Source organism: Erythrobacter sp. QSSC1-22B (assembly GCF_001678665.1).
GTDB lineage: Bacteria > Pseudomonadota > Alphaproteobacteria > Sphingomonadales > Sphingomonadaceae > Qipengyuania.
In genome coordinates this window covers 285,009-341,643 of sequence record NZ_LZRP01000001.1, presented here as the reverse complement: position 1 = coordinate 341,643, position 56,635 = coordinate 285,009, and the positions used below count along the sequence as shown (strand labels likewise).

General features: G+C 66.2%; 54 protein-coding genes and 1 tRNA gene (2 of these 55 only partly in view). 34 read left to right on the top strand and 21 right to left on the bottom strand.

The features are described 5' to 3' along the window. Positions 1-213, top strand: partial view of a dihydropteroate synthase gene (folP, locus tag A9995_RS01580; RefSeq protein ID WP_067608196.1) — the 3' portion only. Its footprint begins 927 nt before the window's first position; only the last 213 of its 1,140 coding nucleotides appear in the window; its start codon lies off the left edge, out of view; the stop codon is at positions 211-213. Positions 214-219: 6 nt separating this feature from the next. On the opposite strand, the gene A9995_RS01575 is transcribed toward folP, so the two are convergent. Further along, positions 220-999, bottom strand: coding sequence for an SDR family NAD(P)-dependent oxidoreductase (locus A9995_RS01575; RefSeq protein ID WP_067608193.1), 780 nt, complete (start codon positions 997-999; stop codon positions 220-222). A 74-nt stretch (positions 1,000-1,073) separates the two neighbouring features. Beyond that, complete coding sequence (locus A9995_RS01570) at positions 1,074-2,492, bottom strand: sigma-54 dependent transcriptional regulator (RefSeq protein WP_067608190.1); 1,419 nt, start codon at positions 2,490-2,492, stop codon at positions 1,074-1,076. 306 nt (positions 2,493-2,798) lie between these two features. On the opposite strand from A9995_RS01570, the gene A9995_RS01565 reads away from it, so the two are divergent. The 14 genes from A9995_RS01565 to purU all read left to right on the top strand — a co-directional run bounded on the left by A9995_RS01565 (position 2,799) and on the right by purU (position 15,866). After that, positions 2,799-3,920 (top strand): NAD(P) transhydrogenase subunit alpha, encoded by a 1,122-nt coding sequence (locus A9995_RS01565; protein WP_067608187.1) that lies wholly within the window; start codon positions 2,799-2,801, stop codon positions 3,918-3,920. A gap of 46 nt (positions 3,921-3,966) precedes the next feature. Beyond that, entirely contained in the window at positions 3,967-4,251 is a 285-nt protein-coding gene (locus A9995_RS01560; RefSeq protein ID WP_047806364.1) for an NAD(P) transhydrogenase subunit alpha, read from the top strand. Continuing rightward, the gene (locus A9995_RS01555) at positions 4,251-5,756 is read left to right on the top strand and encodes an NAD(P)(+) transhydrogenase (Re/Si-specific) subunit beta (protein WP_067608184.1); all 1,506 of its coding nucleotides are present in this window, start codon (positions 4,251-4,253) and stop codon (positions 5,754-5,756) included. Before A9995_RS01560 ends, A9995_RS01555 begins: the two co-directional genes overlap by 1 nt. A gap of 5 nt (positions 5,757-5,761) precedes the next feature. Beyond that, positions 5,762-6,115, top strand: a complete 354-nt coding sequence (locus tag A9995_RS01550; protein WP_067608181.1) for a hypothetical protein — start codon at positions 5,762-5,764, stop codon at positions 6,113-6,115. Between the two features lie 62 nt (positions 6,116-6,177). Further along, positions 6,178-7,395 carry a parallel beta-helix domain-containing protein gene (locus A9995_RS01545; protein WP_369815791.1) on the top strand — a complete coding sequence of 406 codons (1,218 nt, stop codon included), beginning with the start codon at positions 6,178-6,180 and terminating at the stop codon, positions 7,393-7,395. Continuing rightward, positions 7,392-8,402: an SO2930 family diheme c-type cytochrome gene (locus A9995_RS01540; RefSeq protein WP_067608178.1), complete on the top strand. Its 1,011-nt coding sequence runs from the start codon at positions 7,392-7,394 to the stop codon at positions 8,400-8,402. The genes A9995_RS01545 and A9995_RS01540 overlap by 4 nt, the downstream gene beginning before the upstream one ends. Then, positions 8,399-9,439 (top strand): alpha/beta fold hydrolase, encoded by a 1,041-nt coding sequence (locus A9995_RS01535; RefSeq protein WP_067608175.1) that lies wholly within the window; start codon positions 8,399-8,401, stop codon positions 9,437-9,439. Before A9995_RS01540 ends, A9995_RS01535 begins: the two co-directional genes overlap by 4 nt. A gap of 87 nt (positions 9,440-9,526) precedes the next feature. Next, positions 9,527-10,219 (top strand): aspartate/glutamate racemase family protein, encoded by a 693-nt coding sequence (locus A9995_RS01530; RefSeq protein WP_067608172.1) that lies wholly within the window; start codon positions 9,527-9,529, stop codon positions 10,217-10,219. A 105-nt stretch (positions 10,220-10,324) separates the two neighbouring features. Then, positions 10,325-11,482 carry a deoxyguanosinetriphosphate triphosphohydrolase gene (locus A9995_RS01525; protein WP_067608169.1) on the top strand — a complete coding sequence of 386 codons (1,158 nt, stop codon included), beginning with the start codon at positions 10,325-10,327 and terminating at the stop codon, positions 11,480-11,482. Continuing rightward, positions 11,475-12,176 (top strand): NAD(P)H-binding protein, encoded by a 702-nt coding sequence (locus tag A9995_RS01520; protein WP_067608166.1) that lies wholly within the window; start codon positions 11,475-11,477, stop codon positions 12,174-12,176. Before A9995_RS01525 ends, A9995_RS01520 begins: the two co-directional genes overlap by 8 nt. Position 12,177: 1 nt before the next feature. Then, the gene (locus A9995_RS01515) at positions 12,178-12,633 is read left to right on the top strand and encodes an ABA4-like family protein (RefSeq protein ID WP_067608164.1); all 456 of its coding nucleotides are present in this window, start codon (positions 12,178-12,180) and stop codon (positions 12,631-12,633) included. Positions 12,634-12,735: 102 nt separating this feature from the next. After that, positions 12,736-14,289: a long-chain-fatty-acid--CoA ligase gene (locus A9995_RS01510; RefSeq protein ID WP_067608161.1), complete on the top strand. Its 1,554-nt coding sequence runs from the start codon at positions 12,736-12,738 to the stop codon at positions 14,287-14,289. Beyond that, the gene (locus tag A9995_RS01505) at positions 14,286-14,903 is read left to right on the top strand and encodes a DUF938 domain-containing protein (RefSeq protein ID WP_255360132.1); all 618 of its coding nucleotides are present in this window, start codon (positions 14,286-14,288) and stop codon (positions 14,901-14,903) included. The genes A9995_RS01510 and A9995_RS01505 overlap by 4 nt, the downstream gene beginning before the upstream one ends. Positions 14,904-14,990: 87 nt before the next feature. Beyond that, the gene (purU, locus tag A9995_RS01500) at positions 14,991-15,866 is read left to right on the top strand and encodes a formyltetrahydrofolate deformylase (RefSeq protein WP_067609435.1); all 876 of its coding nucleotides are present in this window, start codon (positions 14,991-14,993) and stop codon (positions 15,864-15,866) included. An 88-nt stretch (positions 15,867-15,954) separates the two neighbouring features. Here the strand turns inward: purU and A9995_RS01495 are convergent, their stop codons facing one another. Then, a complete protein-coding gene (locus tag A9995_RS01495) occupies positions 15,955-16,083 on the bottom strand; it encodes an entericidin A/B family lipoprotein (RefSeq protein ID WP_067608155.1) in 129 nt (42 codons plus the stop codon). Positions 16,084-16,212: 129 nt separating this feature from the next. Here A9995_RS01495 and A9995_RS01490 point away from each other — a divergent pair, with 129 nt between their 5' ends. Next, a complete protein-coding gene (locus A9995_RS01490) occupies positions 16,213-16,443 on the top strand; it encodes a hypothetical protein (RefSeq protein ID WP_067608152.1) in 231 nt (76 codons plus the stop codon). A gap of 7 nt (positions 16,444-16,450) precedes the next feature. On the opposite strand, the gene A9995_RS01485 is transcribed toward A9995_RS01490, so the two are convergent. Beyond that, positions 16,451-17,983 carry a CpaF family protein gene (locus A9995_RS01485; RefSeq protein WP_067608149.1) on the bottom strand — a complete coding sequence of 511 codons (1,533 nt, stop codon included), beginning with the start codon at positions 17,981-17,983 and terminating at the stop codon, positions 16,451-16,453. A 230-nt stretch (positions 17,984-18,213) separates the two neighbouring features. Here A9995_RS01485 and A9995_RS01480 point away from each other — a divergent pair, with 230 nt between their 5' ends. The 3 genes from A9995_RS01480 to A9995_RS01470 all read left to right on the top strand — a co-directional run bounded on the left by A9995_RS01480 (position 18,214) and on the right by A9995_RS01470 (position 23,477). Beyond that, positions 18,214-19,101, top strand: a complete 888-nt coding sequence (locus A9995_RS01480) for a DMT family transporter (protein WP_067608145.1) — start codon at positions 18,214-18,216, stop codon at positions 19,099-19,101. Between the two features lie 67 nt (positions 19,102-19,168). Further along, entirely contained in the window at positions 19,169-20,992 is a 1,824-nt protein-coding gene (gene glmS, locus A9995_RS01475; protein ID WP_067608142.1) for a glutamine--fructose-6-phosphate transaminase (isomerizing), read from the top strand. Positions 20,993-21,122: 130 nt separating this feature from the next. After that, on the top strand, positions 21,123-23,477 hold the full coding sequence (locus A9995_RS01470; RefSeq protein ID WP_369815790.1) for a putative bifunctional diguanylate cyclase/phosphodiesterase: 2,355 nt from the start codon (positions 21,123-21,125) through the stop codon (positions 23,475-23,477). A 31-nt stretch (positions 23,478-23,508) separates the two neighbouring features. Here A9995_RS01470 and purQ read toward each other — a convergent pair whose 3' ends face one another. From purQ to infA, 9 genes are all read right to left on the bottom strand, one after another. Continuing rightward, positions 23,509-24,186, bottom strand: coding sequence for a phosphoribosylformylglycinamidine synthase subunit PurQ (gene purQ / locus A9995_RS01465; protein WP_067608139.1), 678 nt, complete (start codon positions 24,184-24,186; stop codon positions 23,509-23,511). Further along, entirely contained in the window at positions 24,183-24,419 is a 237-nt protein-coding gene (purS, locus tag A9995_RS01460) for a phosphoribosylformylglycinamidine synthase subunit PurS (RefSeq protein ID WP_067608136.1), read from the bottom strand. Before purS ends, purQ begins: the two co-directional genes overlap by 4 nt. Positions 24,420-24,506: 87 nt before the next feature. Then, positions 24,507-27,368, bottom strand: a complete 2,862-nt coding sequence (locus A9995_RS01455; protein WP_067608133.1) for a pitrilysin family protein — start codon at positions 27,366-27,368, stop codon at positions 24,507-24,509. Positions 27,369-27,425: 57 nt separating this feature from the next. Continuing rightward, the gene (gene purC, locus A9995_RS01450; RefSeq protein ID WP_067608130.1) at positions 27,426-28,226 is read right to left on the bottom strand and encodes a phosphoribosylaminoimidazolesuccinocarboxamide synthase; all 801 of its coding nucleotides are present in this window, start codon (positions 28,224-28,226) and stop codon (positions 27,426-27,428) included. Between the two features lie 176 nt (positions 28,227-28,402). Then, positions 28,403-28,478 (bottom strand) — tRNA-Phe (locus A9995_RS01445). A 116-nt stretch (positions 28,479-28,594) separates the two neighbouring features. Further along, a complete protein-coding gene (gene yacG, locus A9995_RS01440) occupies positions 28,595-28,783 on the bottom strand; it encodes a DNA gyrase inhibitor YacG (RefSeq protein WP_067608127.1) in 189 nt (62 codons plus the stop codon). Beyond that, positions 28,780-29,751 carry a ribonuclease gene (locus A9995_RS01435; RefSeq protein ID WP_067608124.1) on the bottom strand — a complete coding sequence of 324 codons (972 nt, stop codon included), beginning with the start codon at positions 29,749-29,751 and terminating at the stop codon, positions 28,780-28,782. Before A9995_RS01435 ends, yacG begins: the two co-directional genes overlap by 4 nt. Positions 29,752-29,774: 23 nt before the next feature. Then, positions 29,775-30,371, bottom strand: coding sequence for a nucleoside triphosphate pyrophosphatase (locus A9995_RS01430; protein ID WP_067608121.1), 597 nt, complete (start codon positions 30,369-30,371; stop codon positions 29,775-29,777). 13 nt (positions 30,372-30,384) lie between these two features. Then, a complete protein-coding gene (gene infA / locus A9995_RS01425) occupies positions 30,385-30,630 on the bottom strand; it encodes a translation initiation factor IF-1 (RefSeq protein ID WP_007163491.1) in 246 nt (81 codons plus the stop codon). A 227-nt stretch (positions 30,631-30,857) separates the two neighbouring features. Here infA and A9995_RS01420 point away from each other — a divergent pair, with 227 nt between their 5' ends. Continuing rightward, positions 30,858-33,674: a hypothetical protein gene (locus A9995_RS01420; protein WP_067608118.1), complete on the top strand. Its 2,817-nt coding sequence runs from the start codon at positions 30,858-30,860 to the stop codon at positions 33,672-33,674. A 78-nt stretch (positions 33,675-33,752) separates the two neighbouring features. Here the strand turns inward: A9995_RS01420 and A9995_RS01415 are convergent, their stop codons facing one another. Beyond that, positions 33,753-34,355, bottom strand: a complete 603-nt coding sequence (locus A9995_RS01415) for an outer membrane protein (RefSeq protein WP_067608114.1) — start codon at positions 34,353-34,355, stop codon at positions 33,753-33,755. 294 nt (positions 34,356-34,649) lie between these two features. Between A9995_RS01415 and recN the strand changes: the two genes are divergently transcribed. The 3 genes from recN to A9995_RS01400 are packed head-to-tail and all read left to right on the top strand — an operon-like array spanning position 34,650 to position 39,663. Then, a complete protein-coding gene (gene recN / locus A9995_RS01410; protein WP_067608111.1) occupies positions 34,650-36,314 on the top strand; it encodes a DNA repair protein RecN in 1,665 nt (554 codons plus the stop codon). 38 nt (positions 36,315-36,352) lie between these two features. Beyond that, on the top strand, positions 36,353-38,431 hold the full coding sequence (gene ligA, locus A9995_RS01405) for an NAD-dependent DNA ligase LigA (RefSeq protein WP_067609431.1): 2,079 nt from the start codon (positions 36,353-36,355) through the stop codon (positions 38,429-38,431). Then, complete coding sequence (locus A9995_RS01400) at positions 38,401-39,663, top strand: serine hydrolase (RefSeq protein ID WP_067608108.1); 1,263 nt, start codon at positions 38,401-38,403, stop codon at positions 39,661-39,663. The genes ligA and A9995_RS01400 overlap by 31 nt, the downstream gene beginning before the upstream one ends. A 47-nt stretch (positions 39,664-39,710) precedes the next feature. On the opposite strand, the gene A9995_RS01395 is transcribed toward A9995_RS01400, so the two are convergent. The 4 genes from A9995_RS01395 to A9995_RS01380 form a co-directional block, all read right to left on the bottom strand. Then, positions 39,711-40,382: an SDR family oxidoreductase gene (locus A9995_RS01395; protein ID WP_067608105.1), complete on the bottom strand. Its 672-nt coding sequence runs from the start codon at positions 40,380-40,382 to the stop codon at positions 39,711-39,713. A 66-nt stretch (positions 40,383-40,448) separates the two neighbouring features. Then, on the bottom strand, positions 40,449-41,177 hold the full coding sequence (locus A9995_RS01390; RefSeq protein ID WP_067608102.1) for a DUF2459 domain-containing protein: 729 nt from the start codon (positions 41,175-41,177) through the stop codon (positions 40,449-40,451). Next, positions 41,150-42,055 carry a 50S ribosomal protein L11 methyltransferase gene (locus tag A9995_RS01385; protein ID WP_145916762.1) on the bottom strand — a complete coding sequence of 302 codons (906 nt, stop codon included), beginning with the start codon at positions 42,053-42,055 and terminating at the stop codon, positions 41,150-41,152. The genes A9995_RS01390 and A9995_RS01385 overlap by 28 nt, the downstream gene beginning before the upstream one ends. Positions 42,056-42,065: 10 nt before the next feature. Further along, positions 42,066-42,791 carry an SDR family NAD(P)-dependent oxidoreductase gene (locus A9995_RS01380; protein ID WP_067608096.1) on the bottom strand — a complete coding sequence of 242 codons (726 nt, stop codon included), beginning with the start codon at positions 42,789-42,791 and terminating at the stop codon, positions 42,066-42,068. A gap of 108 nt (positions 42,792-42,899) precedes the next feature. Between A9995_RS01380 and sdhC the strand changes: the two genes are divergently transcribed. The 5 genes from sdhC (at position 42,900) to A9995_RS01355 (ending at position 47,710) form a co-directional block, all read left to right on the top strand. Beyond that, positions 42,900-43,280 (top strand): succinate dehydrogenase, cytochrome b556 subunit, encoded by a 381-nt coding sequence (gene sdhC / locus A9995_RS01375; RefSeq protein ID WP_067608093.1) that lies wholly within the window; start codon positions 42,900-42,902, stop codon positions 43,278-43,280. A gap of 14 nt (positions 43,281-43,294) precedes the next feature. Then, entirely contained in the window at positions 43,295-43,711 is a 417-nt protein-coding gene (gene sdhD / locus A9995_RS01370) for a succinate dehydrogenase, hydrophobic membrane anchor protein (protein ID WP_067609429.1), read from the top strand. Next, positions 43,711-45,540 carry a succinate dehydrogenase flavoprotein subunit gene (sdhA, locus tag A9995_RS01365; RefSeq protein ID WP_067608090.1) on the top strand — a complete coding sequence of 610 codons (1,830 nt, stop codon included), beginning with the start codon at positions 43,711-43,713 and terminating at the stop codon, positions 45,538-45,540. Before sdhD ends, sdhA begins: the two co-directional genes overlap by 1 nt. A 164-nt stretch (positions 45,541-45,704) precedes the next feature. Beyond that, complete coding sequence (locus tag A9995_RS01360; RefSeq protein WP_067608087.1) at positions 45,705-46,088, top strand: BlaI/MecI/CopY family transcriptional regulator; 384 nt, start codon at positions 45,705-45,707, stop codon at positions 46,086-46,088. Then, entirely contained in the window at positions 46,085-47,710 is a 1,626-nt protein-coding gene (locus A9995_RS01355; RefSeq protein WP_067608084.1) for a M56 family metallopeptidase, read from the top strand. Before A9995_RS01360 ends, A9995_RS01355 begins: the two co-directional genes overlap by 4 nt. A 57-nt stretch (positions 47,711-47,767) precedes the next feature. On the opposite strand, the gene A9995_RS01350 is transcribed toward A9995_RS01355, so the two are convergent. Then, on the bottom strand, positions 47,768-48,622 hold the full coding sequence (locus tag A9995_RS01350; protein WP_067608081.1) for a neutral zinc metallopeptidase: 855 nt from the start codon (positions 48,620-48,622) through the stop codon (positions 47,768-47,770). Positions 48,623-48,711: 89 nt separating this feature from the next. Here A9995_RS01350 and A9995_RS01345 point away from each other — a divergent pair, with 89 nt between their 5' ends. From A9995_RS01345 to A9995_RS01325, 5 genes are all read left to right on the top strand, one after another. After that, positions 48,712-49,467, top strand: coding sequence for a 3-hydroxybutyrate dehydrogenase (locus A9995_RS01345; RefSeq protein WP_067608078.1), 756 nt, complete (start codon positions 48,712-48,714; stop codon positions 49,465-49,467). 5 nt (positions 49,468-49,472) lie between these two features. Continuing rightward, positions 49,473-49,823: a hypothetical protein gene (locus tag A9995_RS01340; protein ID WP_067608076.1), complete on the top strand. Its 351-nt coding sequence runs from the start codon at positions 49,473-49,475 to the stop codon at positions 49,821-49,823. Positions 49,824-49,884: 61 nt separating this feature from the next. After that, positions 49,885-51,348, top strand: coding sequence for an IMP dehydrogenase (gene guaB / locus A9995_RS01335; RefSeq protein WP_067608073.1), 1,464 nt, complete (start codon positions 49,885-49,887; stop codon positions 51,346-51,348). Between the two features lie 18 nt (positions 51,349-51,366). Next, positions 51,367-52,539: an RsmB/NOP family class I SAM-dependent RNA methyltransferase gene (locus A9995_RS01330; RefSeq protein ID WP_067608069.1), complete on the top strand. Its 1,173-nt coding sequence runs from the start codon at positions 51,367-51,369 to the stop codon at positions 52,537-52,539. Between the two features lie 20 nt (positions 52,540-52,559). Next, the gene (locus tag A9995_RS01325; protein ID WP_082992446.1) at positions 52,560-53,114 is read left to right on the top strand and encodes a hypothetical protein; all 555 of its coding nucleotides are present in this window, start codon (positions 52,560-52,562) and stop codon (positions 53,112-53,114) included. Between the two features lie 28 nt (positions 53,115-53,142). On the opposite strand, the gene A9995_RS01320 is transcribed toward A9995_RS01325, so the two are convergent. Beyond that, positions 53,143-53,628 carry an RNA pyrophosphohydrolase gene (locus tag A9995_RS01320; RefSeq protein ID WP_067608067.1) on the bottom strand — a complete coding sequence of 162 codons (486 nt, stop codon included), beginning with the start codon at positions 53,626-53,628 and terminating at the stop codon, positions 53,143-53,145. Continuing rightward, complete coding sequence (locus tag A9995_RS01315) at positions 53,625-54,578, bottom strand: alpha/beta hydrolase (RefSeq protein WP_067608064.1); 954 nt, start codon at positions 54,576-54,578, stop codon at positions 53,625-53,627. The genes A9995_RS01320 and A9995_RS01315 overlap by 4 nt, the downstream gene beginning before the upstream one ends. Before the next feature lie 177 nt (positions 54,579-54,755). On the opposite strand from A9995_RS01315, the gene A9995_RS01310 reads away from it, so the two are divergent. Next, positions 54,756-56,635: the 5' portion of a 2-oxoacid:acceptor oxidoreductase subunit alpha gene (locus A9995_RS01310; RefSeq protein ID WP_067608060.1), read on the top strand. 115 nt of this gene lie beyond the right edge of the window; the window shows 1,880 of its 1,995 coding nt (coding positions 1-1,880); its start codon is at positions 54,756-54,758; the stop codon falls past the right edge of the window.

Here is a 56,635-nt window from a genome sequence, read left to right as displayed (position 1 = left end):
GGCGCAAGCCGCAAGCGGATGATCGGCGCGCTGTCGAACGAAGCGCCGGTCGAGAACCGGCTCGGCGGCAGCATCGCACTCGCGCTAGCGGGGATGAACGCCGGGGTGCAGGTGCTGCGCGTCCACGATGCGGCGGAAACTGTCCAGGCGCGCAACGTCTGGCGCGGGCTGCGCGATGCGGCGCTGACCGATTTCGCCGATCTGCCGGGCTGACCCGGTCTAGCCGGGAGACGCCGCCGAACCGGCGAGCAGCCCGCCATCGAGCGTGAGCTCGGTCCCGGTCATGTAGGCGCTCTTGCTGCTCGCAAGAAACACAGCCAACGCGGCGACTTCCTCGACCGTGCCGAACCTTTTGAGCGGCGTATCGGCGACCAGCGCCGCCATACGTGCCTCGCGATCGGGTCCGTCACCCAGCATCGGCTCCCAGATCGGGGTCAGGATCGCCGCCGGGTGGATCGAGTTGCAGCGGATCCGCCAGCCCTGCTGGGCCGCATAGAGCGCGACCGATTTGCTGTGGTTGCGGATCGCCGCCTTGGACGCCGCATAGGCGGCGGCACCGGGAATGCCGACGAGGCCGGAGCGCGACGAGATGTTGATGATCGAGCCCTCGCCGCGCGCCTTCATCGCGCGCAGGGCATAGCGGCAACCCAGGAAAGTCCCGTCGCAATTGACCGCCTGCACTGCGCGCCAGTCGGCCAGCGAGGTGTGTTCGGGATCGTGCGGCCCGGGCGAGAATTCGAAACCGGTCACTCCCGCATTGTTGACCATCGTGTCGATCTGCGGCGCATGCTCGGCCAGCGCCTCCCAATCCGCTTCCCGGCGGACATCGAGTTCGAGGAATTCGCAGCCGATTGTGTCGGCAGCGGCTTGCCCGGCGACCGCATCGATATCGGTGAGGATGACCCGCGCGCCCTCAGCGACGAAAGCGGCGCAGATCGCCCTGCCGATCCCGCTGGCGGCACCGGTGACGACGCAGAGTTTGTCGTTCAATTCTGGCATTGCCGCACCTCCGAGCCAAGATTAGCCAAGCGGCGCGGAACTGTCGATCCGGTCCCCCGGATCAGGCGGCAGGATCAGGCGGCGTTGTCGATCCCGAGATCGCCCAGCTTGCGATAGAGCGTCGAGCGGCCGATCCCAAGGCGGCGGGCGACTTCGGTCATCCGCCCGCGATAATGCCCGATCGCCAGCCGGATGACATCGGCCTCGATTTCCTCGAGCGCGCGCAGATTGCCGTCATTGGTGTAGAGCATGACCGCCAGCCCGCGCTGGCGGCTTTCGGCGCGATCATCCATCGCGCCGAGCAGTTCGGAGAGCTGGGGGAAGCTCTCCGCGGTCAGCGATTCGCCGTCGCAGAACACGGCGGCGCGGAACAGCACCGCCTGCAACTGGCGAACATTGCCCGGCCAGTCGTAGACTTCGAGCAGGTTGAGCCCGCTGTCGGCGATCGAATGGTGGCGCAGACCCGGCTGTTCGCCGATCAGGCTGAGAAAATAGCGGGTCAGCGCCGGGATGTCGCCCGCACGCTCGCGCAGTGGTGGCAGTTCGACGAGTGTCCCGTTGAGGCGCTTGTAGAGTTCAGCATCGAATTCTCCGGCCTCGACCAGCGCCGCCAGCGGCAGATCGCTTGCCGCCATGATCCGCAGGTCGATCTTGAAGCCGTGGCTGGCGCCAGTTGGGCGCACCACGCCGGTGGCCAGCACTTCTGCCAGCCGGGCCTGCAATGCAGGTTCGAGCCGGTCGATCTCGTCGAGCAAGAGCGTGCCGCCGTCGCATTGCTGCAGTGCGCCGACCTGCTGGTCGAAAGCTCCGGGAAAAGCGCCCTGTTCATGGCCGAACAGCAGCGATTCGATCGAGCCGGCAGAGGTGGCACCGATCGAGATCATCCGCATCGCCGCCTTGGCGCGCGGGCTCGAATTGTGCATCGCCCGCATGAGCATTTCCTTGCCCGTCCCGGTCTCGCCTTCGACGATGACATGGCAATGCCCGCGTGCCGCGGTGGCTGCCTTGGCGAGAGCGGTGCGGAACGGCGCTGCGCTGCCGACCATGGCGTCGAAATCCAGTGTCGCGGGCATCTTCTCGGCCAGCGGCTGCAATTCGGCCTTGGGCGCTTCGGCGCGGGTGGCGCTGCGCAGCGTGGCCAGCAACCGTTCGGGGGCGATCGGCTTGATCAGATAGTCGGTGGCCCCTGCCCGCATCGCCTCGACTGCGAGCAGCGGCGAGGCGCTGGCGGTGATCATCAGCACCGGAACCGTGGGGCGGCTCGACTTGAGTGCCCGGATCAGATCGCAGGCATCCTCTCCCGGCACCCACTGGTCGAGCAGGATCGCCCCCAAATCATTGCATGCGGGCGTTGCGAGCAGATCGAGCGCTTCTTCGGACGAACCGGCTACCAGCGTGCGCCAGCCCTCGCGCGCGGCGAGAGCGGTGACGAGACGGCATTGCGCCGGCTCATCGTCGATCAGCATCAGGAGACGCGTTTCGCTCTCCGCCATAACCGTTTCCGCCTCGTTCCATGCGCGCCGGAAATTCCCGACGGTGCAGGCGGCTTAGGGGAAATGGGTAAAAAGCGGATTAAGGGTGATGCGACGCGGGCGGGGCTTGAGCGGATGGGCCGGTCACGATAGAGCAGCGGACAACGCAAACATTCCAGCCGGGGTAATACATGGCTTCGCCGCACGACATGAAATCAGCCAACAACACTTATGATCGCTTCATAGGGAGCCTCAAATGGTCGGTTCCGTTGATTTGCTTCCTGGTGCTCGTCGTCGTCATTCTGATCGCGGGTTGATCGCGGCCTAGTGCGCATCGCGGTCCTGAAGGAACGCGCGGCTGGCGAATGCCGCGTCGCCGCAACACCCGAGACGGTGAAGAAATTCATCGCCCTGGGCGCAACCGTCGCCATCGAGGAAGGCGCCGGAGCCGGCGCTTCCATTCCAGACGAGGCTTATCGCGATGCCGGCGGCGAGGTCACAGCCGGGCCGCTGGCGGTCGCGGGTGCGCAGATCGTGCTCGGCGTCCAGGCACCCGATCCGCTCGCGCTGGCTGGCGCGCAGCCAGGCGCGTGGGTGGCGGCGACATTTGATCCGTTCGGCGCGCGCGAGCGAGTCGAAGCCTACGCCAATGGCGGGTTCGAGGCGCTGGCGATGGAATTCATGCCGCGCATCACCCGCGCGCAGAGCATGGATGTGCTCTCGAGCCAGTCCAACCTTGCCGGCTACAAGGCGGTGATCGCCAGCGCCGACGTCTATGGCCGGGCCTTCCCGATGATGATGACCGCGGCGGGCACGGTGCAGGCAGCAAGGGTCTTCGTAATGGGCGTGGGCGTGGCCGGCCTGCAGGCGATCGCCACCGCCAAGCGGCTGGGCGCGCAGGTCTCGGCGACCGATGTGCGCTCGGCCACGAAGGAACAGATCCAGTCGCTGGGCGCCAAGCCGATTTTCGTCGAGAATGTTGCCGGAATCGAGGGCGAGGGTTCGGGCGGCTATGCCACCGAGATGAGCGAAGAATACCAAGCGGCGCAGGCCGAGCTGGTGTCGAGCCATATCGCCAAGCAGGACATCGTCATCACCACCGCGCTCATCCCCGGCCGCGCCGCGCCGCGGCTGGTTTCGGACGCGCAGATCGCTAGCATGAAGCCCGGCAGCGTGATCTTCGACCTCGCGGTCGCGCAGGGCGGCAATGTCGAAGGCTCGGTGGCGGATGAGGTGGTGGTGAAGCACGGCGTCAAGCTGATCGGCTTTGCCAACACCGCCACGCATCTTGCCGCCGACGCCAGCGCGCTGTTCGCACGCAACCTCTACAATTTTCTCTCCGCTTTCTGGGATACCGAGCAGGGTCGGCCCGTGCTCGACGAGGAGATCGGCGACGCGGTCCGGCTGACGCAGGGTGGCAAACTGGTGAACGCGAGGTTGTTGGAATGATGCCAGGCGAGGGTCCTCCGCATCCCTGTTCCGCAGAGGAAAACTAATGGACTTCATTTCAATCCTGTCGATCTTCGTGCTGGCCTGCTTCGTCGGCTATTACGTCGTCTGGTCGGTTACGCCCGCGCTGCACACGCCGCTGATGGCGGTGACCAATGCGATTTCCTCGGTGATCATCGTCGGCGCGCTGATCGCCGCGGCCGAGGCGGGTAGCCCGGCGGCGAAATGGCTCGGACTGGCGGGCGTGGTGCTGGCGAGCGTCAACATCTTCGGCGGCTTTGCGGTCACCGAACGGATGCTGGCGATGTACAAGAAAAAGGAGAAGAAGTGATGGGCTCCTTCCTCCCCACTCGGACGGGTTTGGGTTTTGCCGCCCTTGCGCTTCTCGCTGCGGCCCCCGCGCACGCCGCCACTGGCGAGCCGGTGAACCCATGGGTCGGGCTCGCCTATCTCGTGGCGGGGGTCTTCTTCATCCTCGCACTGCGCGGGCTCTCCAACCCTGCCACCAGTCGCACCGGTAACCGCTTTGGCATGGCGGGCATGCTGATTGCGGTGGTAACGACCCTGGTGACGCATGAGGTCGCCAATATCGTCGAGATCGCCATTGCGATTGCCATCGGCGGGGCGATCGGTTTTTTCATCGCGCGCCGGATCGCCATGACCGCGATGCCCGAACTGGTCGCAGCGTTTCACAGCCTCGTCGGTCTGGCGGCTGTACTTGTCGCGGCGGCGGCTTTCCTGAACCCGGATGCATTCGGCATTCTCGAGGCGAGCGGTAACATCTCCGCGGTCAGCCGCGTCGAGATGATGCTGGGCGCCGCCATCGGTGCAATCACCTTCTCGGGTTCGGTGATCGCCTTCGCCAAGCTTTCGGGCCGGATGAGCGGATCGCCGATCCTGCTGCCCGGACGTCATGTCATCAATCTCGGGACGCTGGCGGCGATCGTCGCCGGGACCGCGGCCTATGCGATGGCGCCAAGCGCGGGGCCGGGCGAGGGCTGGCTGTTCTGGGCGGTGATCGCCGCCGCCTTCGTGATCGGCTTCCTGCTGATCGTCCCCATCGGCGGGGCGGACATGCCGGTCGTGGTTTCGATGCTCAACAGCTATTCGGGTTGGGCGGCGGCGGCGATGGGGTTCACGCTGGGCAACACCGCGATGATCGTCACCGGCGCGCTGGTCGGCTCGTCGGGCGCGATCCTCAGCTACATCATGTGTCGCGCGATGAACCGCAGTTTCCTCTCGGTGATCGCGGGCGGCTTTGGCGCCAGCGATGCGGCAGCGGGCGGTGGCGAACCGCGCGAGCAGCGGCCCTACAAGCAGGGCAGCGCCGCGGATGCCGCCTTCATGCTCGAGCAGGCGGAGAAGGTCATCATCATTCCCGGCTACGGCATGGCGGTGGCGCAGGCGCAGCACGCGCTGCGCGAGATGGGCGAGATGCTCAAGGAGAAGGGCGTCGAGGTCAAATACGCCATCCACCCGGTCGCGGGGCGGATGCCCGGCCACATGAACGTGCTGCTGGCCGAGGCGAACGTCCCCTATGACGAGGTGTTCGAGCTCGAGGATATCAATTCCGAATTCGCGCAGGCCGATGTCGCTTTCATCATCGGGGCCAACGATGTGGTGAACCCCGCCGCCAAGACCGACAAGGGATCGCCGATTTACGGGATGCCGGTGTTCGATGTCGAGAAGGCGAAGCAGGTGTTCTTCATCAAGCGCAGCATGGGCGGGGTGGGCTATGCCGGGGTCGACAATGAAGTCTTCTACATGGACCAGACCATGATGCTGTTGTCCGATGCCAAGAAGATGGTCGAGGAAATCGTCAAGGCGATGGACTGATTGCGATGCGCCGTACGCTTCTCATTATCGTCGTAATCGCGCTCGTAGGCTTGGCCCTTTGGGGCTATTTCGGCGGCGTCGAGGAAGTGACCGAGCGCCGCGTGGAGACTGCGCTGGTCGAGGCGGGAGTGCCTCAGGAGCAGGCGGGCTGCATGGCCGCTCGCATGACTGAGCGGCTGACGCTCAACCAGCTGCGCAAGCTCGAACGGTTGGGCGCGCAGCAAGGCGAGACCCCCGTGCCGCTCTCGCCAGGCGAAATCCTGACCCGGGTGCGCCGGGTCGACGATCCGCAAGCCGTCGAGGTCACCGCGACCGCCGCGGCGATCTGCGCGTTGGGTTTCGGCGGTCGCGCGGAATAGGCCGCGCTTGCATTCCGGCTCCCTTGCGGCACTATGCCGGAAAAAATAGGGGAGATACTGCCATGATCAGACTGATGATCCGTCCGACGATCGCCGCGATTGCACTGGCCTCAACCGCGCCGGTGCTGGCCGCCACGCACACCGTCGCGCCGGGTGAGGATGCTCAGGAACGCCTGCAGGAAGCGCTGATCCTCGCCGAACCGGGCGACGAGATCGTGCTCGAGGCGGGGCGCTTCGCGATGGCAGACGGGCTCAGCCTCGATGTCGACAATGTGACCATCCGCGGCGCCGGGATGCATGCCAGCGTGCTCGATTTCAGCCAGCAGCAGGGCTCGGGCGAGGGACTGCTGGTCACCTCGGACGGGGTGACCTTGCGCGATTTCGCGGTCGAGAACCCCAAGGGCGACGGGATCAAGTCCAAGGGCGCCGACGACATCGTCTATCACGCGGTGCGCGTGACCTGGACCGGCGGGCCCAAGGCGACCAACGGCGCCTATGGGCTCTACCCGGTCGAGAGCACAAATATATTGATCGATGGCAGCGAGGTGTCGGGCGCGTCTGATGCGGGCATCTATGTCGGCCAGTCGAGCAGGATCACGGTGCGCAATTCGGTCGCCACCGACAATGTCGCCGGGATCGAGATCGAAAACAGCCGCGACGCGATCGTCGAGCGGAATTTCGTCAGCCGCAACACCGGGGGCATTCTGGTGTTCGACCTGCCGAACCTGCCGGTGATGGGCGGAGGCAATGTGCTGGTGCGCAACAACCTCGTAGCGGGCAACACCACCGCCAATTTCGCGCCCGAGGGCAATATCGTTGCCAGCGTGCGGCGCGGGACCGGCATCATGGTGATGGCGAACGAAAACGTCTGGATCGCGCAGAACCTGCTCTACGACAACCCGACCGCGCCGATCATGGTGATCGCCTATCCGCTCGAATTCAGCGATCCGCAGTACAATCCCTATCCGCGCGCGGTTACGGTGGCTTGGAACCAGGTCGACGAGGGCGGAAAGGATCCGCAGATCGACGGTGCCGAGCAATTGCTCGTGGCCTTCGGCGGCGCGCTTCCGCCGGTGATGTGGGACGGGCTGGTCGGAGCAGCCGGTGCTCCGCCTCTGGCGGTCCATCCCGAGATCGCCGGCTGGACGCTCAATCTTACCGAACAGGGCCAGGGCATGGCGGGTGCGCGGCCCGCTCCGCTGGCAGTCGGCGCTCCGGGCGGAGCGATTTCGACCGAGGGCTGGGGTGCGGGCGCGGAGCTGGCGGCGCGGATCAAGTGAAACCGGGCGGGATCCTCCTCGCCGCCGCCGTATTGGCGCTCGGTGGTGGCATCGCGGTGCACCCCAAGCGAGGGGCAGCGGAACCGGTGAGGACGGTGAGCGACGCCGCAATCATGGACGGATTGCCGCGCACGCTCGCCGAATACGGGTTTTTCGCCGATGCGCCGGGGCAGCTGCCCGCCGCCGGGGTTACACCCTACCGCCTCAACACACCGCTCTATTCGGACGGGGCGGAAAAGCTGCGCTTCGTCTATTTGCCGCAAGGCCAGCGGCTGACCGCCGACGGCGAGGGGCTGCTGCGGTTTCCGGTTGGATCAGCGCTCATAAAGACCTTTGCTTTCGGCGAGGGCGCGGAGCGACGGCTGATCGAAACCCGCGTGCTTTTGCACCGGGCAGGGGGATGGGAGGCGCAGCCCTATCGCTGGAACGATGACCAGACCGAAGCAGAACTGGCGCTGGTGGGTGGGCGTACGCAGGTGGTGACTCCCGAGGGACAGACGATCAGCTACCGCATCCCCAACAAGAACCAGTGCAAGGAATGCCACGGGCTCGATGGCGCGGTGGTGCCAATCGGGCCCAAGACGCGCAATATGGATGCGCGCTGGCTCGATGCAGTGGTGGGCGAGGTGCCCGCGGGCGCCGATACGCTGCCACGCTGGGAAGACCGCGCGCGGGCCCCGGACGAAGCCGCAGCGCGCGCCTATCTCGACGTCAATTGCGCGCATTGCCACCGCCCCGGGGCGACCGCCTCGAACAGTGGGCTGGATTTGCGCTGGGAGCAGCGCGATCCGCAGGCCTTCGGGGTGCTCAAGCGCCCGGTGGCTGCCGGTCGCGGCTCGGGTGGGCATGAATTCGGGATCGTTCCGGGTGACCCGCAGGCCTCGATCATGGTCCATCGCATGGCAAGCACCGAACCCGGTGTCGCCATGCCCGAGCTGGGCAAGGCGACCGTGGACCGCGACGGGCTGGGCGTGGTTGCACGCTGGATCGAGGGGATGGCGAAATGAAATGGTTCTGGCGCGGGCTCGCGCTGCTGATCGTGGCGATCGCGGTAGCGTTTTTCGTGCTGCGCGTCCCTGACACCGACCCCGAGGCAATGCGCGCGAAATACGGCGGACCGCCGTCGCAATTCGCCGAGCTGGCCGATGGCTCTACCGTGCATTTGCGCGATGAAGGCCCGCGCGATGCGCCGGTCATCGTGCTGCTGCACGGTTCCAACGCCGATCTGCATACCTGGCAAGCCTGGGTGGAGAACCTTCGCGCAGATTACCGCGTCATCCGCTACGACCAGCGCGGCCACGGCCTCACCGGCCCGGCGGCGGACGGCAATTACCGGCGCGAGGCCTTTATTGCCGATGTCGATCTGGTCGCCGATGCGCTCGGTCTCGAGCGTTTCGTGCTTGGGGGCAATTCGATGGGCGGGGCGATCGCGATGGGATACGCGATGGCCCATTCCGAGCGTCTCGAAGGGCTGGTGCTGGTCGATGCCAGCGGCGTCCCGATGGACCACCGCAGCGAAGATGCCTCGGCAGGCGCCAGTGACGATGATGCCGGCGGCAATATCCTTTTCACGCTCGCCCGGCTGCCGGGGATCAATGCGCTGGTCGCCTCGATCACACCGCGCTCGCTGATCGAGCGGAGCCTGTCGCAGAGCGTCTCGAACCAGGCTGTCGTCACCCCGGAAGCGGTCGACCGCTATTGGGAGCTGCTCCGCTACCCCGGCAATCGCACCGCCACGCTGGATCGCTTCGCCATCCCGCGCGAGGAATACGCGCGCGAGAATGTGGCTCGGGTTACCGTGCCGACGCTGGTGATGTGGGGCGAAGAGGATGCGCTGATCCCCTTTTCAGCGGCGGGCTGGTACAGGGACGCGCTGCCCAATGCGCAGCTGGTCCACTACCCCGGCATCGGCCATCTGCCGATGGAAGAGGCGCCCGAGCGCAGCGTGGCGGATCTGCGCGGGTGGCTGGCGGACCGTTCGCTTGCTGTCACCGCGCAGAGCGCTGTGGACAGCGGCGCGCCAGCCCTTGCCGGAACTCGCTGAAACCATAGCCGTTCACACGTCGTAACATGGGGGTGGGATATTCGTGCCCCCGGTAAAGTCGAATACGATCAGGAAGGGCGGGCAGTTTTGCGGAAACTTGGACTGATAGGAGGCATGAGCTGGGTTTCGACCCGCGCCTATTACGATCGGATCAATCGCCATATCCACACGGCGCGCAGTCCAGTCGACAGCGCGCCGCTGTTGATCGAAAGCCTCGAATACGCGCCGCTCTATGCCCTGCGCGAAGAAGCGGACTGGGATCGCGCGGCCAAGACGCTGATCGACAGCGCCCGGCGGCTCGAACAGGCCGGCGCGGGCGCGCTGGTTATCGCTGCCAACTCGATGCACCGCGTCTATGATCGAATTGCCGAGGCGATCGACATCGAGATCATCCACATCGCCGATACGGTGGGTAAAGCGCTGGCCGATGCCAAGATCGAGGATGCGGTGCTGATCGGCACCCGCCCGGTGATGACCGAAAGCTTCTTTCGCCAGCGGATCGTCAAACACGGGGTGAACCTGATCGCCCCCGAGGAAGACGACGTCGAGATGGTCGATTCGATCATCTACAAGGAGCTGATGCTGGGCAAGGTCACCCGCGATGCCGAGCGCGCCTTGAAGACCATCATCACCCGCAAGGAACAGCGCGGCGCGGATGCCATCGTGCTTGCCTGCACCGAGCTAGGGCTGGTGGTGGATACCGATGCCAATGTCCTGCCCGTCTTCGACACCACCGACACCCATTGCCGCGCCGCGGCGGATTGGATCATGGCAGCGTGAGCACTGCGGGATGGGCCCCCGGCCGTGTTGTGCACAGCGCTGCAGCCCGGTTGCCACTCTGTTCCCGTTGAGCGCGGGGCACGCCTGCCATAGTCGCCGCAGGCGATGACGCTTGCCCCCTACGCCGCCGATCCCGCGCACAGCCGCGGCCGCGAATTCTCGCAGGAGAGCGGCACGCGCGGGCCGCGCAGCGCTTTCCAGCGCGATCGCGACCGGATCATCCACTCGATGGCCTTCCGCCGACTGCGCTCCAAGACGCAGGTCTTCATTTCGCCCGACAGCGATTACTATCGCACGCGGCTGACCCACAGCCTCGAGGTGGCGCAGATCGGCCGGGTGATCGCGCGGCTGCTCGGGCTGGAAGAAGACCTGACCGAGGGGCTGTGCCTCGCGCACGATATCGGCCACCCGCCCTTTGGCCATGCCGGTGAAAAGGCGCTGTCCGAGGCGATGGTCGAAGCCGGGGGCTATGACCACAACGCCCATGGCATCCGCGTGCTGGCTCGGCTCGAAAGCCCCTATTGTACCCACGATGGCCTCAACCTCAGCTGGGAAACGCTCGAGGGAATGGCCAAGCACAATGGCCCGGTCGCCGGCCCCAACTGGGCGCTGGCCGAGGTCGATACCGCTTTCCCGCTGGCGCTTGGCGAATGGCCTTCGCTCGAGGCACAGGTTGCCAATGTCGCGGACGATATCGCCTACGATAATCACGATATCGACGACGGCTTGCGAAGTGGCTTTCTCGAACTCGACGATCTGCTGACGCTCGATTTCGTCGCCGATCGCTGGCGCGGGGTGGAGCGGCGCTTTCCCCATGCCGAACACGATCGCAAGCTGCGCGAACTGGTGCGCGAGCAGATCGGCGCGATGGTCAACGACGTTGTCGCCGAAACCGCGGGGCGGGTGAAGGGCGTGGACAGCATCGCCGAGGTGCGTGGCGCAGACGGGTCGCTCGCGGGTTTCTCTGCCGAGATGGCGCAGCACGAGCGGCGGTTGAAAGCCTTCATGTACGACAAGCTCTATTACCATCCCGAACAGCAGGTCACTGCCGAGCGCGCACGCGAGGTGATCGCCAGCCTGTTCGCCGCCTATCGTGCCGACCCCGCTGCGCTCCCGCAGGATCGCCGCGAAACGCTGCCCGCGGCGGAACCGCAGCGCGCGCGGCATATCGCCGATTTCATCGCCGGGATGACCGACCGCTTCGCTATCGACGAATACACCAGGCTCCACGGCAAGGCGCCCGAGGGGCTGACCAATGTCTGATGCGATTCGCGTCGCGCTGGTCGGGGCGACCGGGCTGATCGGGCGCGAGGTCATCCGTGCCTGCGTCGGGCGCGAGGATATCCGCCTTGCGGCGGTCGCGCGGCGCGAAATGCCGCTGCCCAAAGGCGCGCGGATGGAACTGTTCGCCGCCGATCCTGAAAACTGGAGCGAGGTCTTCGAGGCATTGCGCCCGAGCGTGCTGATCTGCGCGCTGGGGACGACCTGGAAGCAGGCGGGCGAGGACGAGGCGGCGTTTCGCGCCGTGGACGAGCATCTGGTGCTCGCCACCGCGCGCGGCGCGCATGCGCAGGGGGTGTCGCGGATGGTGGTGGTGAGCTCGGTTGGCGCCGATCCGTACGCCAAGAACTTCTATCTCAGGGTCAAGGGCGAGGTCGAGCGCGAGCTGGGCAAGATCGGCTTTCAAAGGCTCGACATCTTGCGTCCTGGCCTGCTGCGTGGGCAGCGAGACGGCGACCGTCGCCCCGCCGAACGGCTCGGCATTGCGCTCAGCCCGCTGATGAATGCGTTGCTGCACGGGAAATACCGCCGCTACCGCGCGATCGATGCCGGCGAGGTGGCGCGCGCCGCGCTGGCTCTGGCGCGCAAGCCGACCCGCGCGCGTCTGATCCACGAACACGATGCGCTGCGCCGCGAAGCGCGCGGCCTGCCGATGCCCGAAGCGGGAGAGGACTGACATGGCCTGGGATGCGATATTCGGCGCCGCAAATATGCTCGCCCTGGTCATGTGGGCGGGGCTGATCCTGCTGCCGCGCTGGCCCGCGCTGCTCGCGGCGGTGCTCTATCTCGGTATCGGACTGCTGTGCTTGGCTTATGCGGCGCTGTTGGTTGGTATCGTTTCGGGGGGAATCGAACCGGTCGGCGGGCAATCGCCGTCGCTGGATTTCACCAGCATCGAAGGCGTCCGCGCAATCTTCGCCAGCGATGGCGGGCTGACGGTGGGCTGGATCCACTACCTCGCCTTCGACCTCTTCGTCGGACTGTGGATCGCGCGCGACGGCGATGCCAAGCAGTTCTCGCGGCTGGTCCAGGCGCCGATCCTGCTGGCGACCTTCCTCGCCGGGCCGCTCGGCCTGCTGCTGTGGCTCGCGATCCGCGAAAAAAGGGCCAAGGCGCAGGGGCGCTGGCGTTGACGGAGCGCTGAGGAGCTGGCGCTGACGGGGCTGGACTTGCCGCCGGCAGCAGGCATGATAACCCGCGAGCCGTCCGGACCGAGACGGCACCGGGAGAATACCATGGGCGATCCGTCCACGATGCTGAGCTTCGACGAATACATCCGCCACTGGGCCGCCACCAAACCCGGGGCGGTGGCGCTGGAGGAGGGCGATAAGCGGGCGACATTCGCCGAACTCGAGCGTCGCACCGCACAGGTCGTAGCGCTGTTCCGCCAGCTTGGGGTGGCGCCGGGCGACCGGATCGCCTGGCTCGGCAAGAATGCGAAGCTCTATTTCGAACTGTTCTACGCCGCCGGGCGCTATGGTGCGGTTATGGTCCCGATCGGCTGGCGGCTCGCCGCGCCCGAAATTGCTTTCATTCTCAAAGACACCGGGGCGAAGGTCCTGTTCATCGGTCCCGACTGCGACGAGGCGGCGGCCGCGGCCTGTGCCGGGCTCGACAATCCACCGCAAAGCGTCGCATTCAAAGAAGCCTGCATTGCGATCGACACCGCCAAGCCGGTCCAATTCTCCCCCGCCGCGCCCGACGATCCCGTGCTCCAGCTCTACACCAGCGGCACCACCGGCAACCCCAAGGGCGCAGTGCTGTCGAACCGCAACCTGTTCGCGCTGCGCCAGCCGGGTGAACGCGCCGGGCTGGCCTGGGCGGTGTGGGACGAGGACGAGGCGATCCTGATCGCAATGCCCTGCGCGCATATCGGCGGAACCGGGCTCGGGGTCATGGCGATGGGCGCCGGCGCGCGAGCGATCGTCCAGAGCGAGTTCACTCCCGAGGGCGTGCTCGAGGCCTTCGAACAAGGCGCGACGCGGATGTTCATCGTCCCCGCCGCGCTGCAGATGGTGGTCCAGCACCCGCGCGCGCAGACCACCGATTTCTCCGCGGTCAAATACGTATTCTATGGTGCCGCGCCGATCCCGCTCGACCTGCTGCGCGAGGCGGTGCGGACGATCCCCAACGCCGGTTTCGTCCAGTGCTACGGCATGACCGAGACGACCGGCACCATCGCGGCGCTGCCGCCCGGCGATCACGATCTGGCGGGCAACGAGCGAATGCGCTCGGCGGGGCACGCGGTGCCCGGCACCGAGCTCAAGATCGTCGGTGAGGACGGGGCCGAGCTGCCCTGCGGTCAGGTGGGCGAACTTGCGGTCAAATCGCCTTCCAACATGATCGGCTACTGGAACCTGCCGCAGGCGACCAGGGAGGCGCTTCAGGACGGCTGGATGCACACCGGAGACGCCGCCTATATGGACGAGGACGGCTATGTCTTCATCCAGGACCGGATCAAGGACATGATCATTACAGGCGGCGAGAACGTCTATCCCGCGCAGGTCGAGAGCGCGATCTACGGCCATCCCGCGGTCGCGGAAGTTGCAGTGATCGGCGTGCCCGACGAGCACTGGGGCGAGGCGGTCAAGGCCTGCATCGTGGCGAAACCGGGCGAGGAGGTCGACCCCGAGGCGATCATCGCCTGGACGCGCGAGCGGCTGGCGGGGTTCAAGGTGCCCAAGTCGATCGATGTCATCCCCGCGCTGCCGCGCAACCAGTCGGGCAAGATCCTGCGCCGCGAATTGCGCGCGCCCTATTGGGAAGGGCGCGAGCGGCAGGTCAATTGAGCGAGCCCGTGAAACGCCACGCCCCCGCCACCCAGCGCAACGCCGGCCCGATCGCCGAAGTTATGGCGCGAGAACTGCCCGCCACCGGGCTGGTGCTCGAAGTGGCGAGCGGGACGGGCGAGCACGCGGTGTTTATGGCGCGGCGCTTTCCCGATCTGGTATGGCAGCCGAGCGATCTCGAGATCGAGGCGCTGGCCTCGATCGACGCCTATGCTGCGGAGGCGGGGCTGGCAAACCTGCTCCCGGCGGTGGTGTTCGATGCCGCACGAAGCGATCCGCCGATCGCGAGGGCCGACGGTGTGGTGTGCATAAACATGGTCCATATCAGCCCGTGGGAGGCGAGTATGGGCCTGTTCCGCGCTGCCTCGGCGCTGCTGGAGCATGGTGCGCCGCTGGTCCTGTACGGGCCTTACCTGGAGGACGATATCGAAACCGCGCCATCGAATGTGGAGTTCGACCGTTCGCTCAAGGAGCGCGATCCGCGGTGGGGCCTGCGCAATTTGGCGGCGATGGATCGTCTCGCTGCCGAGCACGGGTTCGAGCGAACCAGGCGCGTGGCGATGCCGGCGAACAATCTGGTGCTGGTCTATCGCCCGAGCGGGACCGAGCGCTAGCCTCGCCTCATCCGCCCAATCCCGAAGGGCATGGGCTCGTCTTTTTTGCGTGGCACCCTCGGCGACCGCTGGCTAAGCCCCGTGTCGATGAACAATTCCCCAGCCCCCTCGACTTACATCCTGACCCTGTCCTGCGAGGACCGGGTCGGGATCGTTGCCGCCGTAACGGGGCACTTGGCTCAGCTTGGCGGCTTCATCCTCGACAGCCAGCAATACGCCGATCTCGAGGCGGAGCGTTTCTTTCTGCGGGTCGAGTTCAAGGATACCCGCGAGGCGGATACTGAAAGGCTTGGAGATCTTCGCGCGGGGTTCGTCGCCATCGCCCGGCAATTCGATCTCAGTTGGGAGCTGCTGGCGTCGTCCCACAGGCCGAAGCTCTTGATTGCTGTTTCGAAGGGGAGCCACTGCCTCAACGACCTGCTGCATCGCTGGCAAACCGACAATCTGCCCGTCGACGTCGTCGGAGTCGTGTCGAACCACCCCGATCTGCGCCGTCTGGCGGAGTGGCACGGCGTTGCCTATCACCACCTGCCCGTCAGCGCGGAGAACCGCGAGGAGCAGGAGCAAAAATTGATGGCACTATTCAACGAAAGCGGTGCCGAGCTTCTCGTTCTTGCGCGCTATATGCAGGTATTGTCGCCTGCATTGATCGAAAAAATGGCGGGGCGGTGCATCAACATCCATCACAGCTTCCTGCCCAGCTTCAAGGGCGCACGGCCATACCATCGCGCGCACCAGCGCGGTGTGAAGCTGATCGGCGCGACCGCCCATTTCGTCACCAGCGAATTGGACGAAGGCCCGATCATCGAACAGGATGTCGAACGAGTGGACCATCGCTGCACCGAGCAGGATCTCATCAGATTGGGGAGGGATATCGAAGCGCGGGTGTTGGCGCGTGCGGTTCGCTGGGCCGCCGAACGGAGAGTATTCCTGAACGGTGCTCGTACGCTCGTCTTCCGGTGAATGCTCGACGAGACCGGGGGAGGACCAAAATGAAACGCCCGCCAGCACTGGGCTGACGGGCGGTTTTTAACTCAGCAATGGGACGGGGTCAGATTGCCCGGTCGCCAGCCTCGCCGACCGATTCGATGTCCTGGCCGACACCCTTCACCGTGTTGCAGGCGGTCGCGGAAAGCGACATGGCGGTAAGGCCGAGGGCGATGAGAATCTTGCGAACCATGAATCAGTCCTTCCGGAAGGGTTGACGAATATGCGTCTTCAAAGCCGCAACGGCTGAACCAGGGTCGGGTTCCCGCGATGCGATCGTCGTTGCTTTGCATCGGTCGCTGTGAACCCCATATGCACCGCGATGAAACTTCCCGACGTTCTGATGTTCGCCAGCGATGCCGAACTGCTCGCCAGCGCTGGCGTCGTCCTGCTCGTGCTGGCGGCCATCGCATCGCTGATGGAGCGGCGGCGAATGCGACGGGTCGCGCTCCACCATGTCGGATGGGTACCGTGGACCGGGATATTCCTGACGCTGGCAATTATCGGAGGCGGGCTGCTTTCGGTCGCGGTTCCGGCGATCCTGACCGCCTAGGCAATTCTCAGAGGCAGGCTTCGAGATAGGCCTGGTCGAAACCGAACTGGCGCGCCTTCTCGAGCGTGTAGGGGCGCAGGCCCGAGGAGCGGAATTCGCCCATGATCTTGCCGTCTTCGCCTTCCTCGAGATATTCGAATTTGAACAGTTCCTGCGTCACGATCACGTCGCCTTCCATCCCGATCACCTCGGTGACGTTGGTGGTGCGGCGCGAACCGTCGCGCAGGCGTTTGACCTGAACGATCAGATCCACCGATTCGGCGATCTGGCGGCTGATGGCTTCCTTGGGGATCTTGATGTCGCCCATCAGGATCATGTTCTCCATCCGGCCCAACGCCTCGCGCGGGCTGTTGGCGTGGAGGGTGCACATCGAGCCATCGTGGCCGGTGTTCATTGCGGCGAGCAGGTCGAAACATTCCGCGCCGCGGATTTCGCCAAGGATAATCCGATCGGGGCGCATACGCAGCGCGTTCTTGACCAGATCGCCGATGGTGATCGCGCCTTGGCCCTCGAGATTGGGCGGGCGGGTTTCGAGCGGCAGCCAGTGCGGCTGCTGCAGGCGGAGTTCGGCGGCATCCTCGATCGTCAGCACGCGCTCGCCCGGGTCGATCATCTTCGACATGGCGTTGAGCATCGTCGTCTTGCCCGAGCCGGTACCGCCCGAGATGACGATATTCATTCGGCAGGCCCCGGCAATCTTGAGCGCGGTGCACATTTTCTCGCTCATCGAGCCGAAGCCTTTGAGCATGTCGAGCGTGATCGGTTTTTCGGAGAATTTACGGATCGAGAGCGCGGTGCCGCGCAGCGAAAGCGGCGGAACGATGACGTTGACGCGGCTGCCATCCTTGAGACGGGCATCGGCGAGCGGGGTGGTCTGGTCGACCCGGCGGCCGACCTGATTGACGATGCGCTGCGCGATCTGGAACAGGTGCTGTTCGTCGCGGAAGCGGATCGGCGCCATCACCAGCTTGCCGTTCTTTTCGATATAGGTCTGGTCGGGACCGTTGACCATAATGTCCGAGATATCGGGGTCGTTGAGCAGTTCCTCAAGCGGGCCGAACCCGAGCAGCTCGTCGACCAGCACCTTCTCGAGCGCGAATTGCTCGCGGCGGTTGAGCGTGACTTTGAGCTCGGCCAGCACTTCGAGGATGATCGGGCGGAATTCCTCGGACAGTTCGTCCTTGGTCAGCGTGGCTGCGGCTTCGGGATCGACACGTTCGAGCAGGCGCGGGAGCACCTGTTCCTTAATCTTGTGGACGCTGGCTTCGAAGCCGCCGATATCCGCTTCATTGGCGTGGACAGCATTCGCGCGATCGGACAAGCGCGCCATTGCGGCGTTCGACTGGGCGTTGCCACCACCACCGGGCGAGGGCACATCCTCGTCGGGCAACGGAGGGAACTGGTCGCCCGCATCTTCGGCTTCGGGCTGGTTTTGCGAGGGCGTCGGAGAGCCGCCACGCATGGGCTTGGCCACGCCGAACTGCGGACGTGCACCGGGGTTCATTCCCCCGGGGCCGTTTTTCCGTCCGAATGCGCTCATTAACTTGAACCCCCGCGGTAAGTCGTCATAGGTCGAGCCCGTCCCTGCGCTGGCGTGGAGAACGGGTCCTTGAGAAGCGTGGTGAATAAGTCGGAAAGCTTGATTTTTCCCTAATTTCACGGCCATGCGACAATCTGGACCGGCGGGCTGCGGCCTTTTGCTTGCAGGGCGTTCTGCAAGGCGCTCGGGCCCGTTGCCATTCCTCCCAATCCACAGGACCATCCGATCCCATGCAGCAGGACGAACGCAGCGGACTGTTACTCGCGCTGAGCGGCTTCGCGCTGCTGTCGGTGGGCGATGCGATCATCAAGACGATGGCGGGTGAATGGTCGCCGCTGGCGGTGGCCGCGCTGCGCTTCGCGATTGGCGCGACGGCGCTGTCGGCGCTGCTGCTGCTGACCGAGGGGCCTGCCGCCTTCCGCCCCACGAAGCCCTGGCTGCAAGTGGCGCGCGGAGCGTGTCTGGCGGGCGCGACGCTGTGCTTCTTCTCGGCGATCTTCGTGATGCCGCTGGCCGATGCGATGGCGATCGCCTTCGTCTCGCCGATTTTCGTCTCGCTGTTCAGCGGGCCGCTGCTGGGGGAAAAGGTTCGCCCGGTGGTGTGGCTGGTCTCGCTGGTGGCGCTGGGCGGGGTGGCGCTGATCCTGCGCCCCAACCTCGCCGAGCTTGGAATCGTGGCGCTCCTGCCGCTGGCTTCGGCTTTCTTCTTCGCGCTGATGGTGGTGGCCAATCGCTCCAGCGCCGGTCAGGGCAGCGCGCTGTCCATGCAGGCCTTTATCGCGCTGTGGGCGACACCCTTCCTCGTCGTCGCCGCGCTGATCGGCGATCGCAGCTCGATGGCATCGCTCGAGATCGGCATGCCCGACTGGACGGTGGTGGCACGCTGTGCCCTGGTCGCGGTCACCGCCAGCGCGGCGCACTGGATCGCCTATCTGGGTACGATGCGAGCCGGGGCCTCGACCATCGCGCCGACCACCTATGTCCAGATCATCGTCGCCACCACGCTGGGCTATCTCATCTTCGGCGATGTGCCCGATGCGCCTACTCTGGCAGGCGCGGCGATCGTGGTCGGGGCGGGGCTGTTCCTGTGGTGGAGCACCCCCAGGCGGGCGAAGTAATTGCTTAGGGCACAATAGGCGTTAGAGCGGCGGCTGATCGAACTCGGTATCAAAGGCGGACCAATTTATGTGTGGTATTATCGGCATCGTGGGCAGCGGATCGGTCGCGGGCCGGCTGGTCGATGGCTTGAAGCGGATGGAATACCGCGGCTACGACAGCGCCGGGATCTGCACGATCCACGAGGGCGATCTGGTCCGTCGCCGTGCGCAGGGCAAGCTCGCCAATCTGGTTGCCGAGCTCGCAGACCGGCCCGCGCCGGGCGATATCGGCATAGCGCACACCCGCTGGGCCACCCACGGCGCGCCGACCGAGGACAACGCGCACCCGCACGCGACCGAGCATGTCGCGCTGGTCCACAACGGCATCATCGAGAACTTCAGGGAATTGCGCGAGGAGTTGCGCGCCGCCGGGCGCCACTTCACCAGCGAGACCGATTCCGAAGTGGTCGCGCATCTGGTCTCGCGCGAGGTCGAGGGCGGAGCGAGCCCGCAGGAGGCGGTCAAGACCGTACTGCCGCGGCTGCGCGGCGCCTTCGCGCTGGCGATCGCCTTCCGCAGCCATCCCGACATGCTGATCGGTGCGCGGCGCGGTTCGCCGCTGGTGCTCGGGTACAGTGAGGATGAGATGTTCCTGGGCTCCGATGCGCTTGCGCTGGCGCCGCTGACCCAGCAGATCGCCTATCTGGAAGAAGGCGACTGGGCGGTGGTGCGCCGCGAGAGCGTCGAAATCTTCGATGCCGAGAACGAGCCGGTCGAGCGTGAGATCACCACTTCGGGCGCTTCGGCCGCTGCGGTCGAAAAGGGCAATTACCGCCATTTCATGCAGAAGGAGATTTTCGAGCAGCCGACCGTGGTCGCGCAGACGCTCGGCTCCTACCTGCGCCAGGCGGACAATTCGATCGCGCTGCCGCAGTTCGATTTCGACATCTCGAGCATCCGCCGGGTTACCATCGTCGCCTGCGGCACTTCCTATTACGCCGGCATGGTGGCGAAATACTGGTTCGAACAGTTTGCCCGCGTGCCGGTCGATATCGATGTCGCGAGCGAGTTCCGCTATCGCGACCCGGTGCTCGAAGAGGGCGGGCTGGCGCTGTTCATCAGCCAGAGCGGCGAGACCGCCGACACGCTCGCCGCGCTGCGCCATTGCAAGGCGAATGGCCAGACCATAGCGGTGGTGGTCAATGTCCCCACCAGCAGCATGGCGCGAGAGGCCGATTTGTTGCTGCCGACCCACGCCGGCCCCGAGATCGGGGTCGCCTCGACCAAGGCCTTCACCTGCCAGCTCGCGGTGCTCGCCGCGCTCGCCGCGCATATGGCGGTGAAGAAGGGTCTGATGGACCGCGAGGAGGAGGCCGATGTGGTCGCCCACCTGCTCGAGGCGCCGGCCTCGCTCAACGCCGCGCTCGATCATGACGAGGATATCGCCGCGATGGCGCATCTGATCGCCCCGGCGCGCGATGTGCTTTATCTCGGCCGCGGGCCGGATTTCCCGCTGGCGCTGGAAGGCGCGCTCAAGCTCAAGGAAATCAGCTACATCCACGCCGAGGGCTATGCGGCCGGCGAGATGAAGCACGGGCCGATCGCGCTGATCGACGATCAGGTCCCGGTGGTGGTGCTCGCGCCGTCTGGCCCGCTGTTCGAGAAGACCGTCTCCAACATGGAGGAGGTGCGCGCGCGTGGCGGGCAAGTGGTCTTGATCTCCGATGCCGAGGGGCTGGCGCAGGCGGGCGAGGGGTGCATCGCGACGATCGAGATGCCAAGCGTCCACCCGCTGATCGCGCCGCTGGTCTATGCGATCCCGGTGCAATTGCTCGCCTATCACGTCGCCTGTGTCAAAGGCACCGATGTCGATCAGCCGCGCAATCTCGCGAAATCGGTGACCGTGGAGTAATTTCCGCACAACCAGATCTGCAGGCGGTAATTCAAACGCTTCCAGCTACCTGCCAGTTTCTGTGCGCGGGGGACGCGATCGCCCGGTATCCTTTACCAGCGTATAACCTTTTGGGCCTAACGGCGAGGGCGTGAAAAACAGCAAATCCGCCCCGATCGATTTTGCCGAAGGAATGTGCGCGCGCGTCGTCCTTGGCATGAAGGCGCCCGTCGGTGGCGACTGGTCGCAATTGCAGGGTTCGCAATACGCGCTGCTCGCCGCGCGACTACCAATGAGAATTGCGCTGCATTTGGCCGGGGTGGCGCTGTTCTTCTATCTTTTCCAGCCGGTTGTCGGATCATGGGTGATCGGTGCCTGGATTGCCGTGGTTCTCATCGTGAGCGCCGATGGCGCCCGCCTCGATCTCACCATGCGCGACGCCAACCAGCGCATCTTCACCAAAGACGAATATCTGCGCCATACTCTCTACTCGGGGCTCAAGGGCGTGGTCTGGACCCTGCCGGCCTTCCTGTTCTTGCCGCTGGCCGACCCGGGGACCAATTCCATCGCCTGGGGCTTTGCGGCGATCATGCTGCTCGTCTCGGCGGTCTCTCGCTATGGTGCACCCGCCGGAACCGTCCTTTTCTGCCTCGTCACCGCCTTTGGCTATGCGGCCGGTTTTCTGCTGATCGGCGAAGTCGGCCTCGGGATCATTGCGATCGTCACCGGGATATTTGCCGCCTTCGGCACCATCGAAGGGGCGCGCGTCGCACTCTCGGCGCGGATCGCGCAGATGGGGATGAACGAGAAAAGCGAAGTCGTTTCGTTACTGCTGCGAGAATACGAGGACAGCGACGCCGACTGGTTGTTCGAGCTCGATCCCCGGCGGCGCCTGCGTTCGGTATCGGCGCGGCTGGCGGTCGCCCTGGGTCAGGAATTGTCCGAGATCGAAGGCCGCAGCTTCCTTGAACTGATCTCCGGCAGCGCCTGGGAGACCGGGCGCTTTCCCGCGAGCCTCCACGAATTCGCCGAAAAGCTGAAAAAGCGCGAGAATTTTTCCAATCTCGTGGTCGAGGTGATGGTCAACGACAAGCGTCGCTGGTGGGAATTGTCGGGCACCTCGACCTTCAACGAGAGCGGCGGCTATGCCGGTTTCCGCGGGGTCGGTTCTGATGTGACCACCCAGCGGGAATCCTCGGAAAAGATCGCCTATCTCGCGCGCTTCGACACGCTCACCGCGCTGCCCAACCGCCTGATGCTCAACGAGGCGCTGGGAGATGCGATCGGCTTTGCCGCCAAATGGCGGACCCGCTGCGCCTTTCTGATGATCGACCTCGATCGCTTCAAGGCGGTCAATGATTCGCTCGGTCATCTGACCGGCGACCGGCTGCTGGGCCAGGTGGCGGGACGGCTCAAGAGTCTGATGACCGAAAACGAGATCTGCGGTCGGCTAGGGGGCGACGAATTCGGCGTCGTGATCCGCGATGCGGCCGATCGTTCGAAGGTCGAGCAGGTCGCCAAATCGATCATCGAGCACCTGTCCGAACCCTATCAGGTCGATCAGCATGTGCTCTATGTCGGCGCCAGTATCGGTGCTGCCTTCGGGCCGCGCGACGGGCGCTCGGTCGAGGAACTGATGCGCAACGCCGATCTCTCGCTCTATCGCGCCAAGGATTCGGGCGGCGGCGAATACCGCGAATACGAACCCTCGCTCCACGCTTCGGCCGAGGAACGCCGCCAGCTCGAATTCTCGCTGCGCAATGCGCTCAAGAACGACGAGCTCTCGCTGGCTTTCCAGCCGGTGGTGGATGCGAACACCGAAGAGGTCGTCAGCTTCGAGGCGCTGGTGCGCTGGAACAGCGACGTCCATGGCTCGGTCAGCCCGGCCAAGTTCATCCCGCTGGCCGAGGACACCCGCCTGATCGTGCCGATCGGCAAATGGGTGATGCAGCAGGCCTGTTGCGAAGCCGCGAACTGGCCGGCGCATATCGGCATCAACGTCAACGTCTCGCCGGAACAGCTGACCGAACCGGATTTTGCGACCAGCGTGGTGCACGCGTTGTCGCACAGCGGCCTGGCCCCCGAGCGGCTCGAGATCGAGGTGACCGAGAGCATCTTCCTGCGCGATGCGAACGTGGCCCGCCGGGCGCTGGAGCAGGTGATGGCGCTGGGATGCTCGGTGGCTCTCGACGATTTCGGGACCGGCTATTCCTCGCTCGGATACCTGCGCAAGCTGCGTTTCTCGACCATCAAGGTCGACCAGACCTTCGTCCAGGGAGCATCGCAGGACAGCGCCGAGAGCCTGGCGATCATCAACGCGGTCGTCGCCATGGCGCGCAGCCTCGGCATGACCACCACCGCCGAAGGCGTGGAGACCGCCGAGGAAGCCGAGATGATCCGCTCGATGGGCTGCAACAAGATCCAGGGCTACCACTTTGGCCGCCCGATGCCCGCCGCTGAAGCGCGTCAGGTGTTCCAGCGCGAAGAGGCCCGCCGACTGGCCTGAGCAAGGTTTCGGCCAGCGCCGGAGCGCTGTCTCAGGCGTGAGCGAGCGCCTTGATCGCATTCTCGAACAGCGGCCGTCCATCGGTCCCGCCATGGGCGGCATCGACTGCACGCTCGGGATGCGGCATCATTCCAAGCACGGTGCCGCTGGCGTTGAGGATACCGGCGATATCGCGGCGCGAGCCGTTGCAGTTCTCGACATAGCGCAACGCCACCCGGCCATCGCCCTCCAGCAGGTCGAGCGTGGCGTCGTCGGCGAAGTAATTGCCATCATGATGCGCCACCGGGATGCGCAGGCGCTGGCCCGCCTCGAAACCGCGGGTAAACAGCGAATCGGTGTTCTCGACCGTGAGATCGACGGTGCGGCAGATAAAATGCTGGCTGGCGTTGCGCATCAGCGCGCCCGGCAGCAGGCCGGCCTCGGTCAGCACCTGGAAACCATTGCACACGCCCAGCACCGGCACCCCGCGCTGCGCGGCTGCGGCGATCTCGCGCATGATCGGGCTGTTGGCCGCCATCGCGCCCGAGCGCAGGTAATCGCCATAGGAAAAACCGCCGGGCAGGGCGATGAAGTCGAGCCGCTCGGGCAAGGCGCTGTCGCCATGCCACACCCGGATCGGCTGTTCGCCCGAAACCGATGCCAGCGCCACCGCCATGTCGCGGTCGCAATTGGAACCGGGAAAGGTAACGACCGCGGCGCGAAAGCTCATTGTCCGACCTTCTCGATGCGGTAATTTTCGATGACCGTGTTGGCGAGCAGCTTTTCGCACATGGCTTCCAGATCGGCATCGCTGGTGCCGTCCGCCACGGTCAGCTCGATCAGCCGACCGATCCGGACATCCTCGACCCCGGCAAAGCCGAGCCCGTCGAGCGCATGATGGACCGCGCGCCCCTGCGGATCGAGCACGCCGGGCTTGAGGCTGACATGGATGCGGATCTTCATGGGCGGCGAACCTTTCGAAATGGCGCGGAGCTCTCGTCTGCGGCGCCTATGCCGATGCTGCCGCCCGAGGGCAAGCTGCGCCGGGGTTCACTCCGCCACACTTGCCTCGGGGACTACCCGTACACGCACCGCTTTTGACGGATCGAGATAGCGCGCGGCGAGCGCCTGGAGTTCGGCGGGCGTGATCTCCAGCTGGCGCTCCTTCGCCTCGAGGAAGCGCCGGATATCCTCGGGCTGGCTTTGCGCGCGCGCCGCCAGGCCCATCCAGCCGGTGTTGGTCTTGAGCCGGTTGTCGAGTCCTTCGAGGATGGGCTGGCGGGCTCGCTCGACCATGTCGGCTGTGGGCCCGTCGGCGATCATCGCCTGTACGGCCTCCTCGACGGCCTGCTCTGCGGCATCGAGTTGTGCCACATCGACCGACGCCCCCAGGCTGAAGGTGCCGTAATCGCGGTAGATATCCGACGGGCTGGAGTCGACGGTGGGCGAATAGGTCTGGCCCAGCTCCTCGCGCAGCTTCTCGGTCAGCGCCAGCCGCATTACCCGCGAAAGCAGCGTCAACCGGCTGGTGCGCACCCAGTCGCTGTCGTCGGCGGTCGGCCAGACCATGCGGAGCACCGCCTGATCCGGCTCGCCGCCATGCGTCAGCGTGACGGTCTCGCGCCGGTCGGTGAAGCTGCGTTCGCGGTTCTCACCGTCATAGGCAAGGAAAGCGGGCTCGCGTGGCGGCAGGGCACCGAAAGTCTGCGCGACCATGCGGATCGCTTCGTCTTCATCGAAATCGCCGACCAGCGCGATCTCGATCGCGCCCTTGGCGAGCCGATCCGCGATATTGGCGGCGAGCTGCTCGTAATCGAGCGCGCGATAGGCTTCGAGCGGCTGGCGGCTGAAGCGCGGGTCCCCGTCCGAGAGCAGCGGTCCAAGCCCTTCGCCCAGCGCCGATTCCGGCGTGCGGCCAAGCCGGGCGAAGAAATCAGCCAGCGAACGCTGCCACGGGCCCAGCCCCTCGGCGCGATAGCCGGGATCGGTGAGATAGGCCGCCATCAGCTGCAGTTGCAGCTCGAGATCGCGCGGCGTTGTGGTCGCGCTCCCGGCAAAGGTCTCGCTGCCGGCGCCGAAACCCGCTCCGACCGAGCGGCCCGCGAGGATCGATTGCAGTTCGTCGCGGCTGTGTCGGCCCAGCCCGCCGGCGGTGTAGAGGCCGGTCAGCTCGACCGCGAGCGGTTCGGCGCGCGAAGCCAGCATCCGGCCGCCATCGATGTTGAGCTGGACCGTCACCCGGTCGTCCGCCAGATCGGTCGGCTTGAGATTGAGCATCACGCCATTGGCGAAGCGGAACGTACGAATATCGAGTTCCGCGGTCCGGCTGTCGGCCACCACCTCGCCGGGCGAGCCGAAATCGGTGTAGGCGAATTCTGCCGCGACCGTATCCAGCGGCGGCGCGACGGGGCGTGCGAAGGCTGCTTCCACCGCCGCGCGCAGGCCCGCTGCGCCGCCTTCGGGCCCGGTCTTGCCCGAGAAGCGGATCAGCGGTTCGTCGAGCGCGATGCTGTCCGCGCGCATGGCGGCGAGCACGTCTGCAGGCGTAATTTCGGGCGCGATCGCCTCGAACCGAGCCAGCGCATCGGCAGGGGGGGTGGGTACGAACTTGCCCTGCGCCACCGCCAGCGCCTGGCCGACCAGTGCGGCATTGCTGCGCGTCTCGGCATTCGCGACGGCGTTCTCCAGCATGGTCCGGGCATTGGCCAGCTGCTCGGCGATCTCTGCTTCGCTGAAGCCATGCGCGAGCGCGCGGCGATATTCGTCCACCGCCACCTGCAAGGCCTCGCGCCATTGGCCTTCCTCGCTGGCGACGCCGAGCGTGGTGGTGCGCCCGGCTTCGAACAGATCCGAGGTCGAGAAGCTGACTCCGCGAAATGGCGGGTCCTCGGTGCGCTGGAGCCGCTGCAGGCGCCGCGAGAGCGCGCCATTGGCAAGCTGACGCAGCAGGTTGGCGCGACGTTCGGCACTGGTATCGGGGCGATCTATATAGGCGCCGTTGCGCGCCAGCGTGACCGTTTCGGTCAGCGCCGGATCGAGATAGATATCGGTCGCGCCGCTGTAGTCCGGATCGATCGGGCCACCGCCAGGCTGCTTGGCGGAGGGCACGGGCTGCCAACTCCCGAAATGCTCGGCAATTTTCGCTTCGACCAGCGCGGGATCGAAATCGCCGACGACCACGACGACGGTATCGGCGGGAACATATTCACGCTCCCAGAAGGCGCGCAGTTTCTTCGCATCGGCAGCCTCGAGCGTCTCGGCGGTGCCGATCGGCAGCCGGCTGGCGATCAGCGCGCCGGGATAGGCGAATTCGAGCGAATCGATGGTGTTCTTGAGCGCATAGCCATTGCGCACCCGGCGCTCGGCGAGGATCACGCCTTTCTCGCGCTGGACCGCTTCTTCGTCGAAGGTCAACTCGCTCGCGGTTTCGCGCATCAGCATCAGCGCGGTATCGAGCAGTTCCACATCGGCGCGCGGCAGATCGAGCTTGTATTGGGTGCGATCGAAGCCGGTCGAGGCGTTGGTGTCCGCGCCAAAGGCCAGGCCGAGTCGCTCGAGCAGCTTGATCATCTCGCCCTCGGGCACATTGGTCGAACCGTTGAAGGCCATGTGCTCGACGTAATGCGCGTAGCCGCGCTCGGCCGCGGTCTCGTCGAGCGAACCGGCGCCGATATCCATCCGCACCAGCGCCGTGTTTTCGGGCCGGTCGTTGCGGCGCACGATATAGCGCAGGCCGTTGGCGAGCTGGCCAAAATGCCAGCCGCTTTCGGGCTCGAACTCGCTGTCCTCCAGCTCCCACTCCGAAGCATCCCAGCCAATTGGCTCGGCATAGGCCGGGGCGGCGAGGACGCCGGAAACAGCAGTGGTCACGAACAGCGAAAGCGCAAGACGCGCCGAGTTGCGAAGCTTCATGCTCCGAACTTGCCCGAGCCCGCCTGAATTCTCAATGACAAGCGGCGGCGAGGGCGATTATTTCTTGGGCTTGCTGCCGCGCAGCCGACCGCGATGGGCGGAGAGGTCGAACACTTCGCCCGCGCCATTGTCCTCGTTCTGCAGCAGGCCGAGCCGGCGGGCGACCTCGCGATAGGCTTCTTCCTCGCCGCCGAGATCGCGACGGAAGCGATCCTTGTCGAGCTTCTCGCCGGTGTTGACGTCCCACAACCGGCAGCCATCGGGGCTGATCTCGTCGGCAAGGATGATGCGGCTGAAATCGCCATCCCACAGCCGTCCGAACTCGAGCTTGAAATCCACAAGGCGGATGTCGATCGCGGCGAACATGCCGCACAGGAAGTCGTTGACCCGGATCGCCATCGAGGAAATGTCCTGCATCTCCTCGCCGCTGGCCCAGTTGAAACAGGCGATATGCTCCTCGGCGATCAGCGGATCGCCCAGCGCATCGTCCTTGTAGTAATATTCGATCAGCGTGTGCGGGAGCGGCTCGCCTTCTTCCAGCCCCAGCCGCTTGCAGATCGAGCCTGCGGCGATGTTGCGCACCACCACTTCGATCGGCACAATCTCGACCTGGCGGACCAACTGTTCGCGCATGTTGAGGCGGCGGATGAAGTGTGTCGGCACGCCGATATGCGACAGCCGCGTGAAGATATATTCGCTGACGCGATTGTTGATCACGCCCTTGCCGTTGATCGTGCCCTTCTTTTCGGCGTTGAAGGCGGTGGCATCATCCTTGAAATACTGGATGATCGTGCCTGGCTCGGGACCCTCATAGAGAATCTTGGCCTTGCCTTCGTAGATCTGGCGGCGACGAGCCATGCGGCATTTCCTTAGGGCGAAAAGTGCGACGAAAAAACATGCGCCCCGGGGCGCGGAATCGGTGCGATCCGCAGTCCGGGGCTAGGCGGGATGCTTACATGAGCCTTGCAGGCGAGGCAATCAATGTGCCTGGCCTGCGAAAAGCGGTGGATTTGGAGGACCAGTGCCAAGGGAAGTGGTGCCCAGGGAGGGATTCGAACCCCCGACACTGCGATTTTCAGTCGCATGCTCTACCAACTGAGCTACCTGGGCCCGTTATTCCGGGCGTCTCGCGAGACCATCGCGCCGCAAATGGGGCTATCGGACGGTCGGCGAGCGGTTGGAGCGCCGCCCTATGGCGAAGCCGCCTGCGCTTGGCAAGGGCGTTTTCAGTCCTCCTCGCCGCGGATCACCTCGGCAGCGATTTCCTCGGGCGCGGCGGGGCGGCCGGGCACGGTATAGCCATCGCCGAACCAGCGCGAGAGATCGCGGTCGCGGCAACGCTGCGAGCAGAACGGCGTGTGTTCCTCGACACGCGGCTTCTTGCAGATCGGGCAGGATTTTCGTGGTGCAGTCATGTCGTCACCGCCTGCGCGAAGCCGCCCTCGAGCGCAAGTCTAGGGTCGCTGTGGGTCATTACCGCGCGCCCGGTCCGCCGCGCCAGTTCGGTCTGCCATTCGGGCTGCAGCCGGGCGAGGACCGCGGGGTGGGCCGTGAGCAGCAGACAGCCGGGCTCGGCGACGAAATCGGCACGGCGCAGCAGCAGCCGCGCAGCGGCGCCGGCGCGGTCGTGATGGAGACGGCGCAACAGCGAAGGCCGCTCGGCGCGCGCGACCATCTGGACGAAGCCGAAGCCGTTCATCGCGGTCCGCTCGTGGTTCCAGTGCGCGAGAGCCTGATCGAGCGCCCCATCGACCGCCTTGCGATCCGCTTTGGCGGCGAGGGTGGGAAAGTCGACCCCGATCGAACCCGCCAGATCGAACCGCCCGATCGCTTCTGCCAGCGAAGGAACCGCTGCGAGCGCGAGGCGGCGCGGATCGTCGGGCCCGTCGACATCGATCAGCACCATCGCGCTGGTGTCGAAGAAGGCCAGTTCGCCGCCATCGAACGCGACCGCGCCCGACCAGGCCTCGAGCCAGAGTTCTTCCCATTCGTCATCGGGAAAGCGGCGGATGGTCTCGACCGAGTGACCCGACAGCGCCAATTGCTCAGCCAGCGTCGGGGCAGGGCGCAAATCCTCGTCGGTTGGGATGGCGTGCGCCAACTTGATCCGGTCGCGTTCGCTGGTGCCCGCCCGAGTAACGCGGGCGCGGACCGCGGCGCCTTCGCTGGCGGTCGCGGGGAGCCGGTCGACCAGCGCCTCTTCACCGCTGGCGAAACGCAATGTACCGCGATGGCTTCCCTTGGCGCGCGACACCAGCACGGCGTCCTCGACCTGGCCCGCGGTGAGCGCACCGGGCCAGTGCAGCCGTCCAGCGACGACACGGCCGCGCTCGATCAGGACGGCGCGCTCTTCGGCAATGCCCCGCTCGACGTACCAGGTCATGAGGAACAGCTCACTGAACGCGCTCAGCCAAGCGCAAAGCCCGCCGCCTTGAGCAGCGCGCGGGTCTCGAACAGCGGCAGGCCGACCACTCCGGAATGGCTGCCCTGGAGCCAGGAGACCAGCCCCTCGGCGCTACCCTGGATCGCGTAGCCGCCAGCCTTGCCCTCCCATTCGCCGCTCGCGAGATAGGCTGTGATCTCTTCGGCGGAGAGACGCTTGAACTTGACCGCGGTCTCGCTCAGCCGTTCGCGCAAACTCCCGTCGGGCGCACGCAGGGCAATCGCGGAGAGCACGCGGTGGCGGCGGCCCGAAAGCAGTTCGAGGCAGCGGCGCGCCGTCGCTTCGTCCTCGGCCTTGGGCAGAATCCGGCGTCCGGCGGCGACCACGGTGTCGCCCGCCAGCACATGGCCCTCGATGACAGTGGCGGCGACAACCGCCAGCGCCTTCTCGCGCGCCATGCGCTGCGCATAGTCGCGCGGCAGCTCGGCCTTTTGCGGGGTTTCATCGATGTCGGCAGCGATCACCGCATCTGGCGCCACGCCCAGCCGCGCCAGCAATTCGCGGCGGCGCGGGCTGGCGGAGGCGAGGGTGAGTCGGAGCGGAGAGGCGGACGCGCTCATGCGGCGCGGCGCGTTATTGCGGCCCGGGGCCGCCGCGACCCGGCATGAAGCGGTAGGTGATCCGCGCTTTCGTCAGGTCGTAGGGGGTCAGTTCGCACAGCACCTCGTCGCCCACCAGCACGCGGATGCGGTTCTTGCGCATCTTGCCGGCGGTGTGGCCGAGCACCTCATGGCCGTTTTCAAGCTCTACCCGGAACATCGCATTGGGCAGCAATTCGACCACCCTGCCGCGCATTTCGAGGAGTTCTTCTTTGGCCATGGTGTTCCTTGGTTCGTGATACGGATGCGGGCACGATTGCCCTCCGGGTCGCGCCCTTTAGCGCTGCGCCGGGCAAAAGGAAAGCCTTGGCGCTTTTAGACCAACGACGAACCGATACCGACCGGTTACATTTCGCGACAGCCTGGGTGGTTGTGTCGCAATGCGTCCTGCCGCATTGCTGCATTCAGCGGGGGCGGCCAGATACGATTTCTTGAAAGGTACACCCCTTGCGTCTCGCATCGACGGTTTCTGTTCTGGCGCTCGCCAGCGCCCTGCCTCTGTCCGCGCCTGTTTCGGCTCAGGATATGGCCGTTCAGGACATGCCCCAGGCGCCCGCTCCCGAAGTCCAGAACAATGATCCGCAGGCCGATGCGCCGATGGTCGGCAACGAGATCGTCGTCACCGGTGCCCGCCAGCGTGGCGCGCTCGATGTCGAACAGCCGCCGGTGCTCGAACTCGACGCCGAGGATATCGCCGCGCTCGGCGCCGGCTCGATCGACGATCTTCTACAGGCGATCGAACCCGCTACCGGAAGCGCGCGGGGACGCGGCGGCGGCGGTCGTCCGATCTTCCTCGTGAACGGGGTGCGGATTGGCTCCTTCCGTGAATTCCGCTCCTACCCTCCCGAGGCGATCGAGAAGGTCGAGGTCTTCCCCGAGGAGGTGGCTCAGCGGTTCGGCTATTCGCCCGACAGGCGGGTGGTCAATTTCATCCTCAAGAACAATTTTTCCAGCCGCGAGATCGAACTCGAATACGGCCAGCCGGGTATCGGCGGCTATTCGCAGAACGAGCAGGAATTCTCGCTGCTGACCATCAGCGACGGCGCGCGGATCAACTTCAACCTCGAGTTCGAGGACACCAGCCTGCTGACCGAGGCGGAGCGGGACCTTCCCTTGATCGACGGCTCACCTGGCGGCGTCGCCGGAGGTCCCGATCCGCGCGAATTCCGCAGCCTGGTTGCCGACAGCGCCGGGATCGAGGCATCCGCCAATTACGCCAAGGCGTTCATCGATAGCGGCTCCTCGATCAGCTTGAACGTCACCGGCGCCTACAACGAGCGCCGCAGCCTCTCGGGGCTCGACACCGTGCTGCTGACCGATCCGCTCGAACGCAATATCGCCAGCAATTCGCTCGCCAGCTCGGGCAGCTACAACCGGCCTCTGGGCGAAGGCTGGAACCTCACAGCTACCTTCGATGCAAGCCGCGCCAACAGCCGCACCCGGATCGACCGCCGCGCGGGTGGCGGGGTCGACACCGCGCGTTCCACGCTGTGGGGCACGAGCACGCTCGCGACGGTAACCGGTTCGCCGGTCTATCTCCCCGCGGGCGATGTCGCGACCACCTTCGATGTCGGCTATAACTGGAACCGTATCTCCAGCACCGACACCCGCAGCGCGCAGGACAGCCGGCTGACGCGGGGCGATCTTTCCGCCGGGATCAATGTGGTGGTGCCGCTTACCAGCCGCCGCGAAGGTTTCGCCGACGCCATCGGTTCGATCTCGCTGACGGGCCAGGCCGGCATCAACGAATTGTCGGATTTCGGCACGCTGACCGACTGGAGCCTGGGTCTCAACTGGCAGCCCTTCGAACGGCTCAACCTCTCGGCCACACGGATCTGGCGCGAAGTTGCGCCGGGCCTCAACGCGCTGGGCGATCCGCAAGTGGTCGATTTCAACGTGCCGGTGTTCGACTTCACGACCGGCGAGAGCGTGCTGGCGACGGTCGTCACCGGCGGCAATCCCGCGCTGGTGGCCGAAACCCAGGCCGACTGGAAGTTCTCGGCCAATTGGGACCTTCCTTTCATAGAAAATACGCGGCTTCAGCTCGACTACGCGATCAACCGCTCGAACGATGTCACCTCCAGCGCGCCGGGTCTGAGCCCGGCGTTCGAGGCGGCTTTCCCCGACCGGGTGACGCGCGATGGCGCAGGCCAGCTGATCGCGCTCGACCGCCGTCCGATCACGCTGATCGAGACCCGCAGCAAGGTGCTGTCCTTCGGGATCAACACCAGCGGCCGGATCGGCGCCGAGCCTGAAGTGCCCGATTCTCCGCCCGCTGGCGCCGCCAACCGCGGTGGGCGCGGTCCGGGCGCAGCAGGCGGGCCGGGCGGCGCGACTATCACGATGGGCCGTGAGGGCATGGAAGCGATGCGAACTCGCTTCTGCGCTACACCCGTTGGCGAGACTCCCGACCTCACCGGTCTGCCCGAAGCGTTGCTGGAGCGGCTGCGCGGCCCCGACGGCACCATTCCCCCCGAACGCATCGCCCAGCTGCGCGAGCGGTTCTGCGGCGCCGAAGTCGAGCGCGGCGGGGAGAGGATGGAGGCGATGCGTGCCGCGGTCTGCGCCGATCCGCCCAATCTCGAAGGACTGCCCGAGGAAATGCTCGCACGGCTGCGCAACGAGGCGGGCGAGATCGATCCCGATCGACTGGCGCAATTGCGCGAGCGGCTGTGCAGCGCCGATGGCGCGGCGGCAGGTGAGGGCGGCGCGGCCGCCCAGCCGGGCAGACGACGCGGCGGCGGCGGCGGCATCCCCGGCATGGGTGGCGGTGAGAACCCGGATACCCGTCCGCGCTACTTCCTCAGCCTGACGCATAATTTCGCGCTCGAGAACGAAGTGATCGTCGGCACCAACGGCCCGGTGCTCGACCAGCGCGACGGCTTCGTCCTCGGTGGCGGCGGCGTGCCGGTCTACAGCGCGCGGCTCGAGGGCGGGCTGTTCTGGCAGGGCTACGGGATGCGCGTCTCGGGCAATTACGTCGGCGGCAGCGAACTGCGCGGCGGCGAACTGCCCGGCAGCACCGATCTGTTCTTCGGCGATCTCGCCACTTTCGACCTCCGGCTGTTCGCCGATCTGGGCGAGGTGACCGGTGCCGAATCGGGCGTGTTTGACGGCTTGCGGGTCTCGCTCAACGTCGACAACATCTTCGACGCCCGCCGCAATGTGGTGGACGCCAATGGCGTGACGCCGCTCGCCTACGACCCGCTGCGGATCGACCCGACCGGCCGCTATCTCGGCATTGAACTGCGCAAGCTGTTCTAGGAAAATCCGGTTTTGCGCCCCCCTGGCCTTATCGGACAGGGGGGCGCGAACCGGCGGTGGCAGGTCGGGGCGCGGAACCTAGAACCGCAGGCCGACCCCGGCAACGACCTGATCCGTGCTGGCATCGCCAAACACCGAATCGTTGACGTTCTTGTAATTGGAGCGGCGATATTCGAGCCGCGCCTCGAGCGGGCCGGGCAGTTGCACCTGCACACCGCCGCCGAAGCGCACGCCATCGGCATTGCCCTCGAGCTCGTTTAGCGAGCCCGCGCTGGTGAAGGCACTGGTGTCGAGCGAGGTGTAGCCCAGCTTGCCATAGGCGGCGATTCCCGGGGTGAGCGCAAACCCGGCGCGTGCGCCGATGTAATACTGCCCGCCGGCCTCGAGCCCGTCGCGCGCGCCGCCGAAGCTGTCGGGGAATTCGGTCGAACCGCCGCTGGTCGAATATTCGCCCTCGACCCCGACGAAGGCGCTGCCGAGGCTGAGATCGTAACCCGCGGTGACGCCGTAGACCGCGGCGTCGGCGCTGGCGCTGGCCGAGCCATCCGAGGCCTCGACATCGATACCCTCATAGCCGGCGAGTGCGCCGACATAGAGCCCGCCCGGCGCCGCCGCCTGCGCGAAGGCAGGGGTAGCGACCAGACTGGCAGCAAGAATGGCGGCGGTGATGAGCGTCTTCATGAGGCGTTTTCCTTTGGATACGGATCGGTGGATTGGCGCGGCTTTCGCGCATGACGGATTGCACGCAGGTGAACCACGGGATGGCACGAGCAGGCAATGCCGTAAGTCGCGCACGGCTCGCCGCATTCGCGCACGGACGTATGGAGGAATCCGCTCGCGGTCCAGCGGTGGACCGTCTGGTCATCAAGACAAGCGCACCGACTTTGCGGCACCTCTACCGGAATCGCTTGGCCTGTGAATGCCGCGCGTTTGCGCCAGTGACGCGCGGCTGACGATTGGCTAGAAGCGCGCGTAATGCTGACCCGGCTTTCCATCCGCAACATCGTGCTGATCGAGGCGCTCGATCTCGAGTTCGGGCGCGGGCTGGGCGTGCTCACCGGCGAGACCGGGGCGGGCAAGTCGATCCTGCTCGATGCGCTGGGGCTGGTGCTGGGCAATCGCGCCGAGAGCGCGCTGGTCCGCGCCGGGGCGGAGAAAGCGGCGGTCACCGGAACCTTCGAATTCGCCGCGCTGCCCGCTGCCGTGGCAGAAGCGCTCGACGACGCCGGGCTCGAGCTCGAGCCGGGCGAACCGCTGCTGATCCGCCGTCAGCTCAAAGCCGATGGCGGCAGCAAGGCCTGGATCAACGACCAGCCCGCCGGCGTCGCGCTGCTGCGCGAGCTGGCGCCGCATCTGGTCGAACTCCACGGCCAGCACGACGATCGCGGGCTGGTCAATCCGCGCGGCCACCGGCTGCTGCTCGACCGTTATGCCGGGGCGGATGCCGCCGTGCTGGCGGCGAGCTGGAGCGGCTGGCGCGGGGCGCAGCAGCGGCTCGACGAGGCGCGCGAACGGCTCGACCAGGCCAAGACCGATCAGGACCTGCTGCTCGCGCATCTTTCCGAACTCACCGCGCTCGAACCGCAGGCGGGTGAGGAAGCGCGCCTCGCCGAGACCCGCGCAACGATGCAGAAAGGCGAGAAGCTCTCGGGCGATCTCGAGGAACTGCGTCATATCTGGGAAGGCTCGGATTCGCCGCTCGCCGCTCTGCGCGTCGCTGCGCGGCGGCTCGACCGGATCGCGCCCGAACACCCGCTGCTGGCCGAGGCGTTGGCCGCGCTCGACCGGGCGGTGATCGAGGCGGGCGAGGCGGAGGAGCGGCTGCAGCGCGCCGCCGGGGTGCTCGACCATGATCCCGCCGCGCTCGATGCCGCCGAGACCCGGTTGTTCGAACTGCGCGCCATCGCCCGCAAACACCGCTGCGAGGTCGAACAACTTCCCGAGAAAATGCGCGAATTGCGCACCGCGCTCGATGCGATCGAGGGCGGCGAGGCCGAGCTCGACGCGCTCGAGGATGCCGCGCGCCGGACCCGCGAGCGCTACGAGGCGCAGGCGCGGGCGCTACACGATTTGCGGGTCGAGGCGGCCGGGAGGCTTGATACGGCCGTGGCGGGCGAACTCGCCCCGCTCAAGCTGGATTCCGCCAGCCTGCGCACGTCGGTGGCCGAGCTCGCCGAGGAGCGCTGGGGCGCGCATGGCATGGATAGCGTCGAATTCCTGATTTCGACCAATCCCGGCGCCGAGCATGCACCGCTGGGCAAGATCGCCAGCGGCGGCGAATTGTCGCGCTTCATCCTGGCGCTCAAGGTGGCGCTGGCCGAGCAGGGCGGCGCGGCGACGGTGATCTTCGACGAGATCGACCGCGGCGTCGGCGGCGCGGTCGCATCCGCGATCGGCGAGCGGCTGGCGCGGCTCGCGAGCGGCGGGCAATTGCTCGCGGTCACCCACAGCCCGCAGGTCGCCGCGCGCGGCACCACGCATTACATGATCGCCAAGAGCTCCGACGGCACCGTGACCCGCACCAGCGTCGCCCGCCTCGACGAGGCCGGTCGTCAGGAAGAGATTGCACGGATGCTGAGCGGCGCCGAGGTGACCCCCGAGGCAAGGGCGCAGGCGGATCGGTTGTTGGAGGGGGTGTGAGCGTCGAGATTACCGAGGCCGAAGCCGCCAATGAGTTGATGCGGCTGGCGCGGGCGATCGCGCGGCATGACCGGTTGTATCATGCCGACGATGCACCAGAGGTCTCCGATCAGGAGTATGATGCGCTGGTGCGGCGGAATGCCGAGCTCGAGGCGGCGTTTCCGCAGCTGGTGCGGGAAGATTCGCCCTCCCGTAAGGTTGGCCATGCGGTCGCCGCCTCGCCGCTTTCCAAGGTGACGCACGAGGTTCGGATGATGAGCCTCGACAACGCCTTTGCCGCCGAAGAGGTGGGCGAGTGGCTGGCGCGGGTGCGGCGGTTCCTGTCGCTGGCCGAGGATGAACCGGTGGCGATCACCGCCGAGGACAAGATCGACGGCCTGTCCTGCTCGCTGCGTTATGAAAACGGCGTGCTGGTCCGCGCGGCGACGCGGGGCGATGGGCAGGTGGGCGAGGATGTCACCGCCAATGTCGCACATATTGCCGATGTTTCCCAGCAGCTTGCGGGCGAATGTCCCGAAGTTTTCGAGATCCGCGGCGAGGTCTATATGGCGCGTGCGGATTTTGCCGCCTTGAACGCGGCGCAGGCGGCGGCGGGGGCCAAGCTGTTTGCCAATCCCCGCAATGCCGCCGCGGGTTCGCTGCGCCAGAAGGATGCCAGTGTCACCGCAGCGCGGCCCTTGCGGTTCTGGGCGCATGGCTGGGGCGCGGCGAGCGAGGTTCCGGGCGAAACGCAGCAAGCGGTGATGGAGCAGATCGCGGTGTGGGGCATGCCGCTCTCGCCGCTGTTCGCGCGGGTCGAGAGCCTCGAGGCGATGCTCGCGCATTATGCGAGAATTGGTGGGCAACGCGCTGATTTGCCGTATGAAATAGATGGGGTTGTCTACAAGGTCGACCGGCTCGACTGGCAGCAGCGGCTGGGCTTCGTCGCCAAGGCGCCGCGCTGGGCGCTGGCGCACAAGTTTCCCGCCGAGCGCGCCGAGACCACGCTCGAGAGCATCGATATCCAGGTCGGGCGCACCGGCAAGCTGACCCCGGTCGGTCGGCTCGCGCCAGTATTGGTGGGCGGGGTGACGGTGACCAATGTCACGCTCCACAACCGCGACGAGATCGCACGGCTGGGGGTGCGGCCCGGCGACCGGGTCCTGGTCCAGCGCGCGGGCGACGTTATCCCGCAGCTGGTCGAGAATTTGACGCCCGATGCGAGACGCGATCCCTACCACTTTCCCGATCACTGCCCCGAATGCGGCAGCGAGGCGGTGGCCGAGGAGGGTGAGGTCGATGTCCGCTGCACCGGCGGCCTCATCTGTCCGGCGCAACGCACGGAAAGATTGAAGCATTTCGTCAGCCGCGGCGCGCTCGATATCGACGGGCTGGGCGAGAAGACGATCGATCAGTTCTTCGCGCTGGGCTGGCTCGAGAGCCCCGCCGATATCTTCCGGTTGAAGACCCGTCGCGAGGAGATACTCGCGCTCGAGGGCTGGCAGGACAAGTCTGTGGACAATCTGTCGGCAAGTATCGAGGCCAAGCGCACCCCCGACGCCGCGCGGCTGTTGTTTGGGCTCGGCATTCGCCACGTCGGCACGGTAACCTCGCGCGACCTGATGAAGGGGCTGGGCGATATCCGCCGCCTGCCCGTAAAGGGCGCCGAATTCGCCGCCTATCGCGAGGAGAACCCGCGCGGCGCCGAGGAGAAGGAAAGCCCGTTCAACAATCGCATGGTCGAGGCGGTGAAGACGATCTTCGAGGTCCGGGCTGACGGGATCGGTGTCGCGGTCGGGCATGCGCTGGCCGATTTCTTCCACGAGGATCACAACCGCACGGTCTGGGACGATCTGCTCGGCGAAGTCTCGCCCCCGCGGTACGAGGTCGAGACTCAGGACAGCCCTGTCACCGGCAAGACCGTGGTCTTCACCGGCAAGCTGGAAACCATGAGCCGCGACGAGGCCAAGGCGCAGGCCGAGCGGCTGGGCGCCAAGGCCTCGGGCTCGGTGAGCGCCAAGACCGATCTGGTGGTCGCGGGGCCGGGCGCGGGCTCGAAACTCAAGAAGGCTGCGGAGCTGGGCATCGAAGTGATCGAGGAAAGCGAATGGGCGCGGATCGTCGCGGCGGCCGGATGATGCGAGAGAGCAATGGCAAACTCCCGCTCCCGTCCTCGGCCCCGGGACAAAAGGTCCCCGGATCGCTTTCTCACGCGCAGCCCGCCGCGCCGCGCCACTGGTGGATCGTTTCGCCGCTGGTCCGGTTTCTCGTCCTGCTGCTCCCAGTGCTCGGGCTGGCGGTGCTGGTGAGCCTGCTCCCGCGCCTGATCGATAGCGGCGAGGAAACCGAACCCGCACCGGTGATCGTTCCCACAGTGCTGGGCCCCGCCGAAGCCGCGCTCGAGGAGGAAATCGCCGCGCTGGCAGCGGGCTTCGACGGCGAAGCGGGGCTGGCGGTGCAGGACGTCGCCACCGGGCGGATCCTCCATGCGCAGGGCGATGCGCTCTATCCGCAGCAGAGCGTGAGCAAGTTCTGGGTCGCGCTCGCGGCGCTGAACGAGGCGGACGAGGGCCGGTTCGATCTCTCCGAAACGGTGACCCTGCGGCGCGAGGATCTGACGCTGTTCCACCAGCCGATCCGCGAGATCGTTCGCACACAGGGCAGGTTCGACACCGATTACGGCGATCTGTTCGACCGCGCGCTGACCCGCAGCGACAACACCGCCAACGATCGCATCCTGCGCCGGATCGGTGGACCCGAAACGGTGCAGGAATTCATCGACGACGCCGATCTGGCGGGTATCCGTTTCGGCACCGACGAGCGGACCAAGCAGAGCGGGATCGCCGGGCTGCGATGGAATCAGGCCTATTCCATGGGCCGAGGCTTCTACGATGCTCGCGACTCGCTGCCCGATGCGGTCCGGCGCGACCGCTTCGAAGCCTATCTCGCCGATCCTGTCGATGGCGCCTCGCCGATCGCAATGGCGCATGCGCTGGGCCAGCTGGCCCGCGGCGAGCTGCTCTCATCGGTTTCGACCGAATTGCTGCTGTCGACGCTCGAACAGACCCGCAGCGGTCCGCGACGGTTGAAGGGCGGGGTGCCGCCGGGCTGGACCATCGCGCACAAGACCGGGACCGGACAGGAATATGGCGGCGAGCAATCGGGCTATAATGATATCGGCATCGTCACCTCGCCCGCTGGGCACGAATATGCGGTGGTGGCGATGATCCGCCGCACCGGGGCGCCGGTGCCAGCGCGGATGGAAATGATGCAGGAGCTGGTGCGCGCGGTGGTCCGCTACGACGAAGCTGCCTATCCGCCGCCGGCGGGCGCGAAGCCCGTCAGCGGCGTGGTGACAACCGAGCCCTGAGCGCCAGTCCCGGCGGTACCAGTCCCGGCGGCGCCATTGCTCGGCGGTCAGTCGTTGGGCATCAGGTGGATCTCGCGGATCGCGGAGGTCTTGCGCTGCGACAGCGCGAACACCAGCGCATCGGCGACATCTTCCGGCTGAAGCTTTTCGGGCTTGGCTTCGTCGAAGAACGGCGTGTCGACCATGCCGGGCGAGATCACCGTGCAGCGGCCGCCCCATTCGCGCATTTCCTCGGCGAGATTGCCCGCCAGCCCGTGGACGAACCATTTGGTCGCGCCATAGACCGAACCCTTGAGATGGTCGCGGCCCGCCTTCGAGCCGGTGACCACGAAATGGCCCTGCGTCTTGCGCAGGTGCGGCAAGGTGGCGTGGGCGGTCTGCAGCACCGCGAGCACGTTGAGGTGGATCATCTTGTGCCATTCTTCGGGATCGCCGTTCTCGACCCCGGCTTTGCCGACACCCATCCCGGCATTGGCGAAGACCGCGTCGAGCCCGCCGAAACGCGCGACGGTCTGCTCGACCGCATTGTCGAGCCCGGCGCGGTCGGTGATGTCGCATTCCAGTGCCAGCGCGGCATCGCCGATCTCGGCTGCGAGTTTGTCGAGCTTGTCGCCCGATCGCGCCAGCAGCGCGACGTTCCAGCCCGCTTTAGCGGCTGCCCGCGCGCTGGCGGCGCCGATTCCGGTGGAGGCGCCGGTGATGAGAAGTGTCTTGGTCATGTCTGCCCTTTCGAATTCGCTATCGCTGTCGGGAGCTGAATGGGCGAGGGCAGGGCGTTGTTCCGGTCAGCTCAGGGTGAGCGCTGCCGGATCGGGCTCATCGACCCACTGCATCAGCCCGCCGGCCAGCGGTGTCCACACCCCCATAGTCATGCCCGCATGGGCGAGCACATCGCCGACCCACTGGTTGCAGGTGTTGGTGAGCGTATAGCGCCCGGCGGCGTCGTAATTGCGCGACCCAGCTTCGTAACTGGCGTAGTTTTGCCGCGTGGCGCCGGGCGGCAGCGCTGGGAGCGCTGCCTCGACGCGTGCGACCAGCCGCGCGTATTCCTCCACGCGCAAGGTGACGGGACGATGGTGTGCGGAGGCTATCGGGCGAACGTAATGGCCCACCCGCATCAGCCCCTCGCCGCCATGCAGGACGATCCGCACCACAGTGGCGAATTTCAGATCGCCCCACGTCGGGGTGTTGAGGAACACCTCCTTCTCGCCCCAGCCGATCGCGATATGCGTGGGCAGCTGCCCGTCGGGGCGCGGCTGGCCGGCGGATGGGAAGGTCGTGCGCCAGTCCTTGACCGGGCTGACCACCGGCATGACGATACCGGTGTGGACGCCATTGGTCTCGATCATGATGGTTATGCCCCGTTCCGGCTCGGTCCAGTCGGGATTGCGCGGCAGCGCGGCACCGATCCAGGCGGCGAGCAGGAAGACGGCGGTGATCAGCAGGGGGGCGAGCGCCACGCCCGCCAGCCACACCCGCCAGCGCTTCAGCGGATGCGGCTGTTCCTGAGCCATAGGATCGACCAGTCCCCCTTCACCAGCCGCCGCGCCAGCCGCATTCCCTGTCGGCGGTAGGCGGCGCGGACCTCGTTTTCCTGCGTCTCGAGCAGACCCGCCAGCACCACATGGCCGCCGGGCGCGGTGGCGGCGGCGAATTCGGGCGCCAGCGCGACCAGCGGACCGGCGAGGATATTGGCGATCAGCAGATCGTAGGGCCCGCGCGAACTCAGCAGCGGGTCGTCCATTCCGTCGGCGATTGTCGGCATCAGCGCGCCCGGACCCTCGCCCAAGGGCACATCGTTGCTGTGCGCGTTGCTGAGGATCACCTCGAAGCAGACCGGATCGATATCCGAAGCGGTGGCATAAGCCATCGGCCACAGATGCATCGCGGCAAAGGCCAGCAGCCCGGTGCCGGTACCAATATCGGCGTGGTTGCGGACAATCACGCCTTCGCGCTTCATCCGGTCGAGCATCGCGAGGCAACCCGCAGTCGTGGCGTGCTGGCCGGTGCCGAAGGCCTGGCTCGCGGGAATCTCGAAATTGACTGCGGCGGGGTCGGCCCCGTGATCGGGGGTGTGGATGTGGAAGCGCCCGGCGCGGATCGGCTCGACCCCCTGCTGGCTGAGGCTGACCCAGTCTGTCGGGGGCAGTTTCTCCACCTTGAACCGAGGCGGATCCACAGCGAACAATGCGTTGATGGCGCGCTTGTCCGCCGTCGAGGGGCGTCGCGGAAGCCAGGCCTCCAGCATCCATTCCTCGGGCCGGGCTTCCGCGATTTCATGCGCGGTAAGGACGATATGCGGATCCCACCCGTCGTCCTGCGCGTGTCGATCGAGCGCATCCTGCGCCCCGACCCGCGACACCGCGCCCGATAGTTTCCAGCTGTCTGTCATCGAGTACTTCCTACCGGACATAGCTCGCGCCATTGGCGTCGAGCGTGGTTCCGGTCATGCTGGGCGGCGCGTCGAGCGCGCAGAACGCGATCATCGCCGCGATTTCCTCGGGCTCGGCGACGCGGCCCAGCGGAATGTCGGCAAGCAGGCCGGGGCCGCCGCGGCTGTCGAGATAGTCGCCCGCCATCGCGGTGTCGGTGAAGCCCGGTGCGATCGCAAAGCTGAGGATGTTCTCGCCGGCATAGGCGCGGGCGATGGTTTTGTGCAGCGCCAGCATCGCGCCCTTGCTCGCGGCGTAGTGCCAATGCGCCGGGCTATCGCCGCGCTGGCCCGCGCGGCTGGCGATATGGACGATCCGCCCGCCGCGGTTGTCGCCATTGGCGGCGCGCTCCTGCCAGTGGCGCACGGCGAAGCGCGAAAGCTGCGCCGCGGCGGTGAGGTTGATCCGCATCGTGTCTTCGAAAGCGGCGAGCCAGTGAAGGTCGGTGGCGTCGATCGGGTTGGGCGCGAACAGTCCGGCGTTGTTGACCAGAACGTCGATCTCGCCGCCTGCGCGGGCCAGCGCCTCCTGCCACAATTCGTGAGGAGCGAAAGGTTGGGTGAAGTCGGCGGGCACGGTGTCGGCCGAGGCGCTGGTGGTCGCCTGGCCGACGACCTTGGCGCCGCGCGCCTCGAGCGTCGTTTTGGCCGCCGCGCCGATCCCGCGGCTCGATCCGGTAAGTAGGATGCAAGTCATGCAAGCGCCTATTCGCAAATTTGCGCCATTTGTCGAGGGGACGTGCCTTGTCTCGCGCGCTATGTCCGCTAAGGAGGGCCTCCAATTTCCACCCACCGGACACAAATTATGGCCGACCGCCCGCTTTCACCGCATCTGCAGATCTGGAAATGGGGCCCGCATATGCTGGTCTCGATCCTCCACCGCGCCACCGGCTCGGGCATGGCCACGGTCGGGCTGGGGATTTTGATCTGGTGGCTGGCCGCACTGGCCTCTGGTCCTGAGGCTTACGAAACCTTTGCCGGGGTGATAGGCAGTCCGATCGGGATCCTGGTTCTGATCGGGCTTACCTGGGCCTTCTTCAACCACATGAGCTCGGGTCTGCGCCATTTCGTGCTCGACATCGGTGCGGGCTACGAGATCGAGCGGAACAAGACCGGCTCCTATGTCGTGATCGCTGCGGGCGTGCTGCTGACGATCGCGTTCTGGGCCGTCGTGTTCCTCAAGTGAAAGATTCCTCGACCATGGGCAAAGAAACCACACTCGAACGCTACGGCAGCAAGACCACGGCCATCGGCCGGGTTCGCGGCCTCGGCTCCGCGCATGGCGGCGCGCACCACTGGCTGGTCCAGCGGCTGACCGCGATCGGCAATCTGGTGCTGATGACCTTCCTGGTGGTCAGCATGGCGCTGCTCCCGGCCTATGATTACGCCGCGATGGCGGGCTGGGTTTCGCAGCCGCTGGTCGCGACCGCGCTGGCGCTGCTGGTGATCAGCGTGTTCTGGCACGCGCGGCTGGGACTGCAGGTCGTGATCGAGGATTACGTCCACACCTCGGGCAACAAATTCGCCGCGCTGGCTGCGCTCAATTTCGTCGCGATCGGGGGCGGCGTGTTCGCGCTGGTCTGCATCGCCCGTCTCGCTTTTGCAGGAGCTGCCTGATGGCTAGCACCGATAGTTTCACCATCGGCGACCGCGCCTATCCGATCATCGAGCACACCTACGACGTCGTCGTTGTCGGGGCCGGTGGATCGGGGCTGCGCGCCACCATGGGCGCGGCCGAGGCCGGGCTCAAGACCGCCAATATCTCCAAGGTCTTCCCCACCCGGTCGCACACCGTCGCGGCGCAGGGCGGGATCGCCGCCAGCCTCGGCAACAACACCCCAGACCACTGGTCGTGGCATATGTACGACACGGTCAAGGGCTCCGACTGGCTCGGCGATCAGGACGCGATCGAATATATGGTTCGCGAGGCGCCGCAGGCGGTCTACGAGCTCGAGCACGCGGGCGTGCCCTTCAGTCGCAACCAGGACGGCACGATCTACCAGCGGCCCTTTGGCGGCCACATGCAGAACATGGGCGCAGGCCCGCCGGTGCAGCGCACCTGCGCCGCCGCCGATCGCACCGGCCATGCCATGCTCCACGCGCTCTACCAGCAGAGCCTGAAATACGCCGCGGACTTCTTCATCGAATATTTCGCGCTCGACCTGATCATGAGCGGCGGCAAGTGCGTCGGGGTGATCGCGATGTGTCTCGACGACGGGACGATCCATCGCTTCCGTTCGCATTCGGTGGTGCTGGCGACCGGCGGCTATGGCCGCTGCTACTTCACCGCCACCAGCGCGCACACCTGCACCGGCGATGGCGGAGGCATGGTGCTGCGCGCGGGGCTGCCGTTGCAGGACATGGAGTTCGTCCAGTTCCACCCCACCGGGATTTACGGCGCAGGCGTGCTGATCACCGAGGGTGCGCGCGGCGAGGGCGGCTATCTGACCAATTCCGAGGGCGAGCGCTTCATGGAGCGCTATGCCCCCTCGGCCAAGGATCTCGCCAGCCGCGATGTCGTCAGCCGTTCGATGGCACTGGAAATGCGCGAAGGGCGCGGCGTGGGCGCGGAGGGCGATCACATCTTCCTCCACCTCGACCATATCGATCCCGCGATTCTCGCCGAACGCCTCCCGGGCATCACCGAGAGCGGCAAGATCTTCGCCGGCGTCGATCTCACGCGCCAGCCGCTGCCCGTCACCCCGACGGTGCATTACAACATGGGCGGCATCCCCTGCAATTATCACGGAGAAGTGATGGCGGGCGATCCGGCCGATCCCGAGAAGATCGTCCCAGGCCTGTTCGCGGTGGGCGAGGCGGCCTGCGTCTCGGTCCATGGCGCCAACCGCCTTGGGTCGAATTCGCTGATCGATCTGGTGGTGTTCGGCCGCGCGACCGGTCACCGGCTCAACGATCTGATCAAGCCCGGCTCGAGCCATGCCGAGCTGCCCGCCGACAGCGCCGATCTGGCGCTGACCCGGCTCGACCATTTCCGTCATGCCAATGGCGGTTCACCCACCGCCGAGGTGCGCGCGGAAATGCAGAAGGGTATGCAGAAGCACGCCGCGGTGTTCCGCAACACCGAGCTGCTGTCGCAGGGCGTCGAGGCGCTCGCGCAGGTCAACAAGCGGATGGAGGACATCCATGTCACCGACCGCTCGATGATCTGGAACAGCGACCTCATCGAGACGCTCGAGCTCGACAATCTGATGGCGCAGGCCAATGTCACCATGGCCTCGGCCGCGAACCGCAAGGAAAGCCGTGGCGCGCATGCGCATGAGGATTTCCCCGATCGCGACGATGCCAACTGGATGAAGCACACGATTGCGACGTTCGACGGCTGGGGCGGCAAGGGTGGCAATATCGCTATCGACTACCGCCCGGTCCACGAGTTCACGCTGACCGAAGACGTGGAATATATCGTGCCCAAGGCGCGGGTGTACTGAGGCGGAGCGCCTCGAAGGGTTTCATGAAAGGCCGGGGCGGAAACGCTCCGGCCTTTTTTGTTTGGCCGAAGCCGGGCTGGATTGGCGCTTTTGCAAAGCGTGTTTACACGTGTAGTCGAATCATCTACAGATGTAGTCGAGAAGCCGTAATGAGAGATTAGATCATGCCGAGCGACCCTGCCGGAGAGCGCATATCCGATGCCGAACACGCGGTGATGGAGGTGTTATGGGGCCAGAGCCCGCGCTCCGCCGCCGATGTCTGCGATGCCATCTGCACGAACCGCGACTGGACGATCGCCACGGTCAAGACGCTGCTCTCGCGGTTGGTCGCCAAGGGCGCGGTGGCGACCGAGCCCGATGGCCGCCGTTTTCTCTACCGTCCGCTGATCGCGCGTTCGGCCTATGTCGGCGGCGAATCGCAGCGGCTGGTCGACCGCTTGTTCGGCGGGCGTCCCTCGTCGCTGTTCGCGCAGTTGGCGCAGAGCGAGGCGCTCACCGAGGATGATCTCGCCGAGATGGAATCCCTGCTGAAGGAGCTGCGGCGATGACCCAGTATCTGCTCGATTCGCTGCTGTGGACCGGGGCGCTGATCGCGCTGGTGTTGATGCTGCGTCGGCCGGTGGCGCGCCATTTCGGGGCTTCTGCAGCCTATGCGCTGTGGGCGCTGCCGTTGCTTCGACTGGTTATGCCGCCGATCACCCTTCCTGGCTGGCTGAGCCGGACAGAAGCGGCACCGGTGCTCTCCGACATGGCCGGGGCCGATGCAGCTCCGGCGCTTACGACGCTCGCCAGCGAGGCGGCGGCGCCGTTGGCGGCGCTGCCCGCGCCCATCGACTGGCTCATGCCCGTGCTCGTCCTGTGGCTGGCAGGCGCCATGATATTCCTGGTGCGGCGGTTCACGCTGTATTTCGCCATGCGCCGCGAATTGCTCGAGCGAGCGAAGCCGGTGGGCGAGGTAGGCCGGGTGCGGCTGATCGAGACCGCGGCAACGCGCGGCCCGGTGGCTTTCGGGGTGTTCGACAAGGTGGTGGCGCTGCCGGTGGGCTTCATGGCGCAACGCGATCGCTGCCGCCGCGATCTCGCCATCGCGCACGAACTCGCGCATCATCGCGGGCACGATTTGCTCGCCAATGTGCTGGTCCAGCCGCTGTTTGCGCTGCATTGGTTCAATCCATTGGGCTGGGTGGGCTGGACCGCGCTGCGGCGTGATCAGGAGGCCGCCTGCGATGCCCGCGTGGTCGCCGCGCGGAGCCGCGAGGAACGCGCCGCCTACGCCGATATCATCGCCGGGTTCGCTGCCACTGCAGGCGCCGTGCCGCGGCTGGCGCTGGCAGCGCCGATGGCCTGTCCGGTACTGGGCGACAAATCGATCATCCAACGTTTGAGGAGCCTGACCATGGCCGATATTTCTCCCCGCCGCCGCTTTGCCGGTCGCGCTGGTATTGCTGCCGCGCTGCTGGCGCTGCCGCTGACGGCGACCGTTTCCTACTCGCAAGTTACGGCTCCATCCGAGCCGCCCGCTGCACGGGGCACGCCAGCCGCTCCGGAAGCGCCCGCTGCGCCGCCGATCCCCGATGTCGGGGTCGAACAGGAATTCACCGCGATCGAACAAGGTTTCAGAGAAGCAGAACGGGGTTTGGAGACTGCCGAGACGGAAATGCTCGAGATCGAACGCAGCATCGAAACCACGGATGGCCAGAGCGTCGTCAACCAGCGGATCAGCTGGAACGGCAAGAACTGGAGCGAGCTGACCCCGGCCGAGCGCAAGGCCGCAAGGCAGCACCTCAGGGAAACCCGCGCGCAGCCTGCCGAGGATGGCGAGCTTCGCAGGGAGATGGAGCAATTGCGCCGCGATCTGGCTGAGAATGGTCAGATGCGCCGTGACATCAGCATCGCCGTCGCCGAAGCGAATGCCGCCGCCGCGCAGGCGCGGGCTGAGGCGCCACGCATCGTGATGGCATGCAAGGACTCGACCAATTACGTGACCACACAGCAAAACGCGGATGGGGGCACCACGATGTATGTGTGCGAAGCCAACGCCGAAAAGCTTGCACTGGGAGCGCTGCGTACGGCACGATCGGCACTTGCGACCGGGCGCAATCTTACGCCCGAAACCCGCACAGAAGCGCTGCGGTCGATCGACGAGGAAATTGCCGACCTCAGTGACTGATCGCCCGGCTCCGCCGCGAGCAGAGCGCTCGCGACGGGTTGCTTTTCGCTTGGATCGTCAGCCGATCTGGGTGATCGCATCGCAAGCGCGGTCGTCGCCGCGCAGTCCAAGGCGAAGCGCCTGACTGCGCTGCTGGCTGGTGCCGTGGGTGAAGTTTTCCTCGCTCACCCGGCCGCCGGTAAGCCGGTCGTCGCCGATTGCCGCGGCCGCTTCCATGCCTTCCTCGATATCGCCCGGTTCGATAAGGTTGCGATTCTTTCCTGCCCACACGCCAGCATAGCAGTCCGCCTGTAGTTCCATCAGCACCTGCAACGCATTGGAATCGCCCGGGGACTGCTGCTGCGCGCTGCGGATCTGGCCCGATACGCCAGTCAGCGTCTGGATATGGTGGCCGTATTCATGCGCCAGAACATAGTAGCGGGCGAAATCGCCGCTGTTGCCCGCCATCCGCGCGAGCTCGTCGTAGAAGCTGGTGTCGATATAAATCGTCTCATCTGCGGGGCAATAGAACGGGCCCATCGCCGCGCTGCCGCTGCCGCAGGCGGTGCTCACGCCGGCGCTGTAGAGATCGAGGGTGGGCTGCCGGAAACTGTCGGTGAAGCCCTGCTCCTGAAAGGTGCGCCCCCATGTGCTGTTGAGCGAATCGAGCGCGTTGCAAGCCTCGGTCGCGTATTCGCTGGCGGTGCATACCGCCTGCTCGTCGGTGTTCGCGGGGCCCGCCTGCTGTGAACCCTGCTGAACGCTCTCGACCGTGGCGGCGGTCTGCATCGGATCGAGCCCGAACACGAAATAGCCGATCGCGGCGAGGATGATGGTTCCGCAACCCAGACCGCCCGCCTTGCCTCCGGGCATCCCGGCACCGCCGCTCGATCGCACGTTGATATTGCCGGTGTTGAACGGATTGAGCCGCATGTCGTAATTTCCCCCAAAGTTCGCCGCTGGACAGCGCGCCTGGCTTGCGCGATGCGGCGTGAAACACCGATTAACGCCTGGAGGTCGATTTGTTTCTCGAAAATAAGCGCGCGCTCGTCACTGGATCGACCTCGGGCATCGGGCTTGCCATTGCCCGCGCGTTGCACGCCGAGGGGGCCGCAATCGTCCTCAACGGCTTTGGCGACGAAGCCGAAATCGCCACGCTGTGCGAGGAACTGGGCGCCAGCCACTCGGCCGCCGATCTCACCGATGTCGCGCAGATCGAGGCGATGATGGCCGAGGCGGGCCCGATCGACATCCTCGTCAACAACGCCGGGATGCAGCATGTCGCCCCGATCGAGGATTTCCCGGTCACCAAATGGGAGACGATCATCGCGCTCAACCTCGGGGCGGCGTTCCACACCACCCGGCTCGCGGTGCCTGCGATGAAGGCGAATGGCTGGGGGCGGATCATCAACACCGCCAGCGCCCATTCCAAGGTCGCCTCGCCGTTCAAGAGCGCGTACAACGCCGCCAAGCATGGCCTCGACGGGCTGACCAAGACGGTCGCGCTGGAACTCGCCGAACACGGCGTCACCGCCAATTGCATCAGCCCCGGCTATGTCTGGACCCCGCTGGTCGAGAACCAGATCCCCGACACGATGGCGGCGCGCGGCCTGACCCGCGACGAGGTCATCAACGATGTCCTGCTGGTCAAGCAGGCAACCAAGAAGTTCGTCCAGCCCGCCGAGGTTGGAGCGCTGGCGGTGTTCCTGTGCCGCGACGAGGCGCAGAACGTGACCGGCGCGAACTGGAGCATGGACGGTGGCTGGACCGCGGAATAGTTTCGATGAAGCTCGCGCAACTCGCAATGCTGCTCTCGGCCGCTGCAAGCCTGGCACTGAGCTTGACGGTTTTCGTCATCGTGGTCCGCGAACGGGGACTGCGCTGGAAGTTCGTCTGGGCGCTGCTTGCCCTTGTCGGGACGGGCGGGGCAGCGATGGTCTGGCCGGCACCCGACCAGCTCTACTGGTTTTTTGGAGTTGCCCTACCGTCAGCATCCTATGTCGCTGTGGACGGAAGCTGGCAGCCCGCCATGGTCCGCTGTCTCTTTCCGTTGGGTGCGTTGATCGCGATTGGCCGCCTGTACCATCACCGTCGTCAAACGGATCACGAGATGGCGACTGTCGTCGCCCCCTAGCGCCCCCGGCAATCCGTCGTTACATGGGCCGCCACCTTCCCTCCCGCAGGCGATTCTCACCGTGGCACATTTCGACATCCCCCTCGGCCTGACCTTTGACGACGTGCTGCTGCGTCCGGCCGAGAGCGATATCCTCCCCTCGATGGCGAACACCGCCACCAGGCTGACGCGCGCAATTTCGCTCAACATTCCGGTCATCTCCAGCGCGATGGACACGGTGACCGAGGCCGACATGGCGATCGCCATGGCGCAAATGGGCGGGATCGGCGTGCTGCACCGCAATCTGCTGGTCCCCGAACAGGTCGCCGCGGTGCGCGCGGTCAAGCGCTACGAGAGCGGCATGGTGGTCAACCCGATTACCATCCACCCCGATGCGACGCTGGGCGAGGCGCAGGAGCTGATGGCGGCCAACCGCATCAGCGGCATCCCCGTGACCGATCGCAGCGGCAAGCTCGTCGGCATCGTCACCAATCGCGATGTCCGCTTCGCCGAAAACCCGCTCCAGCCGGTGCGCGAGCTGATGACCACCGACAATCTCGCCACCGTGCCGCTGGGCACCGGGCAGGAAGACGCGCGCCGCCTGCTTCACCAGCGCCGGATCGAGAAGCTGCTGGTGGTCGACGATCACGGCCACTGTGTCGGGCTGATCACGGTCAAGGATATCGAGAAGGCCGTCGCCTATCCCAATGCCACCAAGGACGAGACCGGCCGGTTGCGCGTCGCTGCCGCGACCACGGTGGGCGATGCCGGTTTCGAGCGCACCGAAGCGCTGATCGATGCCGAGGTCGATGTGGTGGTGATCGACACCGCGCATGGCCACAACAAGGAAGTCGCGCGGGCGGTCGAACGGGTCAAGAAACTGTCCAATTCGGTCCAGGTGATCGCGGGCAATGTCGCCACCGCCGAGGCGACCAGAGCGCTCGCGGATGCGGGTGCGGACGCGGTCAAGGTCGGGATCGGCCCGGGTTCGATCTGCACCACCCGCGTGGTTGCCGGCGTCGGCGTGCCGCAATTGACCGCGATTATGGATTGCGCCGCCGAGGGCGAGAAGCACGGCGTTCCCGTGATCGGCGACGGTGGCCTTCGGACGAGCGGCGATGCCGCCAAGGCGCTCGCCGCGGGCGCGTCCTGTGTGATGATCGGTTCGATGCTTGCCGGGACCGAGGAAGCGCCGGGCGACACCTTCATCTACCAGGGTCGCAGCTACAAAAGCTACCGCGGCATGGGCAGCGTGAGCGCAATGGCCCGCGGCAGCGCCGACCGCTATTTCCAGCAGGATGTGTCCGCGCAGAAGCTGGTTCCCGAGGGAATCGAGGGGCAGGTGCCCTACAAGGGTCCGGCGAGCGCAGTGGTCCACCAGCTGGTCGGCGGGATCAAGGCGGCGATGGGTTACACCGGCGCCTCGACCATCGAGGAATTGCGCAACAAGGCGCAATTCGTCCGCATCACCGGTGCCGGGCTGACCGAGAGCCACGTCCACGACGTCGCGATCACCCGCGAGGCGCCGAACTATCCGGCCCGCTGACCCCCACCGGCCAGCGCGATGACACCTGCCGCCCGCGTCCAGACCGCGATCGAACTGCTCGACGCGATCATCGCTGCTGCGCGGGGCAAGGGTGCGCCCGCCGACCGTATCCTCGCCGACTGGTTCCGCTCCAACCGCTTTGCCGGATCCAAGGACCGCCGCGCGATTCGCGAGCTGGTCTATCGCACCATCCGCGCCTGCGGGCCGGTACCGGCAAATGGCCGCTCCGCGCTGCTGCGGCTGGCCGAGACCGACCCCGCCATCGCGCCACTATTTGACGGCTCCAACTACGGCCCGCCCGCCATCGGCGCGGGTGAAAAGCCCGCAGCCGGCGGGGTCGCGCCCGACTGGGTTGTCGAGCGGCTCGCGCGCTCCGGCGTCGAAGGCGAGGAAGCCGAAGCGCTGCTTGGCCGCGCGCCGCTCGACATCAGGGTCAACACGCTCAAGGCCGAGCGTGCCACGCTCGAATTGCCCGAACCCGTCGAGCCCACCGCCGCGCCGCACGGGTTGCGGGTCGCGACGGGGACCGCGGTCGAGCAATGGCCGCAATGGGCCGACGGGTTGATCGAGGTGCAGGACACCGGCTCGCAGCTCGCCTGTCTCGCGCTCGGCGCGCAGCCGGGCGAAACGGTGATAGATTTGTGCGCCGGGGGTGGTGGCAAGACGCTCGCGCTGGCCGCCGCGATGGACAATCAGGGCCGATTGATCGCCGCCGACACCGACCGCAACCGCCTCTCGCGGCTTGCTCCGCGTGCGAATCGTGCCGGGGCCAGCCTGATCGAGACCCGCCTCCTCGATCCGGGCCGCGAGATGGAGGCGCTGGGCGATCTTGCCGGACAGGCCGATGCGGTGCTGGTCGATGCGCCCTGCTCGGGGACCGGGACCTGGCGCCGCAACCCCGAGGCGCGCTGGCGGCTCGACGAAGACGAACTGGCGCGGCTGGTGCACTTGCAGGCGCATATCGTCGATCTGGCGGTCGGGCTGCTGAAGCCCGGCGGGCGGCTGGTCTATGTTACCTGCTCGCTGTTCGATGCCGAGGGCGCGGAGCAGGTCGACGCATTGCTTGCGCGCCATCCGCAACTTGCGGCGCAGCCGCTGGCTCTCCCGCTCGGCCGCGAGCGGGGGAAGGGGACGCGACTGACCCCGTTGAACGACGGCACCGACGGATTTTTCATCGCCTGTGCAGCTTAGGCATGATAATCAGGGGTATGATGGCTGACCAAGCTCATTCCCGCCATATCGGCACCCTGGAGACTATCATGCGCTTTGCCCCCGCCGCCGCTGCCCTTTCGCTGGCCCTCGTGATGACCGCGAGTGCGAGCTTTGGCGCCGACCGCGATCCGGCCCCACGCGCAGCAATGCTGATCGCCGAGGGCCGCGCCGCCATGGACGCCGGCGAGACGCAAGTTGCGATCGATTCCTTCGAAGCCGCGCTGGCGGTGGATCCCGGCTACACCCCGATTTTCCTCGAACTCGCCCGCGCCGCACGCAGCGACGATCTGCAGGGCAAGGCGATCCGTTATTACCGCGAAGCGTTGACGCGCGATCCGGGCAATTTCGCGGCGATTTCGGGCGAGGGTGCAGCACTGGTCGAAAAGGGCGCGGTCGAGAAGGCGCGCCTCAACCTCGCCAAGCTAGAATCGCTGTGCGGCGAAGCCTGTCCCGAAACGCAGCTGCTGGCGCAATCGATCGCCCAAGGCCCCAAAGAACGCGTGCTGACCGCCGAAGCCGTGCTGCCCGATACCGAGGTGGTTCAGTCCAACTGAGCTCGACTGCCCGGCATGCTGGCCGCGTTCAAACGAGCTCGCGAAAGGCTTCCAGCACGGTGCAGTAGACGCGCTTCTTGAACGGCACGATCAGCTCGGGAAGCTGCTCGGGATCGACCCATTTCCAGTCGCAGAATTCGGGCGGATCATGCGCCTCGAGGTCGATATCCTCGTCGGTCCCGGTGAAGCGCGCGAGATACCAGACCTGCTCCTGTCCGCGGTATTTGCCGCCCCACAGCTTGCCGATCAGCTCCTCGGGCAGATCGTAGCGCATCGCTTCGTCCATCCGCTTGAGAAGGGTGATGTGCTCGGGCCGGGCACCGGTTTCCTCGCCCAGCTCGCGCAGCGCTGCGTCCTCGAGGTCCTCGCCCTCGTCGACGCCGCCCTGCGGCATCTGCCACCAGTCGCCTTCCTTGTTGTCGATCCGCCGCCCGACGAAGACACGGCCCCGGGCGTCGACCAGCATCACCCCGACGCAGGGGCGGTAACCCAGCTCCCGAGGTTCGCTAGTCATCGGGTAATCCGCGCCAGCTTGACCTTGATCGCACCGAGGAAGGCCTCAAGATCGGCCTGACCGCTGGGGATCGCCTTGCGCAGCGTGACGAAGCCGTGGATCACCCCGGGAAATTCGAAATAGCTCACCTCGGTGCCCTGCTGGATCAGATGCGCGGCGTATTCGCGACCCGAATCGCGCAAGGGATCGAGCCCAGCGGTGCAGATCACCGTTGGCGGCGTGTTGGCGCAATCGCCGACCATCGGGGTGTGCCGCGGGTCTTTCGCATCGCCGCCATATTGCTGGGTGAACCAGGCCATCGCCGCGCCCGTCAGCAGGAAGCCTTCGTTGAACAGCGCGAAACTGCTGTGATCGGTGATGTCGCTGGCGACCGGGTAGATCGGCGCCTGCACCAGCACCGGCACCGCGGCGGGCTCGTTGACCAGCTGGTTGGTGGTGACGATGGTGAGATTACCGCCCGCGCTGTCGCCGCTGATGACCAGACCGGTGACCCGCAGGCCCAGCTCGGCTGGCGAGGAGGCGATCCAGCGCGCTGCCGCCTCGCAATCGTCCGGCGCGGCGGGGAAGGGGTGCTCGGGCGCGAGCCGGTATTCGACCGAGACCACCGGCAGGTCGAGCTGGTAGGCGATCTCGCTGCACAGCGAATCGTAAACCTCGATATCGCCGATCACGAAGCCGCCGCCATGGATGAAGACAACGCAAGGCCCGGCGTCGCGGGTTTCTTTCGTGTCATAGAGCCGCAGCGGGATATCGCCGTCGGGTCCGGGGCAGGTGAGGTCGCGGTGAATCGCGAGTTCGCGGTTGTCGACCTCCGCCACCGATTTCATCGCGCGCATCTGCTCGCGTCCCTCGACCGCGCCGACTTCCTCGACGCCCTTGCCGCCCATCTGCTCGAGCATGCCGAGAAATCCGCGCACATCGTCGCGCACGTAATGTTCGCTCTTGGCCAAAATCCACTCTCCCTGTTCTCTTTCCCCTAGGCTTAGCGGCTCGCTAAGGCTTTGCCAGCCGCGATTTTGTCGTCGACGGAGAAAAACTTGATTGCGAGAGCAGGGGGCGGCTCCTAGGTCCGGCTCTCGAATGACACCAGCGCCGCACACGCGCGGCGCGCGATAAGGAATTTCCGGATGGCAACTGCCGCCACCGCGCCGCAGGACGGCATTTCAGACACTCCCGAAGCCGTTGTGGTCCGGTTCGCCGGCGACAGCGGTGACGGCATGCAGCTGACCGGGGGACAGTTCACCCTGTCGACCGCGCTGGCGGGCAATGATCTGGCGACCTTCCCCGATTTCCCGGCCGAAATCCGCGCGCCCACCGGCACGCTGTTCGGCGTCTCGGCCTTCCAGATCAATTTCGGCAGCCGCGAGATCAACACCGCGGGCGATGCCCCCGATGTGCTGGTGGCGATGAACCCGGCGGCGCTAAAGGTGAATATTGCCGCGCTCAAGCCGGGCGGGCTGGTGATCGCCGACACCGGCGCCTTCACCAAACGCAATCTCGACAAGGCGCACTACGATTCCAATCCGTTGGAAGACGGTAGCCTGGCGAAATTCGACCTGCTCGCCTTCGACATCAGCGAGAAGACGATCGAGGCGGTCAAGCCTTACGGGCTGGGCAACAAGGACGCGCTGCGTTCGAAGAACATGTGGACGCTGGGCCTCGCGCTGTGGCTGTTCGACCGCGACCGCGCGCCGATCCACGAGTGGCTCAAGCAGAAATTCCGCCGCAACCCCGATATCGCCGACGCCAATATCGCCGCGCTCGATGCCGGTCATGCCTATGGCGAGACCGCCGAGCTGTCGGGCCCGATCAAGCAATTGCACATTCCGCCAGTACTCAGCGAGCCGGGTCTCTATCGCACGGTGACCGGCGCCGAGGCGGTTTCGCTCGGGCTGGTCGCGGGCGCGCAGCTGGCCAAGCTGCCGATGTTCTTCGGCGGCTATCCGATCACGCCTGCCAGCGCGATCCTCCACCATCTCGCGCGGCTCAAGGAATTCGGCGTCACCACCTTCCAGGCGGAAGACGAGATCGCCGCGATCTGCGCCGCGATCGGCGCGAGCTATGCCGGCAGCCTCGGCGTCACCAGCTCATCGGGTCCGGGCATCGCGCTCAAGACCGAGGCGATGGGGCTCGCCATCATGACCGAGCTGCCGCTGGTGATCGTCAATTCGCAGCGCGGCGGCCCCTCGACCGGGCTGCCGACCAAGACCGAGCAGAGCGATCTCTATCAGGCGGTCTATGGCCGCAACGGCGATGCACCGATGCCGGTGATTGCCGCCCGCAGCCCGTCGGATTCTTTCGAATGCGCGATCGAGGCCTGCCGCATCGCGGTGCAATACATGACCCCGGTGATGTTGCTGACCGATGGCTATATCGCCAATGCCGCCGAGCCGTGGAAAGTGCCCGATCCCGAGACCTTCGCTCCCTTCCCGGTGACCTTCGCCGATGCGGACAGCCTCGGGCTTGCGGGGCAGGGCGGGGTGGATGCCGCAGGTGCCGGGTCCAAGGGCGATACCCATCAGTCCGTAGTCCAGCCCTATGCGCGCGATGCCAAGGGCGCGCGGCCGTGGATCCGGCCCGGCACGCCCGAGCTGATGCATCGCATCGGCGGGATCGAGAAGGCGCAGGGCACCGGCCACATCGACTATTCGCCCGACAACCATCAGGCGATGACCGATGCCCGCCGCGACAAGGTGCTGGGTGTCGACCGCCCCGATCAAGAGATCGCGCTGGGCGAGCCCGGCGGGACGCTCGCGGTTGTCGGCTGGGGCTCCACCTACGGGCCCATCCTACAGGCGGTGCGCCGCAGTATCGCCAAGGGCCGCAAGGTCGCGCATATCCACGTCCGCCATATCTGGCCGCTGCCCGAAAATCTCGGCGAGCTGCTGCGCGGGTTCGACCATGTGCTGGTGCCCGAGATGAACACCGGCCAGTTCAAGACCGTGCTGCGCGATCAATATCTGATCGATGCCCGTCCGCTGACCAAGACCAGTGGCCAACCGTTCCA

Coding starts and splice junctions, on each gene's coding strand:
- A9995_RS01395 (WP_067608105.1), bottom strand. CDS start 40,382: ATGACCAAGACACTTCTCATCACCGGCGCCTCCACCGGAATCGGCGCC.
- A9995_RS01400 (WP_067608108.1), top strand. CDS start 38,401: ATGGGCGCGGATCGTCGCGGCGGCCGGATGATGCGAGAGAGCAATGGC.
- A9995_RS01570 (WP_067608190.1), bottom strand. CDS start 2,492: ATGGCGGAGAGCGAAACGCGTCTCCTGATGCTGATCGACGATGAGCCG.
- sdhC (WP_067608093.1), top strand. CDS start 42,900: ATGGCCGACCGCCCGCTTTCACCGCATCTGCAGATCTGGAAATGGGGC.
- A9995_RS01340 (WP_067608076.1), top strand. CDS start 49,473: ATGAAGCTCGCGCAACTCGCAATGCTGCTCTCGGCCGCTGCAAGCCTG.
- glmS (WP_067608142.1), top strand. CDS start 19,169: ATGTGTGGTATTATCGGCATCGTGGGCAGCGGATCGGTCGCGGGCCGG.
- purC (WP_067608130.1), bottom strand. CDS start 28,226: ATGGCTCGTCGCCGCCAGATCTACGAAGGCAAGGCCAAGATTCTCTAT.
- A9995_RS01510 (WP_067608161.1), top strand. CDS start 12,736: ATGGGCGATCCGTCCACGATGCTGAGCTTCGACGAATACATCCGCCAC.
- A9995_RS01545 (WP_369815791.1), top strand. CDS start 6,178: ATGATCAGACTGATGATCCGTCCGACGATCGCCGCGATTGCACTGGCC.
- sdhD (WP_067609429.1), top strand. CDS start 43,295: ATGGGCAAAGAAACCACACTCGAACGCTACGGCAGCAAGACCACGGCC.
- A9995_RS01320 (WP_067608067.1), bottom strand. CDS start 53,628: ATGACTAGCGAACCTCGGGAGCTGGGTTACCGCCCCTGCGTCGGGGTG.
- A9995_RS01520 (WP_067608166.1), top strand. CDS start 11,475: ATGTCTGATGCGATTCGCGTCGCGCTGGTCGGGGCGACCGGGCTGATC.
- A9995_RS01330 (WP_067608069.1), top strand. CDS start 51,367: ATGACACCTGCCGCCCGCGTCCAGACCGCGATCGAACTGCTCGACGCG.
- purS (WP_067608136.1), bottom strand. CDS start 24,419: ATGAAGATCCGCATCCATGTCAGCCTCAAGCCCGGCGTGCTCGATCCG.
- A9995_RS01490 (WP_067608152.1), top strand. CDS start 16,213: ATGAAACTTCCCGACGTTCTGATGTTCGCCAGCGATGCCGAACTGCTC.
- yacG (WP_067608127.1), bottom strand. CDS start 28,783: ATGACTGCACCACGAAAATCCTGCCCGATCTGCAAGAAGCCGCGTGTC.
- A9995_RS01355 (WP_067608084.1), top strand. CDS start 46,085: ATGACCCAGTATCTGCTCGATTCGCTGCTGTGGACCGGGGCGCTGATC.
- A9995_RS01515 (WP_067608164.1), top strand. CDS start 12,178: ATGGCCTGGGATGCGATATTCGGCGCCGCAAATATGCTCGCCCTGGTC.
- A9995_RS01560 (WP_047806364.1), top strand. CDS start 3,967: ATGGACTTCATTTCAATCCTGTCGATCTTCGTGCTGGCCTGCTTCGTC.
- A9995_RS01495 (WP_067608155.1), bottom strand. CDS start 16,083: ATGGTTCGCAAGATTCTCATCGCCCTCGGCCTTACCGCCATGTCGCTT.
- infA (WP_007163491.1), bottom strand. CDS start 30,630: ATGGCCAAAGAAGAACTCCTCGAAATGCGCGGCAGGGTGGTCGAATTG.
- A9995_RS01555 (WP_067608184.1), top strand. CDS start 4,251: ATGGGCTCCTTCCTCCCCACTCGGACGGGTTTGGGTTTTGCCGCCCTT.
- A9995_RS01525 (WP_067608169.1), top strand. CDS start 10,325: ATGACGCTTGCCCCCTACGCCGCCGATCCCGCGCACAGCCGCGGCCGC.
- purQ (WP_067608139.1), bottom strand. CDS start 24,186: ATGAGCTTTCGCGCCGCGGTCGTTACCTTTCCCGGTTCCAATTGCGAC.
- sdhA (WP_067608090.1), top strand. CDS start 43,711: ATGGCTAGCACCGATAGTTTCACCATCGGCGACCGCGCCTATCCGATC.
- A9995_RS01535 (WP_067608175.1), top strand. CDS start 8,399: ATGAAATGGTTCTGGCGCGGGCTCGCGCTGCTGATCGTGGCGATCGCG.
- A9995_RS01325 (WP_082992446.1), top strand. CDS start 52,560: ATGGCTGACCAAGCTCATTCCCGCCATATCGGCACCCTGGAGACTATC.
- A9995_RS01415 (WP_067608114.1), bottom strand. CDS start 34,355: ATGAAGACGCTCATCACCGCCGCCATTCTTGCTGCCAGTCTGGTCGCT.
- A9995_RS01455 (WP_067608133.1), bottom strand. CDS start 27,368: ATGAAGCTTCGCAACTCGGCGCGTCTTGCGCTTTCGCTGTTCGTGACC.
- A9995_RS01575 (WP_067608193.1), bottom strand. CDS start 999: ATGCCAGAATTGAACGACAAACTCTGCGTCGTCACCGGTGCCGCCAGC.
- A9995_RS01485 (WP_067608149.1), bottom strand. CDS start 17,983: ATGAGCGCATTCGGACGGAAAAACGGCCCCGGGGGAATGAACCCCGGT.
- purU (WP_067609435.1), top strand. CDS start 14,991: ATGAACAATTCCCCAGCCCCCTCGACTTACATCCTGACCCTGTCCTGC.
- A9995_RS01385 (WP_145916762.1), bottom strand. CDS start 42,055: ATGACAGACAGCTGGAAACTATCGGGCGCGGTGTCGCGGGTCGGGGCG.
- A9995_RS01350 (WP_067608081.1), bottom strand. CDS start 48,622: ATGCGGCTCAATCCGTTCAACACCGGCAATATCAACGTGCGATCGAGC.
- A9995_RS01480 (WP_067608145.1), top strand. CDS start 18,214: ATGCAGCAGGACGAACGCAGCGGACTGTTACTCGCGCTGAGCGGCTTC.
- recN (WP_067608111.1), top strand. CDS start 34,650: ATGCTGACCCGGCTTTCCATCCGCAACATCGTGCTGATCGAGGCGCTC.
- A9995_RS01390 (WP_067608102.1), bottom strand. CDS start 41,177: ATGGCTCAGGAACAGCCGCATCCGCTGAAGCGCTGGCGGGTGTGGCTG.
- A9995_RS01380 (WP_067608096.1), bottom strand. CDS start 42,791: ATGACTTGCATCCTACTTACCGGATCGAGCCGCGGGATCGGCGCGGCG.
- A9995_RS01430 (WP_067608121.1), bottom strand. CDS start 30,371: ATGAGCGCGTCCGCCTCTCCGCTCCGACTCACCCTCGCCTCCGCCAGC.
- A9995_RS01360 (WP_067608087.1), top strand. CDS start 45,705: ATGCCGAGCGACCCTGCCGGAGAGCGCATATCCGATGCCGAACACGCG.
- A9995_RS01550 (WP_067608181.1), top strand. CDS start 5,762: ATGCGCCGTACGCTTCTCATTATCGTCGTAATCGCGCTCGTAGGCTTG.
- A9995_RS01435 (WP_067608124.1), bottom strand. CDS start 29,751: ATGACCTGGTACGTCGAGCGGGGCATTGCCGAAGAGCGCGCCGTCCTG.
- ligA (WP_067609431.1), top strand. CDS start 36,353: ATGCGGCTGGCGCGGGCGATCGCGCGGCATGACCGGTTGTATCATGCC.